The sequence below is a fragment of the Rhodocista pekingensis genome, assembly GCF_042665545.1.
Lineage (GTDB): Bacteria > Pseudomonadota > Alphaproteobacteria > Azospirillales > Azospirillaceae > Rhodocista > Rhodocista pekingensis.
Genome location: NZ_JBHTCM010000003.1, coordinates 55193 through 102800, shown reverse-complemented (window position 1 = coordinate 102800; position 47608 = coordinate 55193). Strand labels below are relative to the sequence as shown.

At 71.1% G+C, this 47608-nt stretch carries 49 protein-coding genes and 1 tRNA gene (1 of these 50 only partly in view); 34 read left to right on the top strand and 16 right to left on the bottom strand.

The window, feature by feature from the left end; all coding sequences use genetic code 11:
• Positions 1-89: 89 nt before the first annotated feature.
• The 4 genes from ACFQPS_RS00525 to ACFQPS_RS00510 all read left to right on the top strand — a co-directional run bounded on the left by ACFQPS_RS00525 (position 90) and on the right by ACFQPS_RS00510 (position 1786).
• Positions 90-166 (top strand) — tRNA-Met (locus tag ACFQPS_RS00525).
• Between the two features lie 146 nt (positions 167-312).
• Positions 313-741, top strand: coding sequence for a NifB/NifX family molybdenum-iron cluster-binding protein (locus tag ACFQPS_RS00520; RefSeq protein ID WP_377355532.1), 429 nt, complete (start codon positions 313-315; stop codon positions 739-741).
• Positions 742-887: 146 nt separating this feature from the next.
• Entirely contained in the window at positions 888-1310 is a 423-nt protein-coding gene (gene arsC, locus ACFQPS_RS00515) for an arsenate reductase (glutaredoxin) (protein WP_377355530.1), read from the top strand.
• Positions 1311-1354: 44 nt separating this feature from the next.
• Positions 1355-1786, top strand: a complete 432-nt coding sequence (locus ACFQPS_RS00510) for a hypothetical protein (protein WP_377355528.1) — start codon at positions 1355-1357, stop codon at positions 1784-1786.
• Between the two features lie 120 nt (positions 1787-1906).
• Here the strand turns inward: ACFQPS_RS00510 and ACFQPS_RS00505 are convergent, their stop codons facing one another.
• Genes ACFQPS_RS00505 through nifV form a run of 6 tightly spaced genes read right to left on the bottom strand, consistent with a single transcriptional unit; the run spans position 1907 to position 7059 of the window.
• On the bottom strand, positions 1907-2218 hold the full coding sequence (locus ACFQPS_RS00505) for a ferredoxin family protein (RefSeq protein WP_377355526.1): 312 nt from the start codon (positions 2216-2218) through the stop codon (positions 1907-1909).
• Positions 2215-3516, bottom strand: coding sequence for an FAD-dependent oxidoreductase (locus tag ACFQPS_RS00500; RefSeq protein WP_377355524.1), 1302 nt, complete (start codon positions 3514-3516; stop codon positions 2215-2217). The genes ACFQPS_RS00505 and ACFQPS_RS00500 overlap by 4 nt, the downstream gene beginning before the upstream one ends.
• Positions 3517-3526: 10 nt before the next feature.
• Entirely contained in the window at positions 3527-4639 is a 1113-nt protein-coding gene (locus ACFQPS_RS00495) for an electron transfer flavoprotein subunit alpha/FixB family protein (protein ID WP_377355522.1), read from the bottom strand.
• A 54-nt stretch (positions 4640-4693) separates the two neighbouring features.
• On the bottom strand, positions 4694-5545 hold the full coding sequence (locus tag ACFQPS_RS00490; RefSeq protein ID WP_377355520.1) for an electron transfer flavoprotein subunit beta/FixA family protein: 852 nt from the start codon (positions 5543-5545) through the stop codon (positions 4694-4696).
• Between the two features lie 3 nt (positions 5546-5548).
• On the bottom strand, positions 5549-5866 hold the full coding sequence (gene nifW / locus ACFQPS_RS00485; protein ID WP_377355519.1) for a nitrogenase stabilizing/protective protein NifW: 318 nt from the start codon (positions 5864-5866) through the stop codon (positions 5549-5551).
• Positions 5857-7059: a homocitrate synthase gene (gene nifV / locus ACFQPS_RS00480; protein ID WP_377355517.1), complete on the bottom strand. Its 1203-nt coding sequence runs from the start codon at positions 7057-7059 to the stop codon at positions 5857-5859. Before nifV ends, nifW begins: the two co-directional genes overlap by 10 nt.
• A gap of 288 nt (positions 7060-7347) precedes the next feature.
• Between nifV and ACFQPS_RS00475 the strand changes: the two genes are divergently transcribed.
• From ACFQPS_RS00475 to ACFQPS_RS00445, 7 genes are all read left to right on the top strand, one after another.
• Entirely contained in the window at positions 7348-7794 is a 447-nt protein-coding gene (locus tag ACFQPS_RS00475) for a hypothetical protein (protein ID WP_377355515.1), read from the top strand.
• 182 nt (positions 7795-7976) lie between these two features.
• Positions 7977-9683 carry a nif-specific transcriptional activator NifA gene (gene nifA / locus ACFQPS_RS00470; RefSeq protein ID WP_377355513.1) on the top strand — a complete coding sequence of 569 codons (1707 nt, stop codon included), beginning with the start codon at positions 7977-7979 and terminating at the stop codon, positions 9681-9683.
• 195 nt (positions 9684-9878) lie between these two features.
• Complete coding sequence (gene nifB, locus ACFQPS_RS00465; RefSeq protein WP_377355511.1) at positions 9879-11345, top strand: nitrogenase cofactor biosynthesis protein NifB; 1467 nt, start codon at positions 9879-9881, stop codon at positions 11343-11345.
• A gap of 37 nt (positions 11346-11382) precedes the next feature.
• Positions 11383-11577: a 4Fe-4S binding protein gene (locus tag ACFQPS_RS00460; RefSeq protein WP_012568811.1), complete on the top strand. Its 195-nt coding sequence runs from the start codon at positions 11383-11385 to the stop codon at positions 11575-11577.
• Between the two features lie 59 nt (positions 11578-11636).
• The gene (locus ACFQPS_RS00455) at positions 11637-11927 is read left to right on the top strand and encodes a nitrogen fixation protein NifZ (RefSeq protein WP_377355508.1); all 291 of its coding nucleotides are present in this window, start codon (positions 11637-11639) and stop codon (positions 11925-11927) included.
• Positions 11924-12133 (top strand): putative nitrogen fixation protein NifT, encoded by a 210-nt coding sequence (gene nifT / locus ACFQPS_RS00450; protein WP_012568809.1) that lies wholly within the window; start codon positions 11924-11926, stop codon positions 12131-12133. The genes ACFQPS_RS00455 and nifT overlap by 4 nt, the downstream gene beginning before the upstream one ends.
• A 42-nt stretch (positions 12134-12175) precedes the next feature.
• The gene (locus tag ACFQPS_RS00445) at positions 12176-13012 is read left to right on the top strand and encodes an SIR2 family NAD-dependent protein deacylase (protein ID WP_465269604.1); all 837 of its coding nucleotides are present in this window, start codon (positions 12176-12178) and stop codon (positions 13010-13012) included.
• Between the two features lie 59 nt (positions 13013-13071).
• Here the strand turns inward: ACFQPS_RS00445 and ACFQPS_RS00440 are convergent, their stop codons facing one another.
• Complete coding sequence (locus ACFQPS_RS00440) at positions 13072-13281, bottom strand: TOBE domain-containing protein (protein ID WP_012568807.1); 210 nt, start codon at positions 13279-13281, stop codon at positions 13072-13074.
• Positions 13282-13507: 226 nt separating this feature from the next.
• Here ACFQPS_RS00440 and ACFQPS_RS00435 point away from each other — a divergent pair, with 226 nt between their 5' ends.
• From ACFQPS_RS00435 to fdxB, 9 genes are all read left to right on the top strand, one after another.
• Positions 13508-14116, top strand: a complete 609-nt coding sequence (locus ACFQPS_RS00435) for a DUF2478 domain-containing protein (protein WP_377355504.1) — start codon at positions 13508-13510, stop codon at positions 14114-14116.
• A gap of 316 nt (positions 14117-14432) precedes the next feature.
• Positions 14433-15332, top strand: a complete 900-nt coding sequence (gene nifH / locus ACFQPS_RS00430; protein ID WP_012568805.1) for a nitrogenase iron protein — start codon at positions 14433-14435, stop codon at positions 15330-15332.
• A 69-nt stretch (positions 15333-15401) separates the two neighbouring features.
• Positions 15402-16904: a nitrogenase molybdenum-iron protein alpha chain gene (gene nifD, locus ACFQPS_RS00425; protein ID WP_377355502.1), complete on the top strand. Its 1503-nt coding sequence runs from the start codon at positions 15402-15404 to the stop codon at positions 16902-16904.
• A gap of 42 nt (positions 16905-16946) precedes the next feature.
• The gene (nifK, locus tag ACFQPS_RS00420) at positions 16947-18485 is read left to right on the top strand and encodes a nitrogenase molybdenum-iron protein subunit beta (RefSeq protein ID WP_377355500.1); all 1539 of its coding nucleotides are present in this window, start codon (positions 16947-16949) and stop codon (positions 18483-18485) included.
• Positions 18486-18561: 76 nt separating this feature from the next.
• The gene (locus ACFQPS_RS00415) at positions 18562-21336 is read left to right on the top strand and encodes a bifunctional nitrogenase iron-molybdenum cofactor biosynthesis protein NifEN (protein WP_377355498.1); all 2775 of its coding nucleotides are present in this window, start codon (positions 18562-18564) and stop codon (positions 21334-21336) included.
• Positions 21308-21793 (top strand): nitrogen fixation protein NifX, encoded by a 486-nt coding sequence (gene nifX, locus ACFQPS_RS00410; protein ID WP_377355496.1) that lies wholly within the window; start codon positions 21308-21310, stop codon positions 21791-21793. Before ACFQPS_RS00415 ends, nifX begins: the two co-directional genes overlap by 29 nt.
• 3 nt (positions 21794-21796) lie before the next feature.
• The gene (locus tag ACFQPS_RS00405; RefSeq protein WP_377355494.1) at positions 21797-22279 is read left to right on the top strand and encodes a NifX-associated nitrogen fixation protein; all 483 of its coding nucleotides are present in this window, start codon (positions 21797-21799) and stop codon (positions 22277-22279) included.
• A 30-nt stretch (positions 22280-22309) separates the two neighbouring features.
• Positions 22310-22507, top strand: a complete 198-nt coding sequence (locus tag ACFQPS_RS00400) for a CCE_0567 family metalloprotein (protein WP_377355492.1) — start codon at positions 22310-22312, stop codon at positions 22505-22507.
• A 2-nt stretch (positions 22508-22509) separates the two neighbouring features.
• Positions 22510-22803, top strand: coding sequence for a ferredoxin III, nif-specific (gene fdxB / locus ACFQPS_RS00395; RefSeq protein WP_377355490.1), 294 nt, complete (start codon positions 22510-22512; stop codon positions 22801-22803).
• A 31-nt stretch (positions 22804-22834) separates the two neighbouring features.
• On the opposite strand, the gene ACFQPS_RS00390 is transcribed toward fdxB, so the two are convergent.
• Positions 22835-23416: a nitrogen fixation protein NifQ gene (locus ACFQPS_RS00390; RefSeq protein ID WP_377355488.1), complete on the bottom strand. Its 582-nt coding sequence runs from the start codon at positions 23414-23416 to the stop codon at positions 22835-22837.
• A 332-nt stretch (positions 23417-23748) separates the two neighbouring features.
• On the opposite strand from ACFQPS_RS00390, the gene ACFQPS_RS00385 reads away from it, so the two are divergent.
• The 5 genes from ACFQPS_RS00385 to ACFQPS_RS00365 all read left to right on the top strand — a co-directional run bounded on the left by ACFQPS_RS00385 (position 23749) and on the right by ACFQPS_RS00365 (position 28398).
• Complete coding sequence (locus ACFQPS_RS00385) at positions 23749-24072, top strand: HesB/IscA family protein (protein WP_377355486.1); 324 nt, start codon at positions 23749-23751, stop codon at positions 24070-24072.
• Between the two features lie 105 nt (positions 24073-24177).
• On the top strand, positions 24178-25200 hold the full coding sequence (gene nifU / locus ACFQPS_RS00380) for a Fe-S cluster assembly protein NifU (protein WP_377355484.1): 1023 nt from the start codon (positions 24178-24180) through the stop codon (positions 25198-25200).
• 17 nt (positions 25201-25217) lie between these two features.
• Complete coding sequence (gene nifS, locus ACFQPS_RS00375) at positions 25218-26429, top strand: cysteine desulfurase NifS (protein WP_377355482.1); 1212 nt, start codon at positions 25218-25220, stop codon at positions 26427-26429.
• A 181-nt stretch (positions 26430-26610) separates the two neighbouring features.
• Positions 26611-27894, top strand: a complete 1284-nt coding sequence (locus ACFQPS_RS00370; protein WP_377355480.1) for a sensor histidine kinase — start codon at positions 26611-26613, stop codon at positions 27892-27894.
• Between the two features lie 51 nt (positions 27895-27945).
• The gene (locus ACFQPS_RS00365) at positions 27946-28398 is read left to right on the top strand and encodes a hypothetical protein (RefSeq protein ID WP_377355478.1); all 453 of its coding nucleotides are present in this window, start codon (positions 27946-27948) and stop codon (positions 28396-28398) included.
• Between the two features lie 95 nt (positions 28399-28493).
• On the opposite strand, the gene ACFQPS_RS00360 is transcribed toward ACFQPS_RS00365, so the two are convergent.
• From ACFQPS_RS00360 to ACFQPS_RS00345, 4 genes are all read right to left on the bottom strand, one after another.
• The gene (locus tag ACFQPS_RS00360) at positions 28494-30176 is read right to left on the bottom strand and encodes a methyl-accepting chemotaxis protein (RefSeq protein ID WP_377355476.1); all 1683 of its coding nucleotides are present in this window, start codon (positions 30174-30176) and stop codon (positions 28494-28496) included.
• Positions 30177-30416: 240 nt separating this feature from the next.
• Positions 30417-31784, bottom strand: a complete 1368-nt coding sequence (locus ACFQPS_RS00355; protein WP_377355474.1) for a sensor histidine kinase — start codon at positions 31782-31784, stop codon at positions 30417-30419.
• Entirely contained in the window at positions 31784-32443 is a 660-nt protein-coding gene (locus ACFQPS_RS00350) for a response regulator transcription factor (protein ID WP_377355471.1), read from the bottom strand. Before ACFQPS_RS00350 ends, ACFQPS_RS00355 begins: the two co-directional genes overlap by 1 nt.
• A complete protein-coding gene (locus ACFQPS_RS00345; RefSeq protein WP_377355469.1) occupies positions 32440-32817 on the bottom strand; it encodes a PepSY domain-containing protein in 378 nt (125 codons plus the stop codon). Before ACFQPS_RS00345 ends, ACFQPS_RS00350 begins: the two co-directional genes overlap by 4 nt.
• A 120-nt stretch (positions 32818-32937) precedes the next feature.
• Between ACFQPS_RS00345 and ACFQPS_RS00340 the strand changes: the two genes are divergently transcribed.
• From ACFQPS_RS00340 to ACFQPS_RS00315, 6 genes are all read left to right on the top strand, one after another.
• The gene (locus ACFQPS_RS00340; RefSeq protein ID WP_377355467.1) at positions 32938-33318 is read left to right on the top strand and encodes a PepSY domain-containing protein; all 381 of its coding nucleotides are present in this window, start codon (positions 32938-32940) and stop codon (positions 33316-33318) included.
• Entirely contained in the window at positions 33315-33908 is a 594-nt protein-coding gene (locus tag ACFQPS_RS00335; protein WP_377355466.1) for a cytochrome b/b6 domain-containing protein, read from the top strand. The genes ACFQPS_RS00340 and ACFQPS_RS00335 overlap by 4 nt, the downstream gene beginning before the upstream one ends.
• 173 nt (positions 33909-34081) lie before the next feature.
• Positions 34082-34546, top strand: coding sequence for a DUF1924 domain-containing protein (locus ACFQPS_RS00330; protein WP_377355464.1), 465 nt, complete (start codon positions 34082-34084; stop codon positions 34544-34546).
• 67 nt (positions 34547-34613) lie between these two features.
• Positions 34614-35090 (top strand): cytochrome C, encoded by a 477-nt coding sequence (locus ACFQPS_RS00325; protein ID WP_377355462.1) that lies wholly within the window; start codon positions 34614-34616, stop codon positions 35088-35090.
• A gap of 137 nt (positions 35091-35227) precedes the next feature.
• Entirely contained in the window at positions 35228-35749 is a 522-nt protein-coding gene (locus ACFQPS_RS00320; protein WP_377355460.1) for a hypothetical protein, read from the top strand.
• A 132-nt stretch (positions 35750-35881) separates the two neighbouring features.
• Complete coding sequence (locus ACFQPS_RS00315; protein ID WP_377355459.1) at positions 35882-38092, top strand: PepSY domain-containing protein; 2211 nt, start codon at positions 35882-35884, stop codon at positions 38090-38092.
• Positions 38093-38183: 91 nt separating this feature from the next.
• Here the strand turns inward: ACFQPS_RS00315 and ACFQPS_RS00310 are convergent, their stop codons facing one another.
• Positions 38184-38663 (bottom strand): YchJ family protein, encoded by a 480-nt coding sequence (locus ACFQPS_RS00310; RefSeq protein ID WP_377355457.1) that lies wholly within the window; start codon positions 38661-38663, stop codon positions 38184-38186.
• 116 nt (positions 38664-38779) lie between these two features.
• On the opposite strand from ACFQPS_RS00310, the gene ACFQPS_RS00305 reads away from it, so the two are divergent.
• Together ACFQPS_RS00305 and ACFQPS_RS00300 are read left to right on the top strand one after the other, a co-directional pair.
• Positions 38780-39283 carry a hypothetical protein gene (locus tag ACFQPS_RS00305; protein ID WP_377355456.1) on the top strand — a complete coding sequence of 168 codons (504 nt, stop codon included), beginning with the start codon at positions 38780-38782 and terminating at the stop codon, positions 39281-39283.
• The gene (locus tag ACFQPS_RS00300) at positions 39280-39951 is read left to right on the top strand and encodes a hypothetical protein (RefSeq protein ID WP_377355454.1); all 672 of its coding nucleotides are present in this window, start codon (positions 39280-39282) and stop codon (positions 39949-39951) included. Before ACFQPS_RS00305 ends, ACFQPS_RS00300 begins: the two co-directional genes overlap by 4 nt.
• Before the next feature lie 103 nt (positions 39952-40054).
• On the opposite strand, the gene ACFQPS_RS00295 is transcribed toward ACFQPS_RS00300, so the two are convergent.
• Together ACFQPS_RS00295 and ACFQPS_RS00290 are read right to left on the bottom strand one after the other, a co-directional pair.
• Positions 40055-43294: a TonB-dependent receptor gene (locus tag ACFQPS_RS00295; protein ID WP_377355452.1), complete on the bottom strand. Its 3240-nt coding sequence runs from the start codon at positions 43292-43294 to the stop codon at positions 40055-40057.
• A 597-nt stretch (positions 43295-43891) separates the two neighbouring features.
• Positions 43892-46339 (bottom strand): heavy metal translocating P-type ATPase, encoded by a 2448-nt coding sequence (locus ACFQPS_RS00290; RefSeq protein ID WP_377355450.1) that lies wholly within the window; start codon positions 46337-46339, stop codon positions 43892-43894.
• Between the two features lie 161 nt (positions 46340-46500).
• Here ACFQPS_RS00290 and ACFQPS_RS00285 point away from each other — a divergent pair, with 161 nt between their 5' ends.
• Positions 46501-47244 (top strand): RluA family pseudouridine synthase, encoded by a 744-nt coding sequence (locus tag ACFQPS_RS00285; protein WP_377355448.1) that lies wholly within the window; start codon positions 46501-46503, stop codon positions 47242-47244.
• 35 nt (positions 47245-47279) lie between these two features.
• Here the strand turns inward: ACFQPS_RS00285 and ACFQPS_RS00280 are convergent, their stop codons facing one another.
• On the bottom strand, positions 47280-47608 hold the 3' portion of the coding sequence (locus tag ACFQPS_RS00280; RefSeq protein WP_377355447.1) for a NapC/NirT family cytochrome c. 331 nt of this gene lie beyond the right edge of the window; the window shows 329 of its 660 coding nt (coding positions 332-660); its start codon lies off the right edge, out of view; the stop codon is at positions 47280-47282.

Genomic DNA, 47608 nt, shown 5'->3' with positions numbered 1-47608 from the left:
CTGCGTCTCAAGACGTGGGAGAGTCGGTCGCCGCCAGGTCCGCTCATCGCACCATACCCTCCTCACTCCCATCTCCCCTCACCATCTCACGCGGGGTGGAGCAGCCCGGTAGCTCGTCAGGCTCATAACCTGAAGGCCGCAGGTTCAAATCCTGCCCCCGCAACCAATAGCATCAAAGGCTTAGACCCTCCCGGGGCTAAGCCTTTTTTGCTGCGTGGAAGCACGGGCGCGACAGACGACCCTTGCGGTTTCGCAACGACTCCCGGGGGGCGGGAGGCGTTGGCTGTGGGCATCGTTGCCTGGAGCCGGATCATGAAAGTCGCCGTCGCGAGCCAGAATTTCCGCACCGTCACCCCGCACGCGGGCAAGACCCGCCGCTTCCTGCTGTTCAGCGCGCAGCCGGGGGCCGAGCCGGTGGAGACCGGTCGCCTGGACCTGCCGCGGGAGATGGCCTTCCACGACTTCGCCGGTGGTCCGCATCCGCTCGACGCGGTGGACGTCATCATCGCCGGCAGCGCCGGGCCGCGCTTCGCCGCCCGCATGCGCGACCGCGGTATCACCGCGGTGGCGACGACCGAAATCGACCCCCGCGCCGCCATCGCCGCCTTCCTGGTCGGCACGCTGCGCCCCGCCGAGCATGTCCATGAGGATGACGGCGACCACGGTCACCCTCATGACCACGGCCACCCTCAAGGTGACCACCACCACGGACGGGGCGGGGCCGGCTGCTGCCGGGACTGACGCGCGGAGGCGGACCCGGGCGCGGGTGCGCGCCGTTGTCCTTGCGGCCGATCGCCCTCTTCGCCAGAATCGCGGGGCTGGGGCAGGCTGTCGGCCAGGACAAGGCCGGAACCGGCCTTCCAACCGCGATCCGACGGAATGCGCCCATGGCTGTCGTCATCCACCACAACCCCGCCTGCGGGACCTCGCGCAACGTGCTGACCATGCTGCGCGCGGCCGGCTACGAGCCGGTGGTCATCGAATATCTCAAGACCGGCTGGACCGAGCCGCAGCTCCGCGGGCTGTTCGCGGCGGCGGGCCTGACCGCGCGGGAGGCGCTGCGCAGCCGCGGCACCCCGGCGGAGCAGCTCGGCCTGCTGGACCCGACCGTGTCGGAGGAGGAACTGATCGCCGCCATGGTCCGGCATCCGGTCCTGGTGGAGCGGCCCATCGTCTGCACGCCCAAGGGCGTGCGCCTGTGCCGGCCGAGCGAGACGGTACTGGACCTGATGGACCGGCTGCCGCCGGGGCCGCTCGCCAAGGAGGACGGCGAACTGGTGATCGACGGGGCCGGGCGGCGCATCCGATAGGCGCGCCGTCCGGTGGGGATCGTCATCTACGGGGGAGATGTATCATGAAAGCACTGTTGGCAGGGGCCGCGGTGGTCCTGGTCGGTATGGGCGCCGGGGGTGTCGGGGCGGAGGATTCGCGGACCGTCGTGAAGATGCCGGCGGAGATCCGGGCCGAGTTCATGGACGAGATGCGCCACCACATGGACAGCTTCGACGACGTGCTGGCCCAGGTGGCCGCAGGCGACTTCAAGGCTGCCGCCAAGGTGGCCGATGAGGAACTGGTTCCGGGCAGCGGCAAGGGCTTCGGCCGCTATCTGCCGCTGGAGTTCCGGGAGATGGGGCTGGCCATGCACCGCTCCGCGGCCGAGTTCCGCGATCTGGCCGCGGCCGCGCCGGAGAAGCCGACGGTCGCCGACTGGCAGGCCGTCGTCTCCAGCCTCCAGGTCGTCTCCGCCAACTGCCGCGCCTGCCACGCCAGCTTCCGCGTGGAGTAGGGCGGGCGTGGAGCGGGGCGGGACAGCGGTGGTCCGCGGAGGGGCGGTCCGCAGAGGGGCGGTCCGCGGAAGGACGGTCCGGCCGGGTAATCCCCGGCCGGGTCCGACGGCCGACCTGGATCAGCCGAACTTGAACAGGATGCCGTAGCCGCCGCGCGGGTAGTTCCACTCGATCTCCCCGCTCGCCTCGCACAGGATGCGGCAGGTGCCGCATTCCATGCAGCCGTCCGGGATGATCTCCACCCGGCCGTCGTCGGTGGCGCTGTAGCAGCCGGCCGGACAGACATCGACCAGGGTGCGCAGGGTGGGGCTCGCCGTGTCATGGGGCTGGATGCGGACATGCGGCCGCCCTTCATCCACCATGTAGCGGTTCTGGTACAGCTTCTCTTCCACCTTCACGGGCGGAACGGGGGGACGGACCGTCGTGCTCATCGCCAAGCCCTCGCCATCTTGAAGACGTCGGTGATCAGGCCGCCGATCCGGCGCGTGCGCAGGAAGGCGGCGGTGATGTCCTTCTCCTTCTGCCACTTGGACTCCCCGTCCACGCGCAGCAGCTTCTGCGCGGCGGTGGAGATCAGGTGCGGATAGGTGGTGAAGAACTGCTTGTTGGTATGCAGGGTCTCGGGAAGGTGCTTGTACTTCTTCAGGTCCTGCATGACGAAGCTCTTGTCCAGCTCGTCCTTGTAGCGCTTCAGGTTCTCCGCCACGTTGGGCAGGCCCATGCGCCGGTTGTAGATCACCGTCTCCGCCGCCAGCCGGCCGGTGGTCATGGCGAGGTTGGAGCCTTCACGGTGGGCCGCGTTCACGAAGGAGCCGGCATCGCCCACGATCAGCCAGCCGTCGCCGTAGAGCTGCGGGATCGCCTTGTAGCCGCCCTCCGGGATCAGGTGGGCGGCGTATTCCTTCACCTCCGCCCCTTCGATCAGCGGATGGACGGAGCTGTGGCGCTTGAAGCGGTCCAGCAGCTCGTAGGGCTTCGTCTTCGTCTCCCCGAAGTCGGAGACGAGGCAGCCGATGCCGACGGAGAGGCTTTCCTTGTTGGTGTAGATGAAGGCCGTGCCCACCATCCCCTCGGTGATGGTGCCGGTGGCCTCGATCACCACGCCCTCATCCTCCTTCAGGTTGAAGCGGGCCTCGATCGTCTCCTGCGGCAGGAAGTGCATCTCCTTCACCGCCAGCGCCACCTGCTCCGGCTTCGGCCGGGTGCGCAGGCCGGCGCGGGTGCCCAGCAGGCCGTTCACGCCCTCCGCCAGGATCACGATGTCGGCGGTGACGACGCCGTTCTCGCGGTCCGTGACCACGCCCTCGACCCGGCCGTTCTCGCCGCGCAGAAGCGCCGTCACCGTCGTCTCGCAGATCACCAGCGCGCCCGCGGCCTGGACCTGCCGGCTGAACCACTTGTCGAACTGGGCGCGGATGATGGTGTAGCGGTTTGGCTTCTCCTCATTGAAGCTGCTGGAGCGGTAGTGCGCCCCGGCGTGGCCGTCCTGGTCCATCATCCAGATCCGCTGCTCGACGACATGCCGCTCCAGCGGCGCGTCCTCGCGGAAGGTGGGGATGATGCGCTCCAGCGCGTCGGCGTAGAGGATGGCGCCCTGCACGTTCTTCGATCCGGGATACTCGCCCCGCTCGATCTGAAGGACCTTCAGGCCGGCCTTGGCCAGGGTGTAGGCGGCGGCGTTGCCGGACGGACCGGCGCCGACCACGATGGCGTGGAAATGCTCGCGCATGGGGTCCTCCTCAGCCGACCAGGCGGTTGAACGACAGCCGCCGCGTGAAGGCGCGGGTCAGCGCCGGCAGGATCTGCACGGCGTCCGCCACGATGCCGACATGGGCGAAATCGTAGATCGGGGCGTTGGGGTCGGTGTTGATGGCGACGATCAGGTCCGCCCCCTCCACCCCGACGCGGTGCTGGATGGCGCCGGAGATGCCGGCCGCGATGTAGACCCGCGGCCGGATCGTCTTGCCGGTCTGGCCGATCTGCCGGTCCGCCGGTATCCAGCCCTTCTGCACCAGCGGCCGGGAGCCGCCGTATTCGGCGCCCAGGGTGGCGGCGAGCTGCTTCACGAGCTGGAAGTTCTCCTGCTGCTGCAAGCCCATGCCGCCGGCGACGACGACATCGGCATAGGCGAGCTGGGACTTGGCCGTCAGCGCGTCGGGCACGAAGTCCAGGACCTTGGTGACGATGTCCTCCTCCGCGAACTGCACGGTGTGCAGCACGATGCGGCCGACCGGCTTCTCCACCCGCGGCGGCAGGGCGAAGACCCGCGGCCGCACGGTCGCCATCTGCGGCCGGAAGTTCAGCGTGTAGATGGTGCAGAGGAGCGAGCCGCCGAAGGTCGGCCGCGTCGCCGCCAGACTGCCGTCCTGGTCCACCGCCAGCTCCGTGCAGTCGGCCGTCAGGCCGGTCAGCAGGGTCGTGGCGACGGCTCCGGCCAGATCGCGGCCCAGGGTCGTGGCCCCCAGCAGCAGGATCTCCGGCTTGTAGCTCTCGCAGATGTCGGTCAGGGCGCGGGCATAGGCCTCGGTCCGGTACTGCGCCAGCACCGGATGCTCGGCCAGATAGACCAGATCGGCGCCGTAGCAGAACGCTTCCCCGGCGGCGCGGCGGGTCGCCTCCGTCGGCGGGCCCATGACCACGCCGGCCAGCTCCACGCCCAGCCTGTCGGCCAGCTTGCGGCCTTCGCCCAGCAGCTCCCAGGAGACGGGGTGGACCTCGCCCCGTTCCAGCTCCACCACCACCCAGACATGGCGGTGGTTGCGGAAACGCTCGGGCAGTTCCTTCTTCATGCTGGCGCGGCCGCCGGCCTGGGGCGATGCGGGGGCTGGTGCGGGGGTCGGCGCGGTGGACATCGGTTCGGTCCTCCTCTGGCCCGGGGTCACGGGCGCGGCGCAACGGGCGCGGGGTCAGGCGACGGCGGAACGGCGGTGCAGTTCGTCCTCAAGACCGGGGGAGCGGTCCAGGATCAGCCCCAGCACCTCCTCCGCGATCTCGTCGGGGCTGCGGCCGGCGACGGCGATCTGGGCCGCCTTCTCCGCCCGCGCCTGGGGCGCGAAGACGCGCTTCACGACGGTGGGGGAGCCGCGCAGGCCGCAGTTGGTCACGTCCTGGATGCCGGCGTCCTTGGCGCTCCAGGTGGTGATCTCGGCACGGGCGGCGCGCAGCATGTCGGCCAGACTGCCGCGGCGCAGCGGCGCCGTTCCTTCCAGCATGGTGATCAGGCAGGGCAGGGTGGTCCGCAGCACCTGCACGCCGCCTTCGGCCCGGCGCTCCACCGTGATGGTGCGGGTCTGCCGGTCCACCTCGCAGACCTTGGCGACATAGGTGAGCTGCTGCAATCCCAGCCGGGTGGCGATGCCCGGCCCGACCTGGGCCGTGTCGCCGTCGATCGTCTGCTTGCCGCAGAAGACCATGTCCACCGGCTCGCTCTCGCCGATCTTCCGGATCGCCTGGGACAGGGCGAAGCTGGTCGCCAGCGTGTCGGACCCGGCGAAGAAGCGGTCGGTCAGCAGCACGGCGGCGTCGGCTCCCGCCCCCAGGGCACGGCGCAGGCTGTCGGACGCCATCGGCGGTCCCATGGTCATCACGGTGACCTTGCCGCCGAACTCGTCGCGCAGCCGCAGCGCCTGCTCCAGGGCGAACAGGTCATAGGGGTTGATGATCGTCGGCACCCCCTGCCGCATGATCGTGTTGGTCACCGGATGCACGCGGATCTGCGCGCTGTCGGGCACCTGCTTGATGCAGACCACCAGATGCATGGCTCACCTGCGGAGGCTGGAGAGGGGGACGAAGGAGCGGCCGCGCGGAAGCTGCGCCGCCTTCAGGACCTTGAAGACGCGGGCGTCGATCGGCCGGGTCCGGGTGAATTCGGCATAGGCCGCCTCCAGCGCCGACCGCGCCAGATCGCGCACGGCCGCGTCGGGAAGGGCGGCCAGATCGGTGCCGGACAGGCGTTCGCCCATCCGGCGCAGGATGTGCAGCCGCGCCACCCGCAGCACCGCCGGATCGTAGGGCACGGCCAGCGCCTCGAAGAACTCCTCGGCCGCGGACAGCCGCATCAGGGTGTCGATCAGGCGCATCGCCCGGCCTCCCCCTCGGCGGCTTCGACGCTGGCGCAGAACCGGGTCAGCTCGGCGACGGACGGGGCCCGCTTCGTCTCCGCGCTGAAGGCCCGGACCATGCCGGCGACCTGCCGCGCCCGCGACGGGTCGAGCGGCAGCCCCAGCCCGGCGCAGGCGGCCTCCACCGAGCGCGCGCCGGAGTGCTTGCCCAGGGTCAGCTCGTGGCGGCGGCCGACCAGAGCCGGCGCCAGCGCCTCATAGGTGCGCGGGTCCTTCAGCAGCCCGTCGGCATGGATGCCGGATTCATGGCGGAAGGCGGCGGCGCCGACGATGCTCTTGCCCGCCGGGATCGGCCGGCCCGAGGCGCGCGCCACCAGGGCGGCCAGCCGGGGCAGGGCGGTCAGGTCCAGCCCGGTGTCGCGCCCGTGCAGGGTGGCGAGCGCCACCGCCACCTCCTCCAGCGGTGCGTTGCCGGCGCGCTCGCCCAGCCCGACCACGGTGGTGGAGACATGGCTGGCACCGCCCAGCACGGCGGCCAGGGTATTGGCCGTCGCCAGCCCCAGATCGTCGTGCGCGTGGATCTCCAGGTCCAGCGTCGTGCCGGCGCGCAGCCGCCGGAACAGCTCCAGCGTCGCGAACGGCTCCAGCGCGCCGACCGTGTCGGCGATGCGGAAGCGGATGGCGCCCGCCTCCGCTGCCGCCGCCACGCAGTCCAGCAGGAATTCCGGATCGGTGCGGGAGGCGTCCTCGCCCCCGACCGAGACGGCGAAGCCGGCGGCGGTCGCCGCGGTCACGACACGGCCGATCTCGGCCAGCGCCCAGCCCCGGCTGCGGCCGAGCTTGCGCGCGAGCTGGATGTCGGAGACGGGAACCGCCAGATGCAGCCGCGTGACGCCGGTCTGCGCCGCGGCCTCGACATCGCCCATGTGCAGCCGCCCCCAGGCGGTGACGGTGAGCGGCAGGCCGGCCTCGACGATGGCGCGCAGGGCGTCGATCTCATGCGGGCCGCTGGCGGGTATGCCGGCCTCGATCTCCGGCACGCCGGCGGCGGCCAGGGCCGTGGCGATGGCCAGCTTCTCGGCGCGGGTGAAGGCGACGCCGGCCGCCTGCTCCCCGTCGCGCAGGGTCGTGTCGTGGACGAGCACCCGCGGCGGAGGGAGGGAACCACCCGTGCCGGCCGGCTGCGCCGCGCTCTGCCTGGACACCACCATGCTGTGCCACTCCCTGACCGGAGGTCCCGGAAGGGGGACCGCGGGAGGGGATTGGCAAGGCGCGTGCCACTCCGTAACCCATTGAAAAGACGGAAGCGTAACCTGTCATGAATGCGACAAAGCGGGTCACGGCCGCCCTTGTCGGAAACGCGACAAGGGCGGCCCCCGATGCGCGCTGCCCTTGTCGCGCGCAGGCTGTTAGAGTGATTCGCGTGGCGGTCGGCGCCCGCGGGAGGCACCGGAAACCGATGGCACCGACCATCGAAACGACGGCAGGGGGAGGCGGTGGTGAGGAACGACGACAAGGGCTACGACGACACCGGACGCGGCGACCAGACCGGACGCGCCGAGCAGGGCGCCAACCCCCGGCCCCTGACGGGGTGGGACGATCTCGGCGTCATCCTCCTGCGCGCCACCGCCCATGCCAGCGACGACGGACAGGCGATCCGGCTGGAGGCGCCGTGGCCCGGCGGGCCGACCGTCTCCGCCCTCGGCGACACGCCGGCCTCCGCCATGGAGGCGTTCCGCGTCGAACTGGAGGCGGTTGCCGGACGCCGGCTGCCGGGCGGAAGCTGGCTGGCCGTCCCCGGCACCGAAGCCGGGCAGGAGGGCAACCCAGACCGGCCGCTGGACCGCTGGTTCGTGCTGCTGCCGATGGATCGCCTCGGCGTCGGACTCAATGTCCTGGACGAGCTGAACCATGGTGCCACCGAGCCCGTGCCCGGCAGCGGCTGACCGGTCCGGCGACACGACCGCCCCCTCTGTCGCCCGGTCAGTCCGAATCGGATAGGGCAGGCATCTTGACTTTGCCGATCCGCGATGTGCACGCTTGTGTCCAGGAAACGATACGAAACGCCCGGCTGTGAAAACGGGCGGCACGGACAGGGACGGGGGCGCCGTAGTTTCGGGGTGGCGTGATGACCTCAGGTCAGGCAGGTCCCGCGGTGGAGCCATCGGAGGTTGCCCGGCGCCAGAACAAGCGCGATGTCCGGGCGCTCACGGGCCTTTACGAGATATCGAAGATCCTCAGCTCCTCGCTGAACATGGAGTCGGCGTGCCGCGACGTGCTGCGCATCCTGTTCTGGTTCCTGGAGTTCCGCTTCGGCGCGGTGATCCTGCGCCAAGGCGTGGGGGACTACCGGGTGGCCGCGGGCATCTGTAGCGAGGGCCGGACCAACCTGGAGCCGCCGCGGGAGGTGCTGGACGCCGTCGTCACCCACGGCATGCCGCTGGTGATCGCTGACATCCTGAACGATCCGCTGTTCGACGGTCTGGTCCCGTCCGGGACAGCCGGCCAGGTCGCCCTGGTCGCCGCCCCGATCCGCGGCAACGGCGCCGTGCTGGGCGTGCTGGCCGCGGAGCGGGAGACGCACGGCGCCGCCCGGCTGGACGAGGATACCCGCTTCCTCTCCATGGTCGCCAATCTGGTGGGGCAGAGCGTCGTCCTGCACCAGAAGGTGGCCGAAGACCGGGAGCGGCTGCTGGCCGAACAGTGGCGGCTCCAGAAGGAGCTGGAGGAGCAGAGCCGGCGCCCGCTGCCGCTCTCGTCCAGCCCCACGCTGAACGGGATCATCGGGTCCGCCCCGGCGATCCGGGCCGTGATGGACCGGCTGCCGCCCATCGCCGCGTCGTCCGCGCCGGTGCTGCTGCGCGGCGAGAGCGGCACCGGCAAGGAGATCTTCGCCCGCGCCATCCATGAGCTGTCGCCGCGCGCCAAGGCGCCGTTCATCCGCGTGAACTGCGCCGCCCTGTCGGAGACGCTGCTGGAATCGGAACTGTTCGGGCATGAGAAGGGTGCCTTCACCGGTGCCCTGGAACGGCGCAAGGGCCGCTTCGAGCTGGCCGACGGCGGCACCCTGTTCCTGGACGAGATCGGGGAGATTTCCCCCGCCTTCCAGGCGAAGCTGCTGCGTGTCTTGCAGGAAGGGGAACTGGAGCGGGTCGGCGGCAGCCAGACCATCCGGGTCAACACCCGCATCATCGCCGCGACCAACCGCGACCTGGAGTCGGATGTCCGCTCCGGCAAATTCCGCGCCGACCTCTACTACCGCATCGCCGTGGTGCCGGTGCTGCTGCCGCCGCTGCGCGAGCGCCGGTCGGACATTCCGGCCCTGGCCCAGGCTTTCCTGAAGCGCTTCAACACCGACAACGGCCGCAGCCTGTCCTTCGCCCCCGCTGCCCTGGCCGTGTTGCAGGGGTGCTACTTCCCCGGCAACGTGCGCGAGCTGGAGAACTGCGTGAAGCGGGCGGCCACGCTGGCCCGCGGCTCCGTCATCACGGCCCCCGAACTGACCTGCCAGCACGAGTCCTGCCTGTCGGCACAGCTCCTGCCGTCGCGGGAGATGAAGGCGGCCCCGGCCCAGGGCTTCACGCCGCTGGCCGATGTGAAGCTGGCACCGCCGCGCCCCCGGCCGGCGTCGCCGCCCCCGCCCCCGCAGCCGGCCGCTCCCGTCCCGCACGCCAGCCATGGCAGCCTGACGGACGAGAGCGAGAAGGAGCGCCTGATCCAGGCCATGGAGACGGCCGGCTGGGTGCAGGCGAAGGCCGCCCGCATCCTGGGGCTGACGCCGCGGCAGATCGGCTACGCCCTGCGCAAGCACGGCATCGAGGTGCAGCGCTTCTGAGCGCGCCGCCGCCCCCGCGGCGATGCCCCGACGGCGGCCTGTCGGCTTCCCCACATCGGCTGTGTCGCATCCCCGACAAACGCCCGCCGCACGGCCGGCCGGCCCGGCCGGAAGCTGGCGGAATCAATGGGTTGCGCCAACTGGCATCGGGCTTGCTCAGGGGAGATGACCCGCCCTCAGCCCGGAGGTCCGACCATGGCCCAGGTGATACCGCTCGACAGCCTGCTGACGGGCAAGGCGGCGGCAGCGGCGCCCAAGGGGGGATGCACCGCCAGCACCTGCGGCTCTGCCGCCGGGGCGGCCAGCCTGCCGCCGGACGTCTGGGCCAAGGTGAAGGACCATCCCTGCTACTCGGAAGAGGCGCACCACTACTTCGCCCGCATGCATGTCGCGGTGGCGCCGGCCTGCAACATCCAGTGCAACTACTGCAACCGGAAGTTCGACTGCGCCAACGAGAGCCGGCCGGGCGTCGTCTCCGAACGGCTGACGCCGGAGGAAGGCGCGCGCAAGGTGCTGGCCGTGGCCGCCTCGGTGCCGCAGCTCTCGGTGCTGGGCATCGCGGGGCCGGGCGACGCCTGCTACGACTGGGTCCGGACCCGCGCCACCTTCGCGCTGGTGGCGCGTCGGCTGCCGGACATCCGGCTCTGCCTCTCCACCAACGGCCTCGCCCTGCCCGAACTGGTGGACGAGATCGTGGACATGAACATCGACCATGTGACCGTGACCATCAACATGGTCGATCCCGAGGTCGGCGAGCGCATCTATCCCTGGATCTACCATGACCACCGCCGCTGGACCGGCCGCGACGCCTCCCGCATCCTGCACGAACGCCAGATGGAGGGGCTGGAGCGCCTGACCGCGCGCGGCGTGCTGGTCAAGGTCAACTCCGTGATGATCCCGGGGATCAACGACGCGCATCTGGTGGAGGTGAACCGCCAGGTCACGGCGCGCGGCGCCTTCCTGCACAACATCATGCCGCTGATCTCCGACCCGGCGCACGGCACGGCCTTCGGTCTCGCCGGCCAGCGCGGCCCCACGGCGCGCGAGCTGGCGGCGGTGCAGGACCGGCTGGAGGGCGGGGCGAAGCTGATGCGGCACTGCCGCCAGTGCCGCGCCGACGCGGTCGGCCTGCTGGGCGAGGACCGCGGCCAGGACTTCACCCTGGACAGGCTGGGCGACCCGGCCCTGGAGCCCGCCGCGGATGACGGAGCGGCCCGGGCCGAATACCGCGCCTGGGTGGCGGCGGAACGGGCGGACCGCGCCGCCGCGGCGGCGGTGGCCGTCACCGCCATCGCCGACGCGCCGGCCCTGCTGGTCGCGGTGGCGACCAAGGGCGGCGGGCGGGTGAACCAGCATTTCGGCCATGCCCGCGAGTTCCAGATCTTCGAGGCGCGCGGCGGGCGCATCGCCTTCGCCGGCCTGCGCCGCCTGGACGACGCCTACTGCAAGGGTGGCTGGGGCGACGAGGACGGGCTGGAGGGCCTGCTCGCCGCACTGGACGGCATCGCCCTCGTCCTCTGCGCCCGGATCGGCGACTGCCCGCGCCAGCGCCTTGCCGAGGCGGGGATCGAGGTCAACGACGCCCACGCCTACGACTACATCGAGACGGCCATCGCCGCCGCCCTCACCGGGCGCGCACAGGCAGCGGCCGTCACCGCCTGAATCCCCCGACCCCTCTTCCAGCGAAGGAGCCTTTGCCATGGCCTACAAGATCATCGTCTCGCAGTGTACGGCCTGCGGCGCCTGCGAATTCGAATGCCCCAACGGGGCCATCGCCATGAAGGGCGACGCCTACATCATCAACGCCACCAAGTGCACCGAATGCCAGGGCAGCTTCGACCGGCCGCAATGCGCCGAAGTCTGCCCGGTGCCGAAGACCTGCGTCCCGGCCTGACCCCCCGACCCGCCGGCGCCCCTCCGCCGGCGGGCTCCGTTACCCCGCAGGAGAAGCCCATGCGCAGGGAAACCGTCAACGAACTGGCGGGACCGCCCGTCTTCCGGCCGGGCCAGAAGGTCGTCGCCCGCTACCGGGTGAAGAATGACGGCACCTTCCCCGGCCGCGACATCGGCGACGTGCTGGTGCTGAAGGGCGACCTCGGCTATGTGCGCGATGTCGGCACCTTCCTCCAGCAGTTCTACGTCTATGCCGTGGAATGGGTGGACCGCGGCGTCGTCGTCGGGATGCGCGGCAAGGAACTGCTCCGCCCCGAGGAGATTGCCGCGGCGCCGGGGGGCCGGCCATGAAGGTCATGGTCAGGCGGACGGCCAAGGGCCCCTCGATCTACGTCCCCAAGAAGGACCTGGAACAGCCGGTCGTGGAGATGGAGCACCCCGCCCTCTGGGGCGGCTGGGTCCGTCTGAAGAACGGCTGGGTGCTGGACCTGCCGGAGATGGCGGCGGACACGCGCCTGCCGGTGACCGTGGAGGCCCGCCGCCGCGGCGAGGAGTGATCCCGTCCCGTTCCCGCGCATCCGTCCCCCTGGTTCCGGAGAATGCCGATGCTGACGCAGATCGCTGACGGACTGGCCGAAGGCCGGCTGATCCCGTTCCTGGGGCCGGGCATTCTGTCGCTCGACGGGCCCGCCCCGGTGCCGGACAGCCCGCAGGCCCTGGCCGCGTTCTTCGCCGCCAGGGTCGCCCTGCCGAAGCGGGTGCGGGGCAATGTCTGGGCCACGGCGCAGTACATCGAGGGCGCGCGCCACCGCCAGACCGTCCGCGCGCTGATGCGTGAGGCGTTCGCGCCGCCGCTGCGGCCCAACGCCCTGCACCGGCTGATGGCGCGGGCCCGGCCGCCGCTCGTCGTCTCCGCCTGGTACGACCGGGCGCTGGAGACGGCGCTGGCCGGATCGGTCGGCTGGGGCGGCGTGGCCGGGACCAGTCGCCATGGCATCGGCCCGGCAGGCAGCCCGGACCGTTGGTGGAAGACCTGCGACGCAGCCGGACGCGCCGTGCCGGACGAGGTGGCGGACACCTGGTCCACCCTGGTCTACCGGCCGCACGGCGCGGTCGAGCCCGATGCCGACATGCTCGTGTCGGATTCCGACTATGTCGAGGTCCTGACGGAGATCGACATCCAGACGCCGATCCCTCCCGCGGTGAAGGAGCGCCGGACGGGGCGCGGCTTCCTGTTCCTGGGCTGCCGCTTCGACGACCAGATGCTGCGCATCTTCGCCCGGCAGATCATGAAGCGGTCGCAGGCGCCGCACTACGCCGTGCTGGACGGTGCGCCGACCCGTAACGAGGCGCGCTTCCTGACGGAACAGGGGATCACCCGGATCGACGCATCGCTGGCCGACCTCGTTTCCGCGCTGGCAGGGGAGCGGGTGTGATGGTGCCGGGCCAGGAACCGGGGCAGGGGGGACGGGGCGGCGCCGGCCGCCCCCGTCCGTCACTCCATCCCGACCAGCACGTCGGATGCCTTGATGATCGCCGTCGCCTTGCGGCCCACGGCGATGCCCAGCTCCTCCGCGGCCTCGTTCGTGATGGCGGCGGTGATGATCATGCCGGCCGCCACTTCGATCTTCACATGGCTGGTGGTGGCGCCGCGGGTGACGGCGACGACGGTTCCGGGCATCTGGTTGCGGGCGGACAGTCTCATGGCGGCTTGATCTCCCGTCAGGGGCAAGGGCTGGAACGATGCCAGCGACGATGGCGCGGGCAGCCGGGGCTGCGCCCGCCAGCATGCAACCGCCGGGATGTCCTGGCAAGTCCGCGGTCGCCCCGGTCGCGGGTCAATTTTACGCCGGATCAAGGGGTTGCCTGGAAATGAGGCAACCGCGACAGTCACCCCCGGACACCGTCCGCACGCAGCAGGGAGAGCCGACATGGCCGTGACCGAACTGGACGACACCGACTTCTTCAATCCCTGGGCGCTGGCCGCCATCGTCTATGACAGCGGCGTCAACGTCGATCTGCTGATGGGCCAGTTCGCGGCGGAGCTGTCCGCCGCCGGTGAGCGCATCGGCGGTGTCGTGCAGCTTCCGCCGGGGCCAGAGGGCTGCGGCCCGCGCGCCCTGATGCAGGTGCTGGACGTCGGCAGCAACGAGGTGATCCGCATCTGCCAGGATCTCGGTCCCGGGGCCAGCAGTTGCCGGCTCGATCCCGCGCGCCTGCTGGCGGCGTCGCTGCGGGTCCGGATGGCGACGCTGGCCGCGCCCGATCTGGTCTTCGTCTCCCGCTTCGGCAAGCAGGAAGCCTCGGGCGGCGGCCTGCGCGACGAGATCGCCCGGGCGGCGATGGCCGGGGTGCCCGTCCTGACGGCGGTGAAGCGCAGCACGGTGGAAGCCTGGATGGCCTTCTCCGGCGGCCGCGGCACCCTGCTCTATCCCCGGCTCTCCGTCCTGCATGACTGGTGGCAGGACGGACGCCGCCGGCGCCGGCTGCCGCCGCTCGCCGCCATGGGCCGTGAGCCCTGGCAGGGTCTCAACGCCTGATCCCTGTCCCCGGCTTTTGATCCGTTCCGTTCCCCTGTTCCCCTCGACACGTCGGCGCCCCCCAGCGCCGGCGTTTTTCTTTGCGGCGGTCGGCTGCTGCGGGTCCCGCCCAATGTCCGACGTTTGTCGCGTTTGCGACAACGGCCCGACAGCCGCCATCGGTCCGTGGCTCTTTCGGCAAGTCTTTGAAAAACAATGATTGTATCGGGCTGGTCCAGGGGTGGACCCGCTTGGCATGGGGGTTGCTCTTCCAGGGTCCGTGCCGCCGATGGCGCGGCCCGCATGACGGTATGCGACACCAGACAGGAGCGCTCCCATGGCCCGCAACAAGCTCCGCCAGATCGCCTTCTACGGCAAGGGCGGCATCGGCAAGTCCACCACCTCCCAGAACACCCTCGCCGCCCTGGTCGAGATGGGCCAGAAGATCCTGATCGTCGGCTGCGACCCCAAGGCCGACAGCACGCGCCTGATCCTGAACACCAAGCTCCAGGACACCGTGCTCCACCTCGCCGCCCAGGCCGGCTCGGTCGAGGACCTGGAGCTGGAGGACGTGCTGAAGGTTGGCTACAAGGGCATCAAGTGCACCGAGTCCGGCGGCCCCGAGCCGGGCGTCGGCTGCGCCGGGCGCGGCGTCATCACCGCCATCAACTTCCTGGAGGAGAACGGCGCCTACGACGACGTGGACTATGTGTCCTACGACGTGCTGGGCGACGTGGTCTGCGGCGGCTTCGCCATGCCGATCCGCGAGAACAAGGCCCAGGAGATCTACATCGTCATGTCCGGCGAGATGATGGCGCTCTATGCCGCCAACAACATCGCCAAGGGCATCCTGAAATACGCCCACAGCGGCGGCGTGCGCCTGGGCGGGCTGATCTGCAACGAGCGCAAGACCGACAAGGAGCTGGAGCTGGCCGAGGCGCTGGCCGCGCGGCTGGGCTGCAAGCTGATCCACTTCGTGCCGCGCGACAACATCGTGCAGCACGCCGAGCTGCGCCGCCAGACGGTCATCCAGTACGCCCCGGACAGCAAGCAGGCCGCGGAGTACCGCGAGCTGGCCCGCAAGATCCACGAGAATTCCGGCAAGGGCGTCATCCCCACCCCCATCACCATGGAGGAGCTGGAGGACATGCTGATCGAGTTCGGCATCATGAAGACCGAAGAGCAGCAGCTCGCCGAACTCCAGGCCAAGGAAGCCGCCACCGCCGTCGCCGGCTGATCCCGGACGGACCGGCGCGGGCCATCCGGCCGCCCCGGGCCCCTGTCCCCCGACCAAGGAGCCCCAACCATGGAAACCACGTTGCCGAGCGGCCGGGAAGACGGTCAGGCCGAGTTCAACACCAGGCTGATCGAGGACGTCCTCGCCCGCTATCCCGAGAAGTCGGCCAAGCGCCGCCGCAAGCATCTGGCCGTCGCCGCACCGGGCGAGGAGGTGGCGGATACCGACCAGCCGGTGACCGAGTGCGACGTCAAGTCGAACATCAAGTCGATCCCCGGCGTCATGACCATCCGCGGCTGCGCCTATGCCGGCTCCAAGGGCGTGGTCTGGGGTCCGGTGAAGGACATGGTCCACATCAGCCATGGCCCCGTCGGCTGCGGCCACTACAGCTGGAGCCAGCGGCGCAACTACTATACCGGGACGACCGGGGTGGACAGCTTCGTCACGATGCAGTTCACCTCGGACTTCCAGGAAAAGGACATTGTCTTCGGCGGCGACAAGAAGCTGGAGAAGCTGATCGACGAGATCGTGGACCTGTTCCCGCTCGCCAACGGCATCTCCATCCAGTCGGAATGCCCGATCGGCCTGATCGGCGACGACATCGAGGCCGTCGCCAAGAAGAAGAACAAGGAGCACGGCAAGACCATCGTGCCCGTGCGCTGCGAGGGGTTCCGCGGCGTCTCCCAGTCGCTCGGCCACCACATCGCCAACGACGTGATCCGCGACTGGGTGCTGGACAAGAAGGAGATCGCCTTCGAGGCCGGCCCGAACGACGTCAACATCATCGGCGACTACAACATCGGCGGCGATGCCTGGGCCTCGCGCATCCTCCTGGAGGAGATGGGCCTGCGGGTCATCGGCGCCTGGTCCGGCGATGCCACCCTGGCCGAGATCGAGCGGGCGCCCAAGGCCCGGCTGAACCTGATCCACTGCTACCGGTCGATGAACTACATCTGCCGGCACATGGAGGAGAAGCACGGCATCCCCTGGGAAGAATACAACTTCTTCGGCCCGACCCAGATCGAGCAGAGCCTGCGCACCATCGCCCGCCACTTCGGGCCGGAGATCATGGACCGGTGCGAGGCGGTGATCGCCAAGTACCGGCCGCTGGTCGATGCCGTGATCGCCAAGTACCGGCCCCGGCTGGAGGGCAAGACGGTCATGCTCTATGTCGGCGGCCTGCGTCCCCGCCACGTCATCACGGCCTACGAGGACCTGGGCATGGAGATCGTCGGCACGGGCTACGAGTTCGCCCACAGCGACGACTACCAGCGCACCGGCCATTACGTGAAGAACGGCACGCTGATCTACGACGACGTGACCGGCTACGAGCTGGAGAAGTTCATCGAGGGCGTCCGCCCCGATCTGGTCGGCTCCGGCATCAAGGAGAAGTACCCGGTCCAGAAGATGGGCATCCCGTTCCGGCAGATGCACTCCTGGGACTATTCGGGCCCGTATCACGGCTATGACGGCTTCGCCATCTTCGCCCGCGACATGGACCTCGCCATCAACAATCCCGTCTGGGGCCTCTTCAAGGCGCCCTGGGACGTCATGCCGGCCGCCGCCGAGTGACGCGCCCCGAGACGGCCTGCCATATGAGAGGAGGCAACGACGATGCCCCAGTCCGCTGAGACGGTGCTCGACTACGCCCGGCTGTTCCGCGAGCCCGAATATCAGGAGATGTTCGCCCGCAAGAAGGCCGAGTTCGAGTGCGGCCATCCCGACCAGAAGGTCGTGCAGATCGGCGAATGGACGAAGTCCTGGGAGTACCGGGAGAAGAACCTCGCCCGCCAGGCCCTGAGCATCAACCCGGCCAAGGCCTGCCAGCCGCTGGGGGCGGTGTTCGCCGCCGCCGGGTTCGAGGGCACGCTGTCCTTCGTCCACGGTTCCCAGGGCTGCGTCGCCTACTACCGTTCGCACCTGTCCCGCCACTTCAAGGAGCCGTGCTCGGCCGTCTCCTCGTCGATGACGGAGGATGCCGCGGTGTTCGGCGGCCTGAACAACATGATCGACGGGCTGGCGAACGCCTATGCCCTCTACGCGCCGAAGATGATCGCCGTGTCCACGACCTGCATGGCCGAGGTCATCGGCGACGACCTCCAGGCCTTCATCACGAACGCCAAGGTCAAGGGCTCCGTGCCCCAGGACTTCGACGTGCCCTACGCCCATACCCCCGCCTTCGTCGGCAGCCATGTCGATGGCTACGACGTGATGGTGAAGGGCATCCTGGAGAACTTCTGGAAGGACCGGGAGCACGTCCACACCGACCGCATCAACATCATTCCCGGCTTCGACGGCTTCTGCGTCGGCAACATCCGCGAGCTGAAGCGGATGCTGGGGCTGATGGGGGTGAAGGCGACGATCCTGGCCGACACCTCCGACCAGTTCGATACGCCCTCGGACGGCGAGTTCCGCATGTTCGCCGGCGGCACGAAGCTGGAGGAGGTGCGGGCGGCGCTGAACGCCAAGGCCACCCTGTCGCTCCAGGAATACTGCACGCGCAAGACGCTGGAGTATGTGGAGGGCAAGGGCCAGCAGGTGAAGGCGTTCCACTATCCGCTGGGCGTCTCCGCCACCGACGAGTTCCTGATGGAGGTGGCGCGGCTGGCCGGCAAGGGCATCCCCGAGCAGCTCCGGCTGGAGCGCGGCCGGCTGGTGGACGCCATCGCCGACAGCCAGTCCTACCTGCACGGCAAGAAGTACGCGATCTTCGGCGATCCGGACTTCGTCTACGCCATGGCCCGCTTCGTCCTGGAGACGGGCGGCGAGCCGGTCCACTGCCTTGCCACCAACGGCAACAAGGCGTGGGAGGAGCAGATGCACACCCTGCTGGCCTCGTCGCCCTACGGTAAGGGCTGCAACGTCTGGGCCGGCAAGGACCTCTGGCACCTGCGCTCGTTCCTGTTCACGGAGAAGGTCGATCTGATGATCGGCAACTCCTACGGCAAGTATCTGGAGCGGGACACCGGCACGCCGCTGATCCGGCTGACCTTCCCGATCTTCGACCGGCACCATCACCACCGCTTCCCGATCATGGGCTACCAGGGCGGCCTGTCGGTGCTGGTGAAGATCCTGGACCGGATCTTCGAGACGCTGGACGCCGACTCCAGCGACACCGGGGCGACGGACTACGCCTTCGATCTGACGCGGTAGGCGCTGACCCGTGCAGGCCGGGCGCCCTGGCGCCGCCCGGCCTGCCGGTCCTTCCCCGCGCCCGCCGGAGGCCCCCATGTCGCTTGCCGACAAACTGGCCGATGTCTTCAACGAACCCGCCTGCGACCGGAACCGGGCGAAGGACGCCACGGTCCGGCGCAAGGGCTGCGGCAAGCCGCTGACGCCGGGGGCGGCCGCCGGCGGCTGCGCCTTCGACGGCGCCAAGATCGTGTTGCAGCCGATCACGGACGCCGCCCATCTGGTCCATGGACCACTGGCCTGCGAAGGCAACGGCTGGGACAACCGCGGCTCGCTCTCCTCCGGGCCGACGCTCTACCGCACCGGCTTCACCACCGATCTGTCCGAACTCGACATCATCATGGGCAACGGGGAGAAGCGGCTGTTCAAGGCGATCCGGGAGATCGCCGAGGCGCACCGCCCCGCCGCCGTCTTCGTCTACCAGACCTGCGTGCCGGCCCTGACCGGCGACGATGTGGAGGCGGTCTGCAAGGCGGCGGCGGAGCGCTTCGGCCTGCCGGTGATCCCCGTCAACGTGCCGGGCTTCGTCGGCTCCAAGAACCTGGGCAACAAGCTGGCGGGGGAGACCCTGCTGGATCACGTCATCGGGACGATGGAACCGGAGGTCACCACCCCGACCGACATCAACATCATCGGCGACTTCAATCTGGCCGGGGAGCTGTGGCAGGTGGAGCCGCTGTTCCGCCGCCTGGGCATCCGCATCCTGGCCCGGATGACGGGCGACGCGCGCTATGCCGAGATCGCCGGCGCCCACCGGGCGCGGCTGAACCTGATGATCTGCTCCATGGCGCTGATCAACGTGGCGCGCAAGATGGAGGAGCGCTGGGGCATCCCCTATGCCGAGGTCTCCTTCTACGGCATCGAGGACACCTCGGCCGCGCTGCGCACCTGCGCCCGCCTGCTGGTGGAGCGCGGTGCGCCGCCCGACCTGATCGCGCGCACCGAGGCCCTGATCGCGGAGGAGGAGGCGAAGGCCCGTAGCGCCATCGCCGTCTTCCGCCCGGCGGTGGAGGGGCGGCGGGTGCTGCTCTACACCGGTGGGGTGAAGTCCTGGTCCGTCGTCTCCGCCCTTCAGGAGCTGGGGATGGTCGTGACCGGAACCTCCGTGCGCAAGAGCACGGAGCAGGACAAGGCCCGCATCCAGGAGATCATGGGCGAGGACGCCCACACCTTCGAGACCATCCCGCCGAAGGAGATGTACCGCATGCTCAAGGAGAGCGAGGCGGACATCATGCTGTCCGGCGGGCGCAGCCAGTTCGTGGCGCTGAAGTCCCGGACGCCCTGGCTGGACATCAACCAGGAGCGCCACCGCCCCTATGCCGGCTATACGGGGCTGGTCGAGCTGGTGCGCGATCTCGCCACCGAGCTGGGCAACCCCGTCTGGGCCGAGGTGCGGGCGCCCGCCCCGTGGGAGCCCGGCTCCGGGGCCGAACCGGACGAGGCCCCCGGCACGACGCCGGTCCGGCTGGCGACGGCCGCGCACAGCCGCAACCCGCTGAAATCCTCGCAGCCGCTGGGGGCGGCGCTGGCCTTCATGGGGCTGGACCGGGCCATGCCGCTGCTGCACGGCAGCCAGGGCTGCACCAGCTTCGCGCTGGTGCTGGCGGTCCGGCACTTCCGCGAGAACATCCCGCTCCAGACGACGGCGATGAACGAGGTGACGACGATCCTGGGCGGTGCCGACAATCTGGAGCAGGCGATCCACAATCTGCGGGAGCGGGCGAAGCCGCGCGTCATCGGCATCGCCACCACGGCGCTGATGGAGACGCGCGGTGAGGACATCGCGGGCGACCTGCGGCTGATCCGGCAGCGCCGGCCGGAGTTCGCCGACACCCGGATCTGCCTTGTCTCCACCCCCGACTATGACGGCGCCATCGAGACGGGCTGGGGCAAGGCCGTCCACGCCATGGTGGAGGAGATGGTGCCGGCGGGAGCGCCGGGGGCGGTCAATGCGCGGCAGGTCAACATCCTGCCCGGCTCCCACCTGACCGCCGCCGACATCGACGAGCTGCGCGACATGGTGGCGGCCTTCGGGCTGGTCCCGGTCGTGGTGCCGGACATCGGCGGGTCGCTGGACGGCCACATCCCCGACGCCTGGTCCGGCTCCACCAACGGCGGGGCGACGGTGGAGGATGTGGCGGGCCTCGCCCGCGGCCGGCTGACCCTTGCCGTGGGCGAGCAGATGCGCGCCGCGGCCGAGGCGCTGGAGCGGCGGGCCGGGGTGCCGTTCCGCCTGCTGCCCTCGCTGACCGGCCTCCGGGCCACCGACCGGCTGGTGCGTGCCCTGCTGGAGCTTACCGGCGGGGAGGTGCCGCGGTCGCTGAAGCGGCAGCGCAGCCAGCTTCAGGACGCGCTGCTGGACGGGCATTTCTACCTGGAGGGGCGGCGTGTCGCCCTGGCCGGCGACCCCGACCTGCTCTATGCGCTGTCCGGCCTGTTCCGCAGCCTGGGGGCGGAGATCAGCGTCGCCGTCGCTTCCACCGACCGCTCGCCGCTGCTGGCCCGCATCGAGGCACCGGCGGTGCATGTCGGCGATCTGGGCCTGTGCGAGACGCTGATGCGGGAGGCCGGCGCCGACCTGCTGGCGACCACCGCGCACGGTCGGCAGGCGGCGGAGCGGCTGGGCATTCCGCTGCTGCGCGCCGGCTTCCCCGTCTTCGACCGGCTGGGCCCGGCGCATCTCCGCCGCGTCGGCTACCGCGGCACCCGCGATCTGGTCTTCGAGGCGGCGAACCTGCTGCTCGGCGCCCGGTCCCACCACCACGACACAAAGGGAGGCGGCCATGACGGCGCGTCGGTTGGCGCTCATTGAGGCGGACGACAGCGCGGCCCCCGCCGGCCGCACGCCGGCGGCGGGGAAGCTGCGCGTCGCCATCGCCACCCAGGACATGAAGTCCATGAACGCCCATTTCGGCTCGGCCCGGACCTTCGCCATCTACGACGTGACGGCGGACGGCCGCCGGTTCGTGGAGGCGGTCGGCTTCTCCGACACCTCCGACGAGAGCGGCAGCCACCGCAGCGACGGCGACGACCGGATCGGCCTCAAGGTGGAGGCGCTCCAGGGCTGCCACCTGCTGTTCGTGCTCGCCATCGGCGGGCCGGCGGCGGCCAAGGTCGTGGCGGCGCGGATGCATCCCTTGAAGCTGCCGGCGCCGGAGCCGATCGACAGCGTGCTGGCGCGGGTCCAGGCCATGCTGTCGGGCAATCCGCCGCCCTGGCTGCGCAAGATCCTGCACGCGGACCGGCCGCGCGACTTCACGGAGGACTGAGGCATGACCGACGCCCAGACGGACACTGCCCAGACGGACACTGCCCCTGCCAGCGTGGACAGCCCCTTCCTGACCGTGCTGGTCCGCCTGCTGCGGGCGGAGGACAGCCACGGCGCCTGGGAGCGCCGGTCCGACGCCGAGCTTCTGGCCGACTACATCGTTACCCGCGAGGACCGCAGGCTGATCCCCCTCATCGGCGATCCCGACCCTGATACGCTGTGGCGGGTGGAGAAGTTCTACGGCGCCGTCGGGCTGCGCATCGAGCAGCTCACGGGCCAGGTCGCCTCCCCCATGATGAAGATGCACCATGAGGGTTTCGGCCGCGTGGTGCTGCTGGCCGGGCGGCTGGTCGTGCTCTCCCGCCACCTGCGCGACGTCCACCGCTACGGCTACGACAGCCTCGCCAAGCTGGAGGAGGCGGGGGAGACGGCGGCACAGGAGGCCGCCACGCTGATCCGCCGCTTCCCCGAGGTGGCGGACGCCTGATCCGCCGCCCCACCAGTCCAGGAACCGACCATGAGCGACATCGACACCCTGAAGGCGGAGGTCAAGGCGCTGAACGCCCGCGCCACCCGCCTGAAGATGGACCTGCACGACCTGTCCGAGGACCTGCCGGTCGGCTGGGAGCGCATCCCGGCCGTGGCGGCCGAGTGCCATGCCGCCTATGAGGGGCTGGCGGCGGCGCGGGCCCGCCTGCGCGCGGCGGAGGGCTGAGCATGGCCGTGTTCCTGACCCGCGGCGGCGCTCCCTGGACGCCCGCCTACCTTCTCTCCATCGACCAGACGAAGTGCATCGGCTGCGGCCGCTGCTTCAAGGTGTGCAGCCGCGCTGTCATGAGCCTGAAGGGCGTGACGGAGGATGACGAGCTGGTGGACGCCGATCCCGACGGCGACGACGACGAGGAGTTCCTGCGCAAGGTCATGGTCGTGGCCGATGCCGGCAACTGCATCGGCTGCGGCGCCTGCGCCCGCGTCTGCCCCAAGGGCTGTCAGAGGCACGGGGAGGGGTAGGGACAGGCGCTGGGGGGAAGGGGGGCGAGCGTCAGCGCCAGAGTCCCGTCAGCAGCGCCGGCCCGTCCTCCTGCCCGAAGCAGGCATGGACATCGGTGCAGACCTCGCAGTTGGGGGATTTGCAGATCAGCATGCCCTCGCGCCGGCAGAGTTCGCGGTAGAAGAACTTCTTCCACTTCATGTCGCCCGCGTTGCGCCGGACCAGGGCGGGGAAGTGGCGGCGGAACAGGGCGTTCAGGTCGGCGCGGCTGGCCAGCCCCAGATCCTGCCAGAGATGGTTCGGCTCCAGCGACCGGCGGGCGACGATGGCCGCCAGCCAGACCTCCTCCTCCGCCCCGGTGGCGCCGTGCTCCTGCAGGAGCTGGCGCAGGTCCGGCTCCTCCGGCGCGTCTTCCCCGGTCCCGGCATCCACAGGCACGGCGTCCAGCAGCGCCAGCCGGTCCGGCAGATGGCGGCGGAGCAGCCGTTCCAGCGCCGCGCGGGACAGGCCCGTCGCCGCCGTCAGCGGGCGGGTGCTGTCCGCCGCGGCCAGGGCGAGGATGCGCCCGAAGAGGTAGGTGTCGAGGCTGTCCGTTCCGCACGGGGACAGGTCGGTTCCATAGGGCGGCGGCATGGTCGGTCTCCCCCGCGTCGTCGTCTCGGTCGGGGCCCTGCAAGCGGCGGGCCGGGGACTGCGCCCCCGGGCGCGGGCACAGTTCCGCCGGACCCGCGCCGCTGCACGGTGTCGTGTCGGTGTCGTGTCGGGCGTGTCGCTGTCGGGAATCCGACATCCGGCGGCGAAGGCCCCGTTGTCGCGTTGCCGACACTGCCGGAACCCGCGGATTCCATGGGGTTCGCCTCTGGCACGCAGATTGCCTCACGTCCCTGCCCCCGGGGCGGTACGGACGCGCCTGGGACGGGATGACCCTGACACGGGATGGCCCTGATACGGGACGGAGGTTTGCGATGGTGGCACTCACGGACAGCGCGGTACAGGCGGCCCGCACGGCCGTCGAGGCCGCCGCCGGACAGGCGGCCGGTCTCAGGATCATGGTGCGCCCGGCGGGCTGCGCCGGTCTCCAGTTCGGGCTGCAACTGGAGGAGGGGCCGGGCGACGCCGACGCGGTGATCCGGTTCGAGGGGCTGGACGTCTATGTCGATCAGGACTCCGTGCCGCTGCTCGACGCGGTGACCGTGGACTTCGTCGAGCGGCTGGAGGGGGCGGGCTTCGTCTTCGAGAACGCCGCCCCCGGCGGCGGCTGCAACTGCGGCAAGAAATCCTGCCACTGACGATCCTGCCACGGGCCGGCACCCCCATCCGGCGGGATCCCTGCCGGGCTGGGATCTCCGGCGACGGGCGATGACGCGAACGGGCACGCGGGAGGGCATCCGGCCATGTGGGACTACACGGACAAGGTCAAGGCGTACTTCTTCGAGCCGAAGAACGCGGGCGTCCTGGCCGACGCCAATGCGGTGGGCGAGGTCGGGTCGCTGACCTGCGGCGACGCGCTGAAGCTGATGCTGAAGGTGGACCCGGCGACGGAGGTGATCCAGGACGCCCGTTTCCAGACCTTCGGCTGCGGCTCGGCCATCGCCTCTTCCTCCGCCCTGACCGAACTGGTCATCGGCCGCACCCTGGACGAGGCCGCCCGGCTGACCAACCAGGACATCGCCGCCTTCCTCGGCGGGCTGCCGGCCCAGAAGATGCACTGCTCCGTCATGGGGGCGGAGGCGCTGCACGCCGCCATCGCGCATTACCGCGGCGAGGAGATCGACGACGACCACGATGAGGGCGCCCTGATCTGCAAGTGCTTCGCCGTGGACGAGCCGATGCTGCGCCGGGCGGTGCGGACGAACCGGCTGACCAGCATGGAGCAGGTCACCTTCTACACCAAGGCGGGCGGTAGCTGCGGCGCCTGCAACGAGCGGATGGAGGAGGTGCTGGCCGCGGTGAACGCCGAGATGGTGGCCGAGGGCCTGCTCGGCGCGGCGGAGGCCTTCGCCGGCGCCCCGGCCCGGCCCGCCCTGAAGCCGGCCGGCGCGCTCGTCTCCCTGGCCCCGCCGGCGAAGGCGCCCGCGGCGGTCCCGACGAGGCCCGCGGCCGTGGCGCTGTCGTCGAAACCCGCGCCGCCGGCCGCAGCACCGCCGGCCGCAGCACTGCCGGCCGCCGTGACGCCGGGCTCTAAGCTGACCCTGGTGCAGCGCATCCGCCTGATCGAGGAGGCCATCGCCGACGCCCGCCCGACCTTCCAGGCCGACGGCGGCGACTGCGAACTGGTCGATGTGGACGGCCGCCATGTCCATGTCCGGCTCACCGGCGCCTGCGCCGGCTGCCGCATGGCGCGCATGACGGTGGACGGCCTTGCCGCCCGGATGGCGGCTAAGCTGGGCGCCCCCGTCACCGTGATCCCGGTCTGACGGGGAGGGGAGAAGGCATGGACACGCCGGTCTATCTCGACAACAACGCCACCACCCGCACCGACCCCCGCGTGCTGGAGGCGATGCTGCCCTGCTTCACGGAGCTGTTCGGCAATCCCTCCTCCATGCACCGCTTTGGAGAGTCGGTCGGGGCCGCGATCCGCACGGCGCGGGGACAGGTGCAGGCCCTGCTCGGCGCCGCCCATGACCATGAAATCCTGTTCCTCAGCGGGGCGACGGAGGCCAACAGCACGGCCATCCTCTCGGCCCTGCGGGCGCAGCCGGAACGGCGGGCGGTCGTCACCTCCGCCGTGGAGCACCACGCCATCCTGGGTGTGCTGGAGCATCTGGAGAAGACGGACGGCGTCGAGGTCCGCATCGTGCCCGTGGACCGGCACGGCCGGCTGGACCTGGAGGCCTATCGCCGGGCGCTGGGCCCCGACGTGGCGCTGGTCAGCCTGATGTGGGCGAACAACGAGACGGGCGTCGTCAACCCGGTTCCGGAGCTGGCCGAACTGGCGAAGGAGGTGGGGGCCACCTTCCACACCGACGCCGTGCAGGCGGTCGGCAAGCTGCCCGTCTCCGTCGCCGGGACGGGCATCGACATGCTGTCGCTGTCGGCGCACAAGCTGCACGGGCCGAAGGGGATCGGCGCGCTCTATGTCCGCAAGGGAACGCGCTTCCGGCCCCTGCTGCGCGGTGGCGGGCAGGAGCGCGGCCGCCGGGCGGGAACGGAGAACGTGCCCGGCATCGTCGGGCTGGGCATGGCGGCGGCGCTTGCCGCCCGCTCCGTGGCCGAGGACATGGACCGCATCCGCAGCCTGCGCGACCGGCTGGAGCGCGGCATCCTGGGTGCGGTCGGGCACTGCTTCGCCGTCGGCGGGGAGGCCGAGCGGGTGCCCAACACCAGCACCATCGCTTTCGAGTTCATCGAGGGGGAGGCCATCCTGCTGCTGCTGAACAAGGCGGGGATCGCCGCCTCGTCGGGTTCCGCCTGCACCAGCGGCAGCCTGGAGCCGAGCCATGTCCTGCGCGCCATGGACGTGCCCTTCACGGCGGCGCACGGCGCCATCCGCTTCTCCCTCTCGCGGGAGACGACGGAAACCGAGGTGGACCGGGTGATCGCCGCCGTGCCGCCCATCGTCGCCCGGCTGCGGGCCTTCTCCCCCTTCTGGGATGCCGGCCGGGCGACCGGGCAGGCGGGGACCTTCGCGCCCGTCTATTCCTGACCGCCAGCCGTCCGCCATCAACCGACCGCCATCATTCGACTGCCACCGTGTGGCGCCCGCAACCGATCCCCCGCCGGCCGGGTTGCCGGAAAGCCTGGGGCTGTGGAACACTCTTCCCGCGCAACCGGAGCCGACGTCCCTTGTTTAATCCAGGACGCCAGGGCGGAGCGGGTGGGGGAAGATGCAGCTTGTCGCGGACATCGGTGGACGGCGGCTGAGGGCCCTCAGCCAGATCAGGCAGAGCGTCGCCATCGCCGGCATCGCGGCCCTGCTGCTTGCCCTGTTCGCCATGTTCCACTGGGTCGTCCGGAGCGAGGAATGGGTGAACCACACCCACCGGGTGAAACTGGCGATCGAGCGGGCGCTGGCAGGACTGGCGGCGGCCGAGGCGGCGGACCGGCGTTTCCTCATCACCGACGATCCTGAGGCGCTGGAACCGCGGACCCGCGCGCTGGCCGGTGCGCGGGATGCGGCCGCCAGGGTCGCCACCCTGACGGCGGACAATCCGGTTCAGCATCAGCGGGCACGCGATCTGGCCGCGTTGGTCGAGCGACACATCGCCTATCTGGACACGACCCTGGAGCTGGAACGTCAGGGTCGGGACCAGGATGTGCGGGAGTATATCCGCACCGGTCCCGGCCTGCGCGCGATGGCGGAGATCATCGCCCGGTCCGCTGCCATGCAGGCGGAAGAGGACCGTCTGCTGGTCGCCCGCTCGGAGCGGGTGGCGCGGCTACAGACGGCCTTCACCCTGACCGGTCTGATCCTGGGCATCGGCTGCATGGCCCTGGTCATGGCGACCCAACGGCGGGACCGGGAGATCATGGGCGGGCTGGCAGAGGCCCTGCACGACCGCACGATCCTGTTGCGGGAGATCAACCATCGGGTCGGCAACAGTCTCCAGATGGTGGCCAGTCTCGTGAAGCTGCAATCCGCGGCAGGCGACGCGGTGGCGCGGGCGGCGCTGCGCAAGGCGGAGGGACGCATCCTTTCCGTTGGGGAGGCGCACAAGCATCTGCACCGCACCGGGGCGATCGAGACGATCGACATCGCCGACTACCTTGCCGCTCTGGTCGCCAACCTGCGCGAACAGATCCCCGACGGAGCCGCCTGTCTGCGGCTGGACGCCGTGTCCGTCGCCGTTCCCGTCGAACAGGCGGTCAGCCTGGGGCTGATCGTGAACGAGCTGGTGACGAACGCGGCGGAGCACGCCTATGCGCCGGGCGACGCCGCGGTGATCGAGGTCGTCCTGCGGCGGGAGGCCGGCGGCTTCCGCCTGATCGTGCGCGACCATGGGCGCGGCCTTCCGGATGGCGCGGGGAACCCATCCGGGGGCGGTCTGGGGATGCTTCTGCTGTACAGCCTGACGGGGCAGCTTGCCGGGTCGCTCCGCTTCCAGTCGGGGGCGCGGGGGACCACGGCGATCATCGAGTTTCCCGCGCAGGCGACCGAGGCCGGCGCGTGACGGGACAGGCCGCCGCCGAAAGGCACGCCGAGGGCTTCCAGGGGAGGGACAATGGACTGGACACGGGCTGCGGGACCGGCGCCGGTGCTCATCCTGGGGCTTCTGGCCGCGCACGCCGCGGCCTTCGGGCATCGCCCTGCCGGACTGCCGGCCGGCATCTACGGGCTGCTGGTGTCCGCGCTGGCCCTCGGGGCGGGCGTGTCCCTGCTTCTGGCGTCCGGGCGGCTCCGGTGTCCGTCCCGTCTGCTCGGGATCGAGGGACCGCTTCTGCTGGCCGCGCCGTATCTGCTGGCCCGGCTCCATGACGATGACGGGCCGGACCTCCTGCCGGGTCTTGCCGTCGTCGTCGCGGCCGCCGCGGGAAGCGCCCTGCTGGCGCTGGGCGCCACGCTGCTGCTGCGGCAGATGCCGGGGGCGGAGCGCGTCCCGGTCGGGGCTGCCGTGGCCGCCGCCACGGCCGCTCTGGCCTGCCTCAAGGGGCGGCTGATGCTGGCCCTGTTCTGAGCGGGGCCGGGTGGCGGACAGAAAAACCCGCCCCTTCGGGAGAAGGGGCGGGTGCGGGAGTCCGGGGGAGGTAACCCGGGCGGTGTTTTCCGGGATCAGGCCGCCTTGATGGCGGCGAGGAAGCGTTCGACCTCCTGCTTCAGGGTCTCCGAATGGCGGGCCAGTTCGCCGGCGGCGCCCAGCACCTGGGTGGCGGCGGCGCCGGCCTGGCCGGTGACCTGCGTCACCTGACCGATGTTGGCGGAGACCTCCTGCGTGCCGGCCGCGGCCTGGGTCACGTTGCGGCTGATCTCGTTGGTCGAGGCGCCCTGCTGCTCCATCGCCGCGGCGATGGTGGCGGAGATGCCGTTGACCTCCTCGATGATGGTGCCGATCGTCTGGATGGCGGTGGACGTCTCGGCGGACACCCGCTGCACGGCGGAGATCTGAGCAGCGATCTCCTCCGTCGCCTTGGCGGTCTGGCCGGCCAGGTTCTTCACCTCGCTGGCGACGACGGCGAAGCCCTTGCCGGCCTCCCCGGCGCGGGCCGCCTCGATCGTGGCGTTCAGGGCCAGCAGGTTGGTCTGGGCCGCGATCGCCTGGATCAGGGTCACCACCTCGCCGATCTTCTGCGTCGCGGCGGTCAGGCCCTCGACCGTGACGTTCGTCTCCTGCACGCTCTCCGCCGCCCGCTGGGCCACGTCCTTGGCGCGGTTGACCTGCCGGTTGATCTCCTGGATGGAGGCGGCCATCTCCTCAGCGGCCGAGGCGACGGTCTGCACGTTGGCCGTCGTCTCCTCCGCGGCCGAGGCGGCGGAACCGGCCTGACGCCCGGTCTCGTCGGCGATGGCGGCCATGCTCTGGGCGGTGGCGTCCAGTTCGGTGGCGGCGGCGGCGACGGCACGCAGCGATTCGCTGGACGTGTCGTCGAAGCTGCGGATCAGGCTGTCGATCCGGGCGGTGCGGGCGGCCTTGGCCTTCTCCTCCGCCTTCTGGGCGGCGGTCAGGCGTTCGGCCTCGATCAGCCCGTCCTTGAAGACCTGCACGGCGCGGGCCATGGCGCCGATCTCGTCCTTGCGGTCGGCGCCGTCCACCGAAGCGGTCAGGTCGCGGCGGCTGAGCCGGTTCATCGTGTCGGTCAGGCGGTTGACCGGTCCGGCGACGGTGGTGACGGTCGTGAGCCCGGCGCCGATCGACAGGCCGGCGGCGGCGATCAGGGCGACGATGGTGCCGAAGGTGGCGCTCTGCGTCGCCGCGGTGATGGTATCGCCCGCGTCCTTGCCGTCGCGCTGGTTGATCTCGACGGCTTCGTCCAGGGCTTTCAGCGCCTCATCAACGGTCAGGCGGGCCGGACCGTTGTAGATCACCATCAGTTCGTCGCGCTTGCCCGCCTTCATCAGGGATTCGATCTCCGCCGCCAGGGGCAGGAACCGGGCCCAGGCCCGGTCGAACTTCTCGAAGGCATCGCGGTCTGTGGTGATCAGGACCTCATAGGCCTTGCGCTTTGCCGCGATATCGGCCGCCAGCTCGGCCAGCGACTTCTTGCGCTCGGTAATGGCCTCCGGATCGGTGTTCAGCAGCATCGCCGACTGGTAGCGGCGGTAGTTGATGACATCCTTCAGGATGGCATTGCTCTCGATTACGGAGGGCAACGAGTTGCCCACCACCACGTCCGCGGCATCGTCGATCCTGGTGAGCTGGGCAAGACCGAAGCCACCGAGACCCAGGGTCACGAACAGGACCAGCCCGAAGGCGGCGAAGATGCGGACACGAATAGAAATATCGACAAGACGCGGCATGGCAGGACTCCCCCCGGATTGGATGCCCGATTGAGGCGCATCGCCCCTTAAGATTGGCCTAAGATTGTCTCCGCAATGACCAAGGGACAGTGGGGGGAAGGGCCTTCTATCCGACGGTGTATACTTGACCGTAACCAGAAGGATGAAGTCGTCGGACGCGGCCGCCCGCCGGAGACCTGTCCGTCCGGTCATGTCCAGGGACAGGGAGGGCGGCAGGCGACGGTTCGCCTTGACGGCGGGTCAGGCGCTGCCGCGGGAAGCCTGCGGCGGGACGGCCGGCAACTCCAGCGTGGCGCGGAGCCCGCCCAGCGGGGAGTCGTCCAGACGGAGGGAGCCGCCGTGCAGCCGGGCCAGCTCGTCGCTGATGGCGAGCCCCAGGCCCGTGCCGGGCACCGTCTCGTCCAGCCGGCGGCCACGTTCCGGCAGGGTGGCCCGCCGTCCGGGCGGGATGCCGGGGCCGTCATCCTCCACCGTCACGACGGCGACCGCTCCGGCCTGGGTGACGCCGACACGGACCAGGGAGCGGCCCCATTTGGCGGCGTTGTCGATCAGGTTGCCCGCCATCTCCTGCACGTCCTGGGCGTCGCCCCGGATGCGGATGCCGGGGTCGCCGGAAAGCTCGATCCGGATGCCGCGGTCGGCATGGAGCCGCTGCACCGCCGCCGCCAGCGGACGCAGGGTCGCCAGCGCCGGTGCAGTGGCACTGCCCAGGGTGCGCCCGGCCGCGGCGGCGCGGGCCCGGGCCAGATGGCGCTCGATCTGGCGCTGCATCCGGTCGGCCTCGCGGGCGACGGTGCCGGCGGCATCCGGCCCGCCAGCCGACACGGCATTGGCGATGACGGCGAGGGGGGTCTTCAGCGCATGCGCCAGATCGGCCGCCTCCGCCCGCGCCCGTTCCACCATCGCTGCATTCTCGGCCAGGAGCTGGTTCAGGTCGTCGGCCAGGGGCTGCACCTCGTCGGGGAAGCGTCCCTCCAGCCGCGTCGCCGTACCCGCCCGCAGCGCCGCCAGGGCCTTGCGCATGCTGCGCAGCGGCACGAGGCCGAGCCGGACCTGGGCCACCGCCGCCGCCATCAGTCCCGCCGCCAGGATCGCCAGGGACAGGGCCAGAACCTGCGAGAAATCGGCCGTCGCCGCCTGGACGTCGGCCGCATCGGCGATCACGGCCACGCGCACCGGCAGGTCGATCCCGGAAAGCTCCAGCGCGCGTTCCCAGGCGACCAGACGCTCACCGCCCGGTCCGGTCAGCTCATGCCGGTGCAGCTCGCCGCTTTCAGGACGGTCCACCGGCAGCGCCAGCGTCTGGTCCCAGAGCGAGCGGGAACGCAGCACCTCCGCATCGCCGACCATCACCTCCCAGTAGAGCCCCGACAGGGGCCGGTGGAAGCGGGGATCGCCGGGGTCGCGGGTGACGGCCAGCCGGCCGTCCGTGCCGACCTCCAGCGCCGCCGCCAGCTCGTCCAGCTGGTGGCCCATGCGCCGGGCGAGGTCCGCTTCCGCATGGCGGCGGAACAGATCCGTCAGGAAGATCCCAGCGATCACCAGGGCTGCCGTGACCCAGACCGCGGCCAGCGCCAGCAGGCGTCCGTTCAGCGACCCCGACGCCATCACCCCGCATCCATGCGGTAGCCCAGCCCGCGCTCGGTGCGGATCACGTCCACCCCCAGCTTGCGGCGCAGCCGGCCGACGAAGACCTCGATCGTGTTGCTGTCGCGGTCGAAGTCCTGGGCGTAGACATGCTCCGTCAGCTCGGTGCGCGAGACGATGCGGCCCTGGTGGTGCATCAGATAGTCCAGCACCTTCAGCTCATGGGCGGTCAGGGAGATCAGCCGTCCGTCCACGCTGACCCGGCCGGTGCGGGTGTCCAGCAGCACCGGGCCGCAGCGCAACTCCGCCGCGGCATGGCCTCCGGCCCGGCGGATCAGGGCGCGCAGCCGGGCCAGCAGCTCCTCCATACGGAAGGGCTTGGCCAGATAGTCGTCGGCGCCGGCGTCGATGCCCTCCACCTTCTCCTGCCAGGTGCCGCGCGCCGTCAGGATCAGCACCGGCATGTCGATGCCCCGCTGGCGCCAGCCGCGCAGGGCGGACAGGCCGTCCCGGACCGGCAGGCCCAGGTCCAGCACCACGGCGTCATAGGGTTCCGTCTCGCCCAGGAAGGCAGCCTCCTCCCCGTCGGGCGCCTCGTCCACGGCATAGCCGGACGCCGCCAGCGCGTCCCGGAGCTGGCGGCGCAGGGCCTCGTCGTCCTCCGCGACCAGCACCCTCATCGGTCGCGCTCCCCCCGGCCGTGATGCCCGCGGCGCCGTTCCAGGTCGCGGCCTTCGACGCCCAGAAGGGTGCCGTCGCGGGCGTCATAGACCAGTTCCAGCACCCGTCCGTCCTCGGTCAGCAGCTTGACCTCATAGGTCAGGCGGCCGTGGTCGTCCTCCAGTTCCGCTTCCAGCAGGCGTCCGGGAAACTCCGTCTCCGCGCGCTCAAGGATGTCGCGCAGGGGAAGCACCTCCCCCCGCAGCACCGCGGCGCGGGCGCGGTCATGATCGCGCCCGCGGTCGTCGTCCGCGCGCAAGGGAGGCGGGGCGGCGGTCAGGAAGAGCCCGCAGACCGCAAGGCCCGCCAGGGCGAGGATCGTCTTCTTCTGCATGCCTCCACTCAGCACTTCCGAAGCTGAACGCACGCTGAACGGGGTGTTCAGGGCAGGTTCAGGCGGCCCCGGGCAGTCTCCACGGCATCGCAACCTTCCCCCATCCCCCGGAGGACGACCATGATCTATGCCAAACTCACCGCCGCGACCCTGCTTGCAGGTTCCGTCCTGGTCGGCGGCTATGCCGTCGCCAAGGAGATCCTTCAGGACACCGGCCCGGCGGCCACTGCTGCCTCCCCGGCCGCCACCTCTCCGGTGGGCTCCGCCCCGGTCGCCGGTGTCCAGGCCCCGGCCCCCATGGCCATTCCCCAGCTCATCGACGTGCTGGCGAAGCAGGGCTACACCGACGTCAGCGAGGTGGAGCGCAAGACCGGCGCCATCTACGAGATCAAGGCGAGCGACGCGAACGGCAACCGCCGCGAACTCTATGTCGACTCCCGGACCGGCGACATCCTGAAGGAAGAAGGGCGGGGCAAGGGCGAGCGGGAGCACCGCCGATGAGCACCACCGACCAGCCTGACGCCGTCATGTCCGACACGATCGGCGCCGACGCTGCCGCGGCTCCCGCGGCCAGCGTCCGGGTCTGGGACCCGCTGGTGCGGGTCTCGCACTGGACCCTCGCCCTGGCCGTCGCGGTCGCCTGGATCAGCTCGGACGACGCCTCCACGCTGCACCTCACGGCCGGCTTCACGGTGCTGACCATCGTGGCCGTGCGCTCCTTCTGGGGGCTGGCCGGCAGCCCGCATGCCCGCTTCGACGACTTCGTGCCGACGCCGGCGGGCTTCTTCGCCTACTGCCGCGATCTGATCGGCGGCCATGCCCGGCGCTACATCGGCCACACGCCGGCCGGCGGGGCCATGATCGTCGCCCTGCTCGCCTGCCTGCTGCTCACCACGGCGACGGGCGTGGGGCTCCAGTACGGCGTTCCCGGCGATTTCATCCGGGAGCACGACCTGGAGGAGATCCACGAGGCGGCCGCCACCGGAATCCTCGTCCTGGTCGGCCTGCATGTCGCCGGCGTCCTGCTGACGGGCCTGATGCACGGCGAGAATCTCGTCCGCGCCATGCTCACCGGGCGCAAGCACGGCTGATCCCGGGCGGCAAAGGGGGCGGCGCCCGGTCGCGCCCCCCGCCCGGAACCCCCCGGTTTTCCCGACCTTTCCGCCCCTCCCTCCACGCCGGACCGCCCCCGCGGCGGCCCCATCGTTCAGCCAGCGTTCAGGTTGGCCGGACGACCCTTGCCACCGCTTTCCCGAAGGTTCCCATGACGACCGACGCTTTCCCTTCCGCTGCTTCCGTCCGTTCCCGCCGGCTCCGTCCGCTGGTCGCCGCCGCACTTCTGCTGGCCGCCGGCCCGGCCCTGGCCGCGGGTGACGACGCCGCCAGCCGCGACGCCCTCCTGGCCTCCTACGCGGTGCAGGCGAAGGCGCAGGACCCCGCCTTCACCGGATTCTCCGCCGAGCGCGGTCGGGCGATCTATCTCGGCCAGGTCGCCGGCGCCGAGGCGGACGGCTGCGCCGCCTGCCATACGGCGGACCCCCGCGCCACGGGCCAGCACCGCAAGACCGGCCGGGCGATCAAGCCGGTCGCCGTCTCGGTCAGCCCCTGGCGGTTCACGGATGCCGACTATGTCGAAAAGCATTTCCGCCGTGACTGCCCGGGCGTGCTGGGCCGCGAGTGCAGTGCCCAGGAGAAGGGCGATTACATCAGCTTCCTCGCCAGCCAGTAAGGCCGGCCGCGCGTCCACCGCAGCGCCCGCCTTCCCGCCAGCCCTTCAGGAAACAGGAACCTCTCCCATGAGCCTGCGCCATGCCTTCGCCGCCGCCGCCCTGATCGCGGTGGCTGCCCCGATCTTCGCCAGCCCCTCCCTTGCCGACCGCGGCGGGCACGACCGCGACGGGCACGACCGCGACGGGGCGGCCCGCCCCGTAACCCATGCAGCGACCCTCAAGGAATGCGGTCAGTGCCACATGGCCTTTCCCGCGGCCCTGCTGCCCGCCGCGGGCTGGGAGCGCGTCATGGACACGCTGCCCCGGCACTTCGGTGAGGATGCCAGCCTGCCGGCGGAGGTGGCGGCGGACATCCGCGCCTATCTGACCGCGAACGCGGCGCGCCGGGGCGATACCGATACGATCCGCATCACCGAGCAGCGCTGGTGGCTGCGCGAGCACGATTTCCGGCCCCAGATCTGGGAACGCCCCCACATCCGCTCCAAGGCCAACTGCGAGGCCTGCCACGACCGGGCGGGGCAGGGGGTGTTCGAGGATGAATGAGCCCGGAGTAAGCCGGTTGCCCTGTGCTGGTTATTCTGTCGCAGGGAGGCCGTTTCCTGACAGATCTCAAGGCCCGGCGGCTGTTCTGAGTGCGATCCTTCCCGCCGGGTCCAACCCCGAAGAACGGAGGCAATCCCATGCGCGTGCTCACAGCGTCAGTCCTGGCGCTCGCTCTGTCGCTTCCGGCGGCATCGATCGCCATGGCCCAGTCCCAGGCGCCGGCATCCTCGCCAGCGGCGGAAGCGGACGACACCCCGATCTACGGCAGCCAGTTGATGACGCCGCAGGAACGGATGGACCTGCGCAGCCGCATGCGGCAGGCGCGGAGCGTGGAGGAACGGGAGCAGATCCGGCTGGAGCACCATGCCCGGATGCAGGCCCGGGCCAAGGAGCAGGGCGTGACCCTGCCCGACGAGCCGCCCGCCATGCCGGGCCGCGGCATGGGTCAGGGTCGCGGCCCCGGCATGGGGCAGGGCATGGGCCCCGTTCAGGGGATGGGGCCGGGTCAGGGCATGGGACCCGGCCGGCAGGGCATGGGTCCCGGTCAGGGCATGGGACCCGGCCAGGGCATGGGGCCGGGCATGAGGGGGCAGGCGCCCGCCGCGCAGCCCCCGGCCTCGCCGCCCGCTGCACAGACCGACAAGGCCGGCGGCCGGTAACCCCGCCGCTGACCGTGACGGCCACCCCGGCGCCGGAGTTTCGGCGCCGGGGACCGTCCAGCCCGTTTTCAGAACTGCGCCACGCCGTCGGGGATCCCCGCCGCGACATCGCACCTGCCAGGGAGGCGGCCGATGTCCGCTCATGATCTGAAATCCATCCTGCTTTTCGCCCACCGCTGGGTCGCCCTGATCCTGACACCGCTGTTCGTGCTGATCATCCTGTCCGGCGCCGTGCTGGCGGTGAAGCCGATCCTGGAGGCGGTTCCGGCGGCAGATTCCGGCGCTGGCCCGGTTCCGGTCGATACGACGGCCCTGGTCGGCCTGCTCGACCGCGTCGATCCCGACGGTGCCGCGCGCATGGCGGTCATCGGGGACGACGGGCGCACGCTCGTGCTGGCGAAGGCCGGCGGCGTGCGGGACGCCTATGATCTGGCGACGGGCGCGATCATATCCGCGCCGCAGCAGGGCTCCGATTTCTTCGGGCTGGTCAAACGGTTCCATGAGGACCTGCTGCTGGAGGCCGGCCTCCTGGTGGAGATCGCCACCTGGGCCATGACCCTGCTGATCATCGTCGGCCCCGTCCTGGCCTGGCCGCGGCTGAACCGTACGCTCGCCGGCTGGCACCGCGGCATCGGCTGGGTTCTGTTCCCGCTGGTGCTGCTGACGCCGCTGACGGCGGTGCTGATGATCCTGCACATCGGCGGTCCCGCCCGGCCGCAGCTCCCGCCCTCCGCCGCGCCGGCGAGCATCGCCCGGGCGCTGGAGCAGGCGGCGCCAGCCGCCGACCTGTCCGCTCTCGTCTGGGCGCGGCGGATGGGCAACGGGGTGATGCTCCTCACCGGCACGCCCGACGGCCGTGCGGCCTTCCTGATCGGCGGCGGCGCCGTGGCCCCGATGGAGGGCGGGCCGGGCCTGATCCATGAACTGCACGAAGGAACCTGGGCCGGCGGCTGGTCGGGCCTTGTCAACCTGCTGGCCTCTTTCGCCCTGCTCGGGCTGACGGTGACCGGCGTGCTGCCCTGGGTCCGTCGCTGGCGGCAGGCCCGCCGCCGGACGGGCGGTGCGGATGCCGACATCCTGGTCGCCTTCGCCAGCCAGACCGGCCGTGCCGCGCGGCTGGCGGAAGCCACGGCCGCCGCGCTCGCCGCCGGCGGGGGCAAGGTGTCCTGTGCGGCGATGGCCGCGCTGGCGCCGGAGGAACTGAAGCACTTCCGGCAGGTCCTGCTGGTCGTCTCCACGACCGGCGAGGGCGAAGTGCCGGACCAGGGCCGGACCTTCCTGCACCGGCTCCGGGGAACGGACCTGAAAGGGGTGCCGTTCGCGCTGGTGGCGCTGGGCGACAGCCGCTATCCGGACTACTGCGCCGGCGGCATCGCGGTGCGCGATGCGCTGCTGGCGGCCGGGGCGGTGGAGGTGGTCGGCATGGCCTGCGTGGACGGGGAGGCCACGGGTCCCTGGCAGGACTGGCTGGCGGCGGTGGGCGCCCGGATCGGCGTGGACACCGGCAGCGTCGCGGCGCCGGAAGCCGACCGCCCGGTGACGCTGACGCTGGTCTCCCGTCAGCAGCTCAACGATCCCGGCGATCCGGACACGCATGAGGCCTGGAGCCTGCTGTTCCAGGCCGACGGTCCGCTGGACTACCGCTCCGGCGATCTGCTGATGGTCGCGCCGGGGCCGGGGGAGCCGCCGCGCCCCTATTCCGTCTCGGCGGCGCCCGGACACGGGCCGGAGCGCCTGCTGCTGACGGTCGGTCTGACCTGGCGGCGGGAGGCGGACGGCAGCGAGAGCCTGGGCAAGGCGTCGGGCCTGCTCTGCCGCGGGCTGCGGCCGGGCGACCGGCTGGACGCGGCCCTGCGCCGGCATCCCGCCTTCAACCCGCCGCCGCCGGAGGCCGACCGCCCGATGATCCTGCTCTGCGCCGGCTGCGGTATCGCCCCCTTCATCGGCTTCCTGGCCGAGCGCGAGGAGACGGGCGCCCGACAGCCGGTCTGGCTGGTGTTCGGCAACCGCAAGCGCAAGGCGGACTTCTTCTACGGCGACCTGCTGGAGGGCTGGATGCGCCGCGGCGTGCTCGCCCGGCTGGACACGGCCTTCTCGCGGGAGCCGGAGGGCGGCTATGCCCCCGACCGCCTGATCGAGGCCGGGGCTGAACTGCTGGCATGGATGGATGAGAAGGGGGCCGTGCTCTACGCCTGCGGCCGGGCCAGCACCCTGGGGGCCGGGCTCGACCGGGCGCTGCACACCATCCTGGCGCAGCATCGCGGCATGGATGCGGACGCGGCCACCCGCCAGATCGCCCGCTGGGATGCCGAAGGCCGCCTGCGCCGCGACCTGTTCGACTGAGGACGATCCTGGACCGCCTGTCCGGACTTACGCCCCCGCGGTCTCCCCGCGGGGGCGTTTCGCCGTGAATCGCCGTTGGATCAAGCGGCGTTCAGGCGCCGCAGCACTTCTTGTACTTGCGGCCGCTGCCGCAGGGGCAGGGGTCGTTGCGCCCGACCTTGGCGGCCGAGCGCGGCTTCGTGCCGATGATGCCGTCGGCGTAGAACCAGCGCCCGTCCCGGCGCACGAACCGGCTGGTCTCATGGTGGACATAGTCCTTGCCGCCGGTCCGGAAGCGGGCGACGAACTCGACCCAGCCCTCCTCGTCCGCGGCACCGCCCTTCTCGGTGGCGCGCACCTCCAGCCCCGTCCACTCGCTGGTGCTGGACCAGTTGACGGTCTGTTCGCGGTCGAAGTCGCCGCGCGTCTCCGGCAGCAGGGTCTGCTCCAGATAGTCCACGGCCCCGGTGGCATAGGCCGCGTAGCGGGAGCGCATCAGCGCCTCCGCGGTCGGGGGCAGGGTGGCGCCCGACAGGTGGGGGCCGCAGCAGGCATCGATGGGGCGGCCGGAGCCGCAGGGGCAGGCTGACATGATCTCTCCCGGAACTGACCGCCCCCTCCTAGCGCAGGATGCCGCCGCCCGCCAGCCCAACGGCCCGGAGTGGCCGGGAGATGCCGCGCCGCGGCATCCGTGCTAAGCATGCGCCCATGGACGGGAACCGGCGCAGCGGACGGAGGGCGGGGCGGTGGCCGGTCGGCGCCGCGGCGCTGCTGGCCCTGGTGCTCATCATCGTGCCGCTGCCGGTGCGGGCGGAGCTGGAGGATGATCTGATCCGCCTGGACCTGCTGGTGCTGGACGTGGAGAACGCGCACACGACCCGTCGGATCGAACTGGCCGAGGGCGCCACGGCCCGGGTGCCGCTGGACGGTCGGGCCATCACCGCCCTTGCCGGCTTCGCGCTGGACCTGCGCCGGACGGGTGGCCGGCTGGAGGTGCGGCTGCTGTCGCGGGAGCGGCGCCCGCTCTTGCGCCTTGCCGACCGGATGCCGGCCGGCGACCGCCTTGCCATCCCGGTCTGGTCGGGGGAGAGGATGGCGGCCCTGCGCCTCGCCCCTTGGGTGGATGTTGCGGTCGCGGCGGGGCTGCCCTGTCTGCTGCTGTCCCGGACGGCGGAGCGGACGGGCCTCGACCGGGCCGGGGGGACGCCATGAGCGCGGCCGCCTCCGGCGCGGGCGACGCCTTCGCCTCCCATGTTCCGGCCTGGAAGTTTCCTGGCCTGCGCGCCCGGCTGACCGCGGCCGAGCATGAGGGCCGCCTGGGCGAGCCCTGCGGCCACGAACACCGGGCGCTCGTCCGCCGCTGGGCGCGCGGCTACGCCCTTCATTCCCGCCAGCAGGCCGACAAGGAGCGTCAGGGCAAGGCCGGGCGCGCGCCGGGCGGCTGGAAGGCGGGGGCCGAGCGCGGACCCGGCACCGGCCGGCGCCGGATCGCCACGGGCGCCCGGCTGAAGGTGATCGAGGCGGCCACGGCCGCCAGCTTCGCCCCGCGCGACTGGCTCACGGCCGAACTGCTGCCGGGCGACATCGTGCGCGCCTATGAGGCGACGCAAGGCCCGCTGCGGGCGCTGGGATCGGTAAGGCCGTCCTACCGGCGCTATCTGCAATGGCTGCACTGGCGCCGGAGCCTGGGACCGGTCGCCGATCTGCGGGTGGAGGCGGGGCCGGTGCTGCGCCATCACCCGGAACTGCGGGAGTTCGGCCTTGCGCATGAGGGCGGGGGCCTCTACCGCGGCACGGTGGAGGGCGAACTGGTGCCGACCCTGCGCGTCTTCTGCGCCCGCCACCGCATTCCCCTGACCGTCCTTCGCGGCACGGACTGAGCGGCGACCCCGCCGGGTCGCTGCCACCGTCGTCGCGGGAACCGCCAATAGAAAAGGGGCGGCCCGAAGGCCGCCCCCAGAGGCTGGGTACTGTTGTCGGTGCTTAGAACTCGTAGCGGACACCGACCAGGACGCTCCACACCGAGGAGCGTGCGCTGACCTGGGAGTTCGGGTCCTTCAGGCCGGCGGAGCCGGGGGCGTAGACGTACTTGCCGTCCACGATCCGGGCCTCCAGCACGTCGACCGTGCGGCCGGCGGAGAAGGAGACCTGCTCCAGTCGGCCCCAGTCCTTGTTCAGCATGTTGCCGAGGTTGCGGATGTCGAAGGTGAAGACGCCGCGGTGACCTTCCAGCAGGCCCGGGATCTCCTGGGCGATGTGCAGGTCGAAGGTATGCACCCACGGGCTGGTGAAGCCGTTCCGCGGGGCGACACGGCCGGCGTACTTGGTCAGGCCGTTCTCTTCCAGGTACGGCAGGAGCTGATCGTAGCTGAAGCCGGGGGCGTAGGTGACCAGCGGGTCGTTCGCGCCCGACGGCACGTAGAAGAGCTGGCGGGACCGGTTGTTGTTGGTGCAGGCCGGATCGCCGAACGGGTTGGCGTTGCCGCCCGAGGAACCGCAGCGGAAGGCATAGCTGTAGGGCCGGCCCTCGCGGCTCTCGTGGAACAGGCTCAGAGTCGTCTCGAAGTCGCCGAAGAAGGCCTTCGACCAGCTCACGCTCGTGGTGAAGCGGTGCTTCACCTCGTAGTCGCTGGTGCCGGCCCCCGGATCGTTCGGATCGCTGACGGCCAGGTTCTCATAGTTCGACGAGGCGACCGAGCTGGTCAGCGCGTGCACTTCGTCGATGTTCTGGTAGGCGTAGCCCGCCCCCAGGTCGAAGTCGCCGTAATCCGTCTCCCAGGTCTTGGCGAGACCCAGGGTCAGGACGACGCCATCCCCCTCGTCGGTGTTCGTGACCAGCAGGTCGCTGTTGGTGCCGATCGACGGACGGCCGTCGGCGCGCGACTGGTAGATCGGGCGGCCGTCCGGCGCGGTGCCGACCTTGATCAGACGCAGGTCGGTGTAGCTGACCGCCTCCTTGACGCGGGAGTAGATCGCCTCGGCGGTGACGACGTAGTCGCTGCCGAGCGGGCCGAGGTCGAACACCTGGTCGATCGCGAAGCTGGCGCGCCAAGTGGACGGGATCTTGAAGTCCGGGTCCAGCGCGTTGACGAAGCTGTCGCTACCGGAGGCCAGGAGCCGGCCGGCCGCGGGCACGACCGCCGAGGAGTTCGGATCGACGTTGTTCAGGATGGAGTTGGCCGGCGTCGAGCTGGCGCGGCGGAGGTCGACACCGACCTGGGTGATGCCGTCGTTGCTGTAGTTGTTCGACATCCAGACGGTCGGGCCGAGGGCGCTGAACAGGCCGACGCCGCCGCGCAGGGTGGTGCTGTCCTGGACCTTCCAGTTGAAGCCGGCGCGCGGCAGCCAGAGGTCGCGGCCGTCCAGGTTCTCGTCGTTGCCGAAGCCGTAGCGGCTGACGAAGTTCGTGTTCAGGCGCGGCTTGTCGTCGGAGCTGTAGTACTCGTAACGCAGGCCTGCCGTCAGCGTGAAGTCCGGGGTGATGTTCCACTCGTCCTGCACGAACAGGCTGTCGACCTTGTAGCCCCAGTCGGCGGCGGCATCGAGCGGGTTGTTCGTCCCGGCGGCGCTGTTGTAGCGGAAGCGGGAGGCGCGGCGGGCCTCGAAATCGGCGATCGTGTTGAACTCGAACTCGCCGAGGCTGCGCTGCACGAACAGATTGTAGTAATCGTAGTCGTCACGCTCCCAGCCGGCCTCGACCTTGTGGTCGCCCAGCAGGTAGGTGCCCTTCAGCTTGTAGGACAGCGTCTCGGTTTCGAGGACGTTGGACTGGCTGCTCGGCTCGGTGCCGAGAACGAACTGGCTGCCACCCGGATCGCGGATGATGATGGAGGAGAAGTTCAGCGGCGAGGTGGTCGGCCGCAGGCTGTCGACCTTCTTGTAGCCGACCTTGGCTTCGGTCGAGAAATCGGTCGTCCAGTCCGAGAAGACCTGGAGGGAGTAGCTCTCCATCTTCTGGGAACGGTCGTAGCTGTACGAATCGTAGCCCAGACGGGTGTTGTTGGACGAGGTGACGTAGTTGTTGCCCTCGTCGCGCTGGTAGGCGGCGGAGATGCGGTGATCGTCCGTGAGGTTCCAGTCCACCTTGGCCAGGATCTTCTCGTCGGACTCCGGCTGCGGCTCGCCCAGGCCCATGGCGTCGTAGCCATAGACGCGGCGGGCGATCTCGGCGACCTGCTCGTACTCGGCCTGGGTGATGCCGCGCACGGTCTGGCCGGCGCCCGACCCCTCGGGGCCGTAGGAGATCGAGCTGTCGCCGCTGTACTTCTCGTAGTTCACGAAGAAGAACAGCTTGTCCTCGATCAGCGGACCGCCGATCGAGCCGCCGTAGGTCTTGTCCTTGTACGGCGAGATGATGTTCTTGTTGTCCTTGCTCCGATCGCCCGACAGGTTGTCGTCGGAGTAGTAGTAGTACAGCGAGCCGGCGAACTCATTCGTGCCGGACTTGGTGACGATGTTGACCGTGCCGCCGGTGAAGCCCGAGTACTCGACGTCATAGGGCGCCGTCAGGACGGAGAGCTGGTCGATCGCGTCCAGCGAGATCGGCACGCGCTGGGTCGGGTAACCGTTCGCGTTCAGGCCGAAATCGTCGTTCTGCTTCACGCCGTCGACGGTCAGGCTGTTGAAGCGGTTGTTGGCGCCGGCGATGGTGATCGCGTTGCCGTTGGTCGGGTCCAGGCTGACCTTCGGGTCGCGCTTGATGACGTCCTTGAGGTCGCGCGTCGCGGTCGGGGTGTCTTCGATCGCGCGGCGATCGAACTGGGTCCCGGAGCCGATCACCAGGGCCGTGGTGCGCTGGCCGGTGACGATGATCTCCTCGACCGACTGCTGCTGGCCGCTCTGGAGCACGAGGTCCAGGGAGAACGGCTCGCCCAGGGTGATGAAGACGTTCTCGACCTGCTGGGTCTGGATGCCGCTCCCGGAGAAGCGGATGGTGTAGGGGCCGCCGATACGCAGGCCCGTCGCCAGGAAGGTGCCCTGGGAGTTCACCGCGGCCGAGGACCGGGTGCCCGACGGGGTGTGGATGATCTCGACGTTCACGCCGGCCGCGGGCTCACCCTCAGCGGTGAAGATCTGGCCGCGGATCGAGGAGGTGGTCTCCTGCGCGACCGCCGGGACGACCCAGGCCGAGGCGACTGCCAGCGCCATGGCGCCGGTGCCCAGCTTCAACACGTTCAGATGCCGCCGCAAGGCTGCGGCAGCCCGCTTGGTCTGCATGGTCATTACGTAGCCCCCAAATGTGATTCGGGTCCGGGTGGCCATGAGGCTTCCGAATTCCGCTGCCCGTATTCCCGAATGGTGTTACAGCTTTGTGAAACTTTGATCCAATTTCGACTCAGTCGTGCGCAGCCCATTCGATTGTCGGGGGTTGTTGCCGGCACGCTACAGTTCGCGGGTGCGGTAACGGGGCCCCGGCGACGCTGTCCCCGGGATGCTGTGCCGAGAATTTCACGATCGGGGGGCTGTCCTGGAAAGTCCTTTCTTCTTAGGGCTCAAGGGCGGTCATTGCGGGCGTGGCCGGCGCGCCTGCCGATCCATCCGGCGGCGCTCCTCTCTCCTTGCTGCGATGCGGCATGTTGCTTTCGGACCGGGCGGCCGCATTGGCGGACCGTTCGTTGCCCGATCGGACGCCTGCCCGATCGAATGGTACCCGGAGGGGCGGGGGAGCGGTCGCCGCGCGCCCGGCCGCTGCGGGTCCGGGGTGGCGCGCGTGACCGGGGAGCCTACCCGGGACCCGCCCGGTGCCGACCCGATTCCGACCGCCGGAGGGCGTCGCAGGGGGCCGCCGACGGCGAATCGCCCGTAGACCCGACGCCGGGGTCAGGCGCCCGGCCGCCAGCGCCGCAGCAGCAGCGCGTTCGTCACCACGCTGACACTGGAGAAGGCCATCGCCGCTCCTGCCAGCACCGGGCTCAGCAGGCCCAGCGCCGCCAGCGGAATGCCCAGCACGTTGTAGGCGAAGGCCCAGAACAGGTTCTGCCGGATCTTGGCGTAGGTGCGGCGGGAGACGGCCAGCGCATCCGCCACCAGGGCGGGGTCGCCCCGCATCAGGGTGATGCCCGCCGCCTGCATGGCGACGTCGGTGCCGCCGCCCATGGCCAGACCGACATCGGCCGCGGCCAGGGCGGGGGCGTCGTTGACGCCGTCGCCGACCATGGCGACGGTGCGGCCCTCCGCCTTCAGGGCGGCTACCGCGGCCGCCTTGTCCTCCGGCAGGACCTCCGCCAGCACCGTGGGGATGCCCAGGCGGCGGGCCGTGGCCTCGGCGCTGCCGCGGTTGTCGCCGGTCAGCAGCACGGTGCGCAGCCCCGCCGCGTGCAGCCGCTCGACCGCCCGCGCCGCGCTCGGCTTCGGCGCGTCGCCGAAGGCCAGCAGCCCCAGCAGGACGGGACCGGCGGTGTCCGCCAGGAAGGAGACGGTGCGGCCCTCCGCCTGCTGCCGGGCCGCCGCGTCGGCCAGCGGGGCAAGGTCGATCCCCAGCTCCTGCATCAGCCGGGCGCTGCCCAGGCGGAGGTCGCGGCCGGCGACGGTGGCGGCCACGCCGCGGCCGGGCAGGGCGCGCAGGTCGGCGGCCGGCGGCACCGCCAGATGCCGCGCCGCGGCGGCCGTCCGCACCGCCTCGGCCAGGGGATGCTCGCTGCCGGACTGGACCGCCGCGGCAAGGGTGAGCAGGTCGGCTTCCGCGATCCCGGTCGGCACCAGCGCCACGACCGCCGGGCGGCCCTCCGTCAGGGTGCCGGTCTTGTCGAACACCACCGTGTCCACGGCGTGGGCGCGCTCCAGCGCCTCGGCATCCTTGACCAGGATGCCGGCCTGCGCTGCCACGCCGGTGCCCGCCATGATGGCGGTCGGCGTGGCGAGGCCCAGCGCGCAGGGGCAGGCGATCACCAGCACCGAAACGGCGGCGACCACCGCCGTCTCCACCGGGGCCCCCGCCAGCAGCCAGCCGGCCAGGGTGACAAGGGCGATGCCCAGCACGACGGGCACGAAGACGGCGGCCACCCGGTCCACCAGCCGCTGGATCGGCGCCTTCGCGGCCTGCGCGTTCTCCACCAGCCGGATGATGCGGGCCAGCACCGTCTCCGCCCCGACGGCCGTGGTCTCCACCAGCAGCCGTCCCTCGCCATTGACGGAGCCGCCCGCCACCCGTGCGCCCGGCTCCTTCGCCACGGGCAGGCTCTCGCCCGTCAGCAGGGATTCGTCGGCATGGCTGGCGCCCTCGCGCACGATGCCGTCCACGGGAATGCGCTCGCCGGGGCGGACCAGCACCGTGTCGCCGACGCGGACCGCGGCGGCCGGCACCAGCTCCTCCCGGCCGTCGCGCAGGACCCGCGCCGTCTCCGGCCGCAGGGCCGAAAGCGCGCGGATGGCGGCGGTGGTCTGGCGCTTGGCCCGTGCCTCCAGGTACTTGCCCAGCAGCACCAGGGTGATGATGACGGCCGACGCCTCGAAGTAGAGATGCGGCGCCGCTCCCATGGACGGGTCCGCGGTGGCCATCTGCCAGACGCTCAGCGCATAGGCGGCGCTGGTGCCCAGCGCCACCAGCAGATCCATGTTGCCGCTGCCGGCCCGCAGCGCCCGCCAGCCGGCGGCGTAGAAACGGGCGCCCAGCCAGAACTGCACGACGCTCGCCAGGACAAGCTGCGCCCAGCCCGGCAGCATGACGTGCAGCCCCGCGGCCTGGAACAGCATGGGCAGGGCCAGCGGCAGGGTCAGCGCCGCGGCGGCCAGCACCCGCAGCCGCTCCCGCCGGGCCCGCGCCTCGGCCGCGGCATCCGCGTCCGCCGCGGCCTCGTCCTGTCGTGGAACCGCCTGATAGCCGGCGCGCTCCACGGCGGCCGTCAACGCCTCCGGGGCCGTGCCCAGGACGGTGACCCGCGCCGTCTCCGTCGCCAGGGACACATCGGCCGCGAGCACGCCCGGCACCCGCGTGAGTGCCTTCTCCACCCGCGTGACGCAGGAGGCGCAGGTCATGCCGCGGATCTCCAGGTCCAGGGTCTGCGTCGGGGCGTCGAACCCGGTCCGCCGCACGGCATCCAGCAGGGCCGCCGCAGCGGTGCGGGCCGGATCGAAGGCGATGGTGGCGCGCTCCGTCGCCAGATTGACGCTGGCCTCCGCCACGCCCTCCAGCCGCGACAGCGCCTTGCCGATGCGGCCGGCGCAGGCGGCGCAGGTCATGCCGGTGACGGGGAACTCCAGCCGGGCCGTGGTGGCGGCCGGCAGGGCCGTCGGCGCGGTGGAGTGGGCGGTGCTGGGCAGTGCGGTCATGCTCGATCCTCCGATGCCCTTTACAGATGGAGCTTCCAGCCGCTGGAAGGTCAAGGGGGCGGTGGTCCGCCCGCGGCCCGGGGACGCTGCGTGCTCTCATCGCTGACTCGGCGGGGCGGGCCGGGTATAACCCCGGCCGCCAGAACCGCCGGGAGCCGGGCATGCCATACACCGCGGGGGAGATCCGCGCCCGCGTCCTGCACCGGGATGCGGACGTTCTGATCCTCGACAAACCGCACGGCCTGTCGGTCCATTACGGGACCAAGACCGTGGAGCATCTGGAGCAGTACCTGCCCTGGGTCGCCTTCGAGCGGGAGGAGCCGCCGCGACTGGCGCACCGGCTGGACAAGGACACCAGCGGCTGCCTCGTCCTGGCCCGCGACGCCGAGGTCGCCGCCCGGCTGGGCCGGCTGTTCCTGCACGGCCATGTCGGCAAGACCTACTGGGCCGTCGTGCTCGGCCGTCCGCCCGGCGAGGCCGGCCGCATCGACCTGCCGCTCCTGAAGGTCCAGATCCCCGGCTGTTCCAAGGTCGTCGTCGATCCCGACGGCAAGCCGGCCCTGACGGACTGGCGCCTGCTGGCGACCGACGGGCGGCTGTCCTGGCTGGAGCTGACCCCGCGCACGGGGCGCATGCACCAGCTCCGCGCCCACTGCGCCTGTTCCGGCTTCCCGATCCTGGGCGATCCGATCTACGGCGCCGAACAGCCGCCGCCCGTCCCGCTGCACCTGCACGCGCGCAGCGTCTCCTTCCGCCTGGGCGCGGCGGACAGCCCGCCGGTCGCGGCCACGGCCCCGCCGCCCCGGCACATGGCGGCGACGCTGGCGCGCATCGCCGGCGAAGCGGCCCCTGCCCCGGGCTGCTACGACGGGGACCGCACGGCCCTCTCTGAAACGGCCCTCTGAACGAAGGGTCGCGGGGGCGCTGCCGGCCCCCGGTTTCAGCGTGTCGCGGCGGGTGTCGGCCAGGGGCCGGACGTGGCGGGGGTGCCGGCCACCGTCTCGCTCCAGCCCGGCGGCACGCCGTGCATGTCCGGCAGCCGGTGGGCGATGCCCTTGTGGCAGTCGATGCAGGTGCGCTGCCCGGTGAACAGGAAGGCGTCGTGGACCCGGGCGGCGCGCGCACCCTGCCGGGTGATGTCCATGGAGGCCGCGCTGTGGCAGTTGCGGCATTCCAGGCTGTCGTTCGCCTTCAGCCGGGCCCATTCGTGCTCGGCCAGTTCGCGCCGCTTGGCGACGAACTTGTCGCGCGTGTCGATGCTGCCGAAGA

Coding starts and splice junctions, on each gene's coding strand:
- ACFQPS_RS00520 (WP_377355532.1), top strand. CDS start 313: ATGAAAGTCGCCGTCGCGAGCCAGAATTTCCGCACCGTCACCCCGCAC.
- arsC (WP_377355530.1), top strand. CDS start 888: ATGGCTGTCGTCATCCACCACAACCCCGCCTGCGGGACCTCGCGCAAC.
- ACFQPS_RS00510 (WP_377355528.1), top strand. CDS start 1,355: ATGAAAGCACTGTTGGCAGGGGCCGCGGTGGTCCTGGTCGGTATGGGC.
- ACFQPS_RS00505 (WP_377355526.1), bottom strand. CDS start 2,218: ATGAGCACGACGGTCCGTCCCCCCGTTCCGCCCGTGAAGGTGGAAGAG.
- ACFQPS_RS00500 (WP_377355524.1), bottom strand. CDS start 3,516: ATGCGCGAGCATTTCCACGCCATCGTGGTCGGCGCCGGTCCGTCCGGC.
- ACFQPS_RS00495 (WP_377355522.1), bottom strand. CDS start 4,639: ATGTCCACCGCGCCGACCCCCGCACCAGCCCCCGCATCGCCCCAGGCC.
- ACFQPS_RS00490 (WP_377355520.1), bottom strand. CDS start 5,545: ATGCATCTGGTGGTCTGCATCAAGCAGGTGCCCGACAGCGCGCAGATC.
- nifW (WP_377355519.1), bottom strand. CDS start 5,866: ATGCGCCTGATCGACACCCTGATGCGGCTGTCCGCGGCCGAGGAGTTC.
- nifV (WP_377355517.1), bottom strand. CDS start 7,059: ATGGTGGTGTCCAGGCAGAGCGCGGCGCAGCCGGCCGGCACGGGTGGT.
- nifA (WP_377355513.1), top strand. CDS start 7,977: ATGACCTCAGGTCAGGCAGGTCCCGCGGTGGAGCCATCGGAGGTTGCC.
- nifB (WP_377355511.1), top strand. CDS start 9,879: ATGGCCCAGGTGATACCGCTCGACAGCCTGCTGACGGGCAAGGCGGCG.
- ACFQPS_RS00460 (WP_012568811.1), top strand. CDS start 11,383: ATGGCCTACAAGATCATCGTCTCGCAGTGTACGGCCTGCGGCGCCTGC.
- ACFQPS_RS00455 (WP_377355508.1), top strand. CDS start 11,637: ATGCGCAGGGAAACCGTCAACGAACTGGCGGGACCGCCCGTCTTCCGG.
- nifT (WP_012568809.1), top strand. CDS start 11,924: ATGAAGGTCATGGTCAGGCGGACGGCCAAGGGCCCCTCGATCTACGTC.
- ACFQPS_RS00445 (WP_465269604.1), top strand. CDS start 12,176: ATGCCGATGCTGACGCAGATCGCTGACGGACTGGCCGAAGGCCGGCTG.
- ACFQPS_RS00440 (WP_012568807.1), bottom strand. CDS start 13,281: ATGAGACTGTCCGCCCGCAACCAGATGCCCGGAACCGTCGTCGCCGTC.
- ACFQPS_RS00435 (WP_377355504.1), top strand. CDS start 13,508: ATGGCCGTGACCGAACTGGACGACACCGACTTCTTCAATCCCTGGGCG.
- nifH (WP_012568805.1), top strand. CDS start 14,433: ATGGCCCGCAACAAGCTCCGCCAGATCGCCTTCTACGGCAAGGGCGGC.
- nifD (WP_377355502.1), top strand. CDS start 15,402: ATGGAAACCACGTTGCCGAGCGGCCGGGAAGACGGTCAGGCCGAGTTC.
- nifK (WP_377355500.1), top strand. CDS start 16,947: ATGCCCCAGTCCGCTGAGACGGTGCTCGACTACGCCCGGCTGTTCCGC.
- ACFQPS_RS00415 (WP_377355498.1), top strand. CDS start 18,562: ATGTCGCTTGCCGACAAACTGGCCGATGTCTTCAACGAACCCGCCTGC.
- nifX (WP_377355496.1), top strand. CDS start 21,308: ATGACGGCGCGTCGGTTGGCGCTCATTGAGGCGGACGACAGCGCGGCC.
- ACFQPS_RS00405 (WP_377355494.1), top strand. CDS start 21,797: ATGACCGACGCCCAGACGGACACTGCCCAGACGGACACTGCCCCTGCC.
- ACFQPS_RS00400 (WP_377355492.1), top strand. CDS start 22,310: ATGAGCGACATCGACACCCTGAAGGCGGAGGTCAAGGCGCTGAACGCC.
- fdxB (WP_377355490.1), top strand. CDS start 22,510: ATGGCCGTGTTCCTGACCCGCGGCGGCGCTCCCTGGACGCCCGCCTAC.
- ACFQPS_RS00390 (WP_377355488.1), bottom strand. CDS start 23,416: ATGCCGCCGCCCTATGGAACCGACCTGTCCCCGTGCGGAACGGACAGC.
- ACFQPS_RS00385 (WP_377355486.1), top strand. CDS start 23,749: ATGGTGGCACTCACGGACAGCGCGGTACAGGCGGCCCGCACGGCCGTC.
- nifU (WP_377355484.1), top strand. CDS start 24,178: ATGTGGGACTACACGGACAAGGTCAAGGCGTACTTCTTCGAGCCGAAG.
- nifS (WP_377355482.1), top strand. CDS start 25,218: ATGGACACGCCGGTCTATCTCGACAACAACGCCACCACCCGCACCGAC.
- ACFQPS_RS00370 (WP_377355480.1), top strand. CDS start 26,611: ATGCAGCTTGTCGCGGACATCGGTGGACGGCGGCTGAGGGCCCTCAGC.
- ACFQPS_RS00365 (WP_377355478.1), top strand. CDS start 27,946: ATGGACTGGACACGGGCTGCGGGACCGGCGCCGGTGCTCATCCTGGGG.
- ACFQPS_RS00360 (WP_377355476.1), bottom strand. CDS start 30,176: ATGCCGCGTCTTGTCGATATTTCTATTCGTGTCCGCATCTTCGCCGCC.
- ACFQPS_RS00355 (WP_377355474.1), bottom strand. CDS start 31,784: ATGGCGTCGGGGTCGCTGAACGGACGCCTGCTGGCGCTGGCCGCGGTC.
- ACFQPS_RS00350 (WP_377355471.1), bottom strand. CDS start 32,443: ATGAGGGTGCTGGTCGCGGAGGACGACGAGGCCCTGCGCCGCCAGCTC.
- ACFQPS_RS00345 (WP_377355469.1), bottom strand. CDS start 32,817: ATGCAGAAGAAGACGATCCTCGCCCTGGCGGGCCTTGCGGTCTGCGGG.
- ACFQPS_RS00340 (WP_377355467.1), top strand. CDS start 32,938: ATGATCTATGCCAAACTCACCGCCGCGACCCTGCTTGCAGGTTCCGTC.
- ACFQPS_RS00335 (WP_377355466.1), top strand. CDS start 33,315: ATGAGCACCACCGACCAGCCTGACGCCGTCATGTCCGACACGATCGGC.
- ACFQPS_RS00330 (WP_377355464.1), top strand. CDS start 34,082: ATGACGACCGACGCTTTCCCTTCCGCTGCTTCCGTCCGTTCCCGCCGG.
- ACFQPS_RS00325 (WP_377355462.1), top strand. CDS start 34,614: ATGAGCCTGCGCCATGCCTTCGCCGCCGCCGCCCTGATCGCGGTGGCT.
- ACFQPS_RS00320 (WP_377355460.1), top strand. CDS start 35,228: ATGCGCGTGCTCACAGCGTCAGTCCTGGCGCTCGCTCTGTCGCTTCCG.
- ACFQPS_RS00315 (WP_377355459.1), top strand. CDS start 35,882: ATGTCCGCTCATGATCTGAAATCCATCCTGCTTTTCGCCCACCGCTGG.
- ACFQPS_RS00310 (WP_377355457.1), bottom strand. CDS start 38,663: ATGTCAGCCTGCCCCTGCGGCTCCGGCCGCCCCATCGATGCCTGCTGC.
- ACFQPS_RS00305 (WP_377355456.1), top strand. CDS start 38,780: ATGGACGGGAACCGGCGCAGCGGACGGAGGGCGGGGCGGTGGCCGGTC.
- ACFQPS_RS00300 (WP_377355454.1), top strand. CDS start 39,280: ATGAGCGCGGCCGCCTCCGGCGCGGGCGACGCCTTCGCCTCCCATGTT.
- ACFQPS_RS00295 (WP_377355452.1), bottom strand. CDS start 43,294: ATGACCATGCAGACCAAGCGGGCTGCCGCAGCCTTGCGGCGGCATCTG.
- ACFQPS_RS00290 (WP_377355450.1), bottom strand. CDS start 46,339: ATGACCGCACTGCCCAGCACCGCCCACTCCACCGCGCCGACGGCCCTG.
- ACFQPS_RS00285 (WP_377355448.1), top strand. CDS start 46,501: ATGCCATACACCGCGGGGGAGATCCGCGCCCGCGTCCTGCACCGGGAT.